Here is a 57278-nt window from a genome sequence, read left to right on the forward strand (position 1 = left end):
TCGACAACGCATACGGCGACAGAAACCTAATCTGCACATGCCCCCCAATGGACGCTTACGAAGAAGCCGCAGAGTAAGCGGGCTGAAACTCACGGCCGATCCCCGAAACTATGGGGGTCGGCCATAAGAAATGAGCGATGCCCCGAAGGGCAAAGCCGAAGACCATCAGGTGGAGGAACAATGAAACACTATGTCCTCAAAAATGCCCGTTCACGGCAAGCCTGCGTTACCAGGCAAACACCCAACAGAAATCATCACGTCGATGTTGTCCTCTCTGGCGAGGACACCGAAGCATCTGCACAGATCGTCCTGGATTTCTTTGATGCCTTGAACAGGCTGGTCGAACATCATTCTTACATCATCAACATTCGCAGGTTGGCTAAAGATCCGGTCGAAGGGCCACTGTACTGGTCTGGGCGAACGGCACTGTTTTGGGGGGATATCCACGAAAACTGGCGGTTGGATGACTCTGAGAAATCCTGGACCTCACAGGTTGTGAACCTGTCGTCGCGCACAATATTTGTCGGCAGCGCCATTTTGCTGCTTGCTCAGATCGGGCGGGCAGAAAAAACAGTCGCCGCGGTGCACCCCAACTTCACGGCCGCAGCGCAGGAAATCGGACTGATCGAAGATGGATCGGGTATCCACATGGCCAATGATAACCGTTTGCACAGCGCATCGACCCGGTTAAGCGCTTTACGGTTGTTGTCCAATTTCGTATCGATCGATCACGGAGAGCACCTCGCAGACACTCTGCGCGGATACATCGGACTGTCCGAGCCTAAAAGGACCGCCAAGAGCCATCTTGCAATCCGGCTTTTCCAACGGTCCGAGGCCGATCCACAAGTGCTACGAGCCATCGAAACGATGAGTGATAATCTTGAGGAGCCATTGCGGATCTCGGATCTGGCGCAAATGCTGGGTACGTCCACCCGGCAGTTGCAGCGTCGATTCCTAAACAGAACCGGGACAAAGCTTTTGACAACGTACAGAGAGTTGCGTCTGGAACGGGCTGACACGTTGCTTCGGACAACGGATTTGTCGCAGCGAGAGATTTCGGCAGCCACCGGGTTTTCTTCTGCCGTCGCTTTGGGGCGCGCCTTTCGCGCCCATTACAAGACATCCCCGGACGACATCCGAAATCAACGCTTTGCGGGACAGTTATCCGGCAGGTAGGACGAAAAGGACCGCGCCCCGGCAAACAGTCGGTTCGTCACCCTCACCTTAAGTCAAACAAACTCGCTGACCCACGCGTCGGGTGAGTTGCCGTTCCCATTGGGCCGTCTTCAGAGTGCGCACTGAAGCCGTTTTGGTTGGCTCAGTCTTGTAGGTTGTAGGCGCGCTCATCGCTGGCACATGACCGCCGGACCCCGCCTTTTGAAGTTACGACGGGCGCAACTCCCTGCAATTGTCAGGGATAGGGGGCACAAACGTGAGGCGCCGCCCGGCTTTCGACCAGACGCGCCAATTCAAAGGCCGAAACACGGGTTCCAATGCCTTTCAGATCGAACGGTCCCGCCGGGGTCATATCTATCCGGACCTGACGCGCAGTTGCATTTGAGACAAGCACCTGACCGTCCTTGGCGATTTCACACAGGCGTGCCGCCAGATTGGGCGCAGGCCCGATGGCCGAGTAATCCAGACGACCCTCAAAACCGATCCGACCCAAGGTTGCTGCGCCCGTTGCGATCCCAATGCCGAGGCCAAGACCATGCTGCGCTATACCCGCCCTGTATGGGACCATCGCCTTTCGAACATCCACTTGCATTTTCTGGGCCAGATCAACGGCTCTCTGCGCGGCATCATCCAGCGGCACCGGCGCGCCGAACAAAACCATCAAACCGTCGCCAAGAAACCGTTCCAATGTTCCCCCGCAGGCCTCAACAAGCGGCCCGCAAGTGCCGTGAAATGAGTTGAGCGCCGCGACAACCTGATCCGCATTGGCAACGGTGGCGAAGGCCGTGAACCCGCGCAGATCAGCAAAAAGAACCGTGATCTCGGCCTTACGGGTTCTCAAGACATCCGCCTCATCCGTCGCGCCGACAATCATCGCTGCCACCTGCGCCGGCAAGAAACGTTTCAGACGATTGGTGCGCTCGATCTCTTCTATCTGGTTGGCGACCCGAGTTTCCAGCGCTGCATTCAAATCGGCCAGTTGGGCTTTTTGCACTTCGACTTGCCCGTAAAGCGCACCCAGTTTTTCGCTGGTCTGGTTCACGTGGTTTGCCAGCTCGCCCAGTTCGTCCCGATTGGGAACCGTAATCCGGTTGTCGAACCCACCCCGGGACAGCTTGCTGAGCACCGCATGGATGCGTTCGATCGGCCACAACAGGGACGACGAAATCGAATACCCCAACAAAAGAGCAATCCCAATCGCCGCGATCGCCGCAGCCGTGATGCTTAGGCGTGAAGTCAAATATGCCTGTTCTGTAGTCCGCGCCAGTTCGCGCACTTCCTGTTCAACATCCTGCGCCACGGTATACGCCTCGCGTTGCATGGCTTGCAGCGGCTCGAACATGTGGTCGATACCGTGTTGCGCGGCAGCTAACAGATCACCTTCGCGGTTCAGACGGCGCAGTTCAGTGATTGCCGGTAAAATGTCCTGAAGGTCAGATCGAAGGTTCGCGATCGCCTGCGCATCCGGCATTCCCGGCTGTCCAAAACTGCGAAAACCAAGGGCAAGGTTACGCTCCAGCGCCGCCGAAACGTGAAGTATCGAACGCGTAGAAGCTCCCAGAAATCCGTTCTGACGAGGAAAGTCTTTCAGGTTCTGCGGAACGAACAAGGACAGTAGATGTGTGTTCAGGTTCGAGATCGTCGTGTGGGTGTCATTAAAAAACGCAATACGCTCCTGATCGCGCATCATCGTCTCGGACCGCAGATTGGCCTGATGCAAGGCATATAGACCAAACAACACCAAACAGACCAGCAGACCGGTTATCCCTAGAAAAGCCACCAGCAGCTTGGCCCGAACCGAAAGAGCGACCTTGGCGACGCTGAGCGCAACCAAGGGCGGCCTGTCAGGGCCACCGTTGCGGTCGTGTGTCATGCTGCACCCCCCGCCGAAATAAGCGGCAGAACTGGCAGCATTGTACACAAATATGCGAAAAAACGCTAGCAAATATGCCAAAATGTCTGCGCAAATAGCCCTACCGAAGCGGAATGTGCGCTACTTCTCGGACGAGTCGCTTTCGGCGTAGTCGCGCAGGCTTTGGATATCCGCGATTTCGGCGTGATTACGGTTGATTTTCACGCCCACCGGCTTGAGCCGCGAAAACGCCCTGCTCAAGCTTTCGGGTTTCATGCCCAAGCGCCCGGCAATCAGCATTTTATCATAAGGCAGCTCAACCTCGCAGCCGCCGGACACCTTGTCGGATAGGTTCAGCAAAAACTCGGCCACCCTTTGCGCCCCGGTCTGGGCCTTGAGTTGCTCCAGTTGCGCAACCAGTGAATGCAGATGAGTAAAGGTCGAAGCCGGGATCGACACGCCAATCTCAGGGTCTTCGCGCATAAGGGACAAAAGAACCGGGCCGGGAATGTGCATCACTTCGCAGACCAAAATAGCTTCGAACCCTGTTAGCGCCATGCTCATCGTCATGACTTTTCGCAACGCGATCACCGTTGCGCTAGTTAGCTAGTGAGATCCGTAGCCAGCGCGACCCACCGCACCGCCTTAACGAAAGTCCGCCCCATGGCAGGGTTGCGTTATGACAAAAAAAGCCAACCACCATTCATGAATTCAAAAAATTGCCGTGGTATTGCCTTGAAATAAGGGGATTGATTGGCGACTGTTGCTGAAAATGCCCCCTGAATGATGAAATACGTGCCAAAAGTTCTGGCTGAAATAAACGGCACGCACGAAAAAAGGTAGTGAGTTGTAGATGGCAAACTATTCCTACATTGGATATGATCCCGACGTCATTTCGGTAACCACGGCGGGACCAGACCAGGTCATTTTGGACACCGATTTTGACCCGGCCACCGACCGGCGCGTTTTCAACGTCGAGGATGCGGCAGGCGGAAACATTCTGTCGCGCCCCGGGAATCCAACTTTGCCTGATACCGGCACCGTCTTTAACGGCGACTTCAACAGCAATGAAAGCGGCGATGACTTAACACAGACCGGTACGGTCACCAATCTGGACGGGTCCACCACATTTCTGAGTGGTGATATTTACCTTGAGGAATCCTATGTTCTGACCGATCCGGACGGTGGCACCATCACCGTCTACCGGGTCGAGGTCGAAGGTGATCTGGCAGGCTATATCACGTCAGTGCCATTGGAACCTGGCACTGCCTATTCGATGACGATTGTCAACGTCACGCCAGGCAATGCGCCGGATACAACCGACGCCACATCCATCGTTGACGTGCCCTGCTTTACTGCTGGCACACTGATCCGGACGCCGGACGGAGATATCGCGATCGAACGTCTGAGTGCAGGTGATTTGGTTGAGACGATGGACCGGGGTCCGCAGCCCATTCGCTGGATCGGCGCGCGTACGCTGACCAGTCAAGAGCTGTCGGAAAAGCCCAAACTGCGCCCGATCCGCATCGCCGCCGGTGGATTGGGCAGCGGACTGCCACAGCGCGATCTACTTGTTTCCCCGCAACACCGGATGCTGGTGCGGTCCGCCATTGCAATCCGAATGTTCGACACCAGCGAAATCCTGGTGGCCGCGCACGCGTTGGTTGGAATTCCCGGTATCTCGGTAGAGGAAAACGCTCAAACCGTCGAATATTATCACATGCTGTTCGAACAGCATGAGGTCGTCTTTGCCGAAGGCGCCCCATCGGAAAGTCTGTTTGCCGGCGCAGAGGCCCTCAGGACTGTGCCAGCTGCGGCGCGGGCAGAAATGCTGGAACTGTTTCCCGCCTTGGCCACAGAGGATTTCGTACCGCCATCTGCGCGTCCGGTCCCGGCCAAAGGCAAGCAGGTTCGGCATATGGTGCAACGCCACATCAAGAACAACCGATCTTTGATCGAGTAATCGAATACAATTGAAGAGCAACAGCGAACTTAATTGTGTTAGGTAAAACAACCCCATAAGGGGTTGAAAAGCATCTTGTCCAATTGAACGAAAATGGTAGGTGGCGGAGACGAAGGGATTCGAACCCTCGAGACCCTTCCGGGCCTACTCCCTTAGCAGGGGAGCGCCTTCGACCACTCGGCCACGTCTCCGCTGGCCGGTATATCCTTGCATGTCGACTAGATACAAGACGATTTTGAACAAGCGCGATATTTTTCTGAAATCGATTGCGCTGATGCTGTTGGGATGCATTTGCGTGGCGAAAGTGCTGCCCCATCTGCTCCCTAGTGCGATTTGGAACTCTGAGGAGCGTCACCGCGACGTTAGCCCGGTTCGTCAGCTTCGATTGCCGCTCGCATGAGAAACAGCGTCGCCGGGTCCAGATCATTTTGGGCCATGATAGCCTCAAAGTTGGGGTTCAGTGCGTCGGTACCCCAAGGTCGTACAGCCAGAGCAATCCAGATCGCAACGGTGCTGTTTTTGTCCAACTGATGCCTAAACACGTCCAGGATCCAGGGTCGCAACTTGGGATAGGTCGTTCCGCCATCGGCCAGGCTGCGGATCAGGTTTCGCTTTTCGTCGGCGGAGCGTTCAGGCCGCTCCAGCGACTTTTCGATTTCAAGGATTGCCTGATCACCATCAACTGCGATACCCGCCAAACCCCAGTCGTACAGGTTGAGGCCTCCACTGCGAAGCGCGCTTTTATAGCCAAGCCTTACGCGTTCTTGGGCCTTTGGGTCCGACTGAAGACCCAACAATCGGATAAGTGCCGGTGCGTAGGCTAGACGATTGGGATTGCGGAGATCCCGCAGCAATTGTGCGGTTGGCACGGCATCAGTCAGTTGGGTCAAAAGCCAATAAGGCGCGCGGTGGATTTCGATCAACGCCGTGTTGCGCAACAGGCGATCTTCATGTGTGAGATAGGCACTGAAAAAGGCAACCTGCGCCGCGCGATCCGGCGCGCCACTGGCCCAGCCCTGCCCTTCGGCACGCAGTGTTTCAAGGAAGTGGGCCCGATCCGGAGTCATCAAGAACCCTTTGGTCCAACCGCTGGGCAGACTGCGACCGGCCTTGTCCTGATACCCCGTCCCGTAGACCATCAAAACCGTTCTATCCGGATTCGTACGAAAGGCGGATCGCAAGACGCTGTCGACCAGGAAAGGTATTTCGGGCAAAGCCTCAACCTGTTCCGGCGTGCCTTTCAAAACCGAAACGGGGGTGAACCTGAAAGGGTTGTCTGGTGATGGTGCCGCCAGCACGATCACACGAGCAGAAAGAATCCGGTCCACCAGAGAATATTCCGGAAGCTCAACGCAGACGCCGCAGGCTTGAGCCGGGCGGGACTGGAAGCCCACGCAAAGCGCGAGTACCGCAAGCATTTGCAAGACGCGCCACATGGATCACGCTCCGTCTAAAAGCACCCCAGCCTGAATGCGGGCTTTCGGGTTTCCTGATCATGTTATCCAAAAACCGGCTATTCGGCGAATGGTTTGCAATTTGCGGGCTGCACCGGTTGCACATAGCCGGAGCACTTACATCAGGTCGTTTTCCACATCCTCAGCCGAGATACCCAGTGCATCCAAGCCATTTTCAAGGTGATCCGACAAGTGCGGCGTACCAATCAGGTAGTCCGCGCAAGGGGTCGAAGCCTCGGACTTGGCTGTTGCGATGGCCTCAGGCAGATCTTCGGCGAAAAAGCTTTCGCGCCCGACCCACATGACAGCCACCAGTTCGGCCTGTTCGTCCTCGCTCATCCGGTCGATGAAGGCGCGCAATTCGCCCTCGGCGCGACCCAACTCGCGCCCCATCATCGCAACCTGAGCGATTTTCCTTGGCGAAATTTCCATCATGACCAAACTCCTCGTATTCGCGGTTTCAATAATACCACAACCATGAGGAGGGGGCTGAGTCTTTGATCTTAAGCAAAGACCCAGGGGCTAAGACTTGCGGCTGCGGGATATCGGCTGATCGGGCACAGGGGCGGTTCGGAATGGGACAAACCGGGCCTTTTTGATCTTAAGTTTGATCGCCTGCCACACGATCAGGAAAAACGCACGCCGCGCACCGAAGGGGCGCCGCAGCAACGACCACAGGATCGCCCGGTTGGTCAGCGGCGCGCGCGGCCCGGTCAGTGTGGCAATTAACCCACCCGCTTTTCGACCATAGTCAATCCAGACGCCGATACGCTCGGGGCGATGGTCGAACCGGAACTCATACGTCCCTTCGATCTTTTGAAACGGTGAGACATGCATTAGCTTGTCCGCAACGATGCGATCCGTCGGCTGGATCGGCGCAAACCCGGGATTGTTGCACAGATAGCTGTGGCGCGTGCCGTAAGTGTTCGTAACCTCTGCTACCACCGCATATAGCTGTTCACCGGCATCGAAGCAGAACCAGAAGCTGACCGGATTGAAGACATGCCCCAGCACCCGTGGCTGCGTCAGCAACTCAAGCCTTGCAGGTTGCGTCACACCCATTTCGTCGAATTTGGCTCGCAACCACGCCGCACCTTTCCCATTGCCGGGTTCACCGCCATGGTCACGATCTCGCCAATACATCGCATTTACACGGTTCATCGAAAACAAAAGCGGTGTGTCACGCCGGGCTTCGGGGTCCAACAGGATGTAATCTATGGAATAGCGAAATGCATTCTCGATCCCGCCTTTTCGACCGTGGTAAGTATGGCCTGAAATATGGTCGATCCTGTTCATTCTCGTCAGTGTTCCAATTCGCCTGCAAGCCGTTCAAACAGCGCTGTTTTCTTCGACATATAGATACTTATCATACGAAACATGGTCCGGTTCGGATTAAAATCGCATCACAATGTGATCCAGCTTGGGGCTTACCGCGTAATGTTGTTATGTTTACCGAGATCGATACCGCGACCTTGGATGAACCGGTGGCCAGCAGGCCTTCACAGAAACCGTGGCGCGCAAAGAAACGCATCAAGGGAAAACCGGTGAACCGAGCGCAAGACAATTGTGACAAACGAGCTGAGTGGGTGGACCACGTCAGACGTATAAGGGACGCGCAGGATCAGGCAGCGTTTGCTGAGTTGTTTCAGCACTTCGCGCCGCGGATCAAGGCGTTCCTGATCAAGTCGGGCTCAGATGCGGCCATGGCCGAAGAGTGCGCACAAGAGGTGATGGTCACGCTGTGGCACAAGTCACACTTGTTCGACCCTACGCGGGCAACCGTGGCCACATGGGTGTTCACGATCGCCCGGAACAAGCGCATCGACGTCCTGCGCAAACAACGCCGCCCCGAGCCCGAAGAGCTGGGATGGGGACCCGAGGCTGAACCGGAGCAGGACGACATACTCGTGCTGCAACAGGAAACCGCGCAGCTGCGCAACGCGATGACCGCGCTGCCAGAGGCGCAAAGACAACTGATCGAGAAAGCCTATTTTGGCGATCTGAGCCATCGAGAAATCGCTTCTCAGACTGGATTGCCACTGGGAACGATCAAATCACGGATACGGCTGGCGCTGGACCGCTTGCGCCATGCGATGAATTGAGATGACGGATATGAGCAACAAGATCAAACATCACCTGACAGACGACCTGCTGATGGCTTACGCCGCAGGCACTCTGCCCGAGGCTTTCGACCTGATGGTCGCGACACATCTGTCCCTGTGCAATCAATGTCGTGCGCAGGCGGAAAGTTTTGACGCCGTTGGCGGATATGTCCTGGAAGAACAGGACGAGACCGTTGCGATGAACGACAAGGCACTTGTGGAAACGATGGCTTTGATTGCAAACGGTGCGCCGATTGCCAAACCCAGGCGACCCGGCTGCTCGGTTTTGCCAACCCCGCTGCAGGATTATGTGGGCGGTGACGTGAATGACATCCGCTGGCGACCAATCGGCATGGGGGTCAAACAGGCGATCCTGCCGACGAGCGGCGAAGCAACAGCTCGGTTGCTGTTCATTCCGGCGGGCACCGCAGTTCCCGACCACAGCCACAACGGCGTGGAACTGACCATGGTTCTGCAGGGCGCGTTTTCGGACGAGGTCGACCGTTTTGCCCGTGGTGATGTGGAGATTGCAGATGAAGACCTGCACCACACGCCGACAGCCGACATTACCGAGGATTGCATTTGTCTGGCGGTCACTGACGCGCCGCTGAAATTCAGCAAGCTGATGCCGCGTCTGTTCCAATCGTTCCTGAAGATCTGACGCAATCAGCGCTCATGTGGTACGCTGCCCTGCAAGCTGATTGGTGGAGGCATTTGAAATGATCCGAACTATGTTCTGTATTTTTGCCCTTATGGGTTTTGCATCTGTCGCTTCTGCCCAGCTGGTCGCTGACGTGAAGTTCGAACCGGGCAATTTCGGAACGATGGTCAATGGGACCGTCACCGGGAATGAGTACTTCGACTACAAGCTGGGCGCAAAGGTCGGGCAAGAGATGTTTGCCGACCTCAAAGTCAGCGATACAAACGGCAATGGCGTGATCTACTTCAACATCCTGCCGCCCGGCAGTGATGGCGTTGCGATCTACAACGGCTCGATCGACGGGAATACCGCGCGCATCGACCTTCCAGAGGATGGAGATTACACGATTCGAGTCTACCTGATGGGTAATGACCGCGATACCGACAAGACGGTCGGTTATAACCTGGATCTTTCGATCCAGTAACGCTTAGCCCTCGGACTGCCCCAAAGGCACAACGTTGGTCTGATCATCCGGTGCCAACTCCTCGAAATCGAAGTTATCCAACCGCTGAGCCCGGCGACCAGCCTTTTCGGCGCTGATCTTGATTTCCGAGATATCCTTGGCCGCCTGCCCGAAATGGCGGTCCAGATTGCCGACCCGATCCCCCAAACGCTCAACATCCTTGTGCAGCAAACCCAGTTCTTTGCGGATCGCCCCAGCTTGTTCCCGCATCCGCGCGTCTTTGAGGATCGCACGCATCGTGTTCAGCGTCGCCATGCAGGTGGTGGGTGAGACGATCCACACGCGTTTGGTAAAACTCTCCTGCACCAGTTCCGGAAACTTGGAGTGCAGTTCGGCATAGACCGCCTCGGACGGCAGGAACATCAGTGCTCCATCAGCCGTTTCACCGTCCAGAATGTACTTCTCGGAAATATCAGTTATGTGCTTGCGCACCGTGCTGCGGAACATCTGAACCGCCGCCTTCAACTCCATGTCATTGGTCGAACCGATCAGGGCCTCATAGGCCTCCAACGGGAACTTGCTGTCGATGACAATCGGCCCTGGAGGGTTCGGGAGGTTGATCAGGCAATCTGCGCGCCGCCCATTCGACAGGGTTGCCTGCAGCTTGAAACTATCCGACGGCAGCGCCTTAGAGACGATATCATTCAGCTGAATCTCACCAAACGCACCACGCGTTTGCTTGTTCGACAGGATATCCTGCAAAGACAGCACGTCGCCCGACAGTTTTGTGATATTGTCCTGCGCCTTGTCGATGGCGGCCAAACGTTCCTGCAACTGCGTTAGCGATGTCGCGGTTTGTTTGGATGATCCATGCAGGGATTCCTTCATCCGCTCCTGCATCTCGGCCAAGGCACGTGCCGATTTCATCGCGTTATCTGCCAGTCGGTCATTCATCTGCTGCTGGACTGAGGACAGACGGGATTCAACTGTCTGGATGACTTGCACCTGTGCATTGGCCTGCGTGTCCGAGACATGTTGCAAGCCACCGCGCAATTGTTCTTGCCCTTGCCCCAACTGCTGCACATGCTGGCCAAGATGCGCCATCTGGCGGGACAGAGGTTCCGCCATCCGGGCCGACCGGTTGGCTGCGCGCAGCGACAAAAACAGCAACAACAGGATCAGCGTAACAACCCCGCCCACGGTCAGGATCACGGGGTCGTTCAGCGCATATTGGGTTCCTGCAATCTCGATCATGTCGCCTCGGATGTTCTTGTTTTATTCTCCATAGCCCAACCAAGCCAATGGATCAACTGCGGCCGAACAATCGTTCGATATCGCTCAGCTTCAATTCCACATAAGTCGGCCGCCCGTGGTTGCACTGACCGGAATGGGGCGTGGCCTCCATTTCCCGTAGAAGGGCGTTCATTTCTTCCGCCCGCATACGACGGCCCGACCGAACCGACCCATGACAGGCCACCCGGCTGAGGATCGCCTCAATCCGCGCGTGTACCATCTGGCTTTCGCCCTGATCGGCCAGTTCATCCAATATATCCAGGATCATCGCCCGCGCGTCCACCTCGCCCAGAATAGCCGGCGTTTCACGCACAGCGACCGCACCGCCGCCAAAGGGTTCAATCGTCAGTCCCAGCTTTGTCAGGTCGTCCGCAACCTGCATCAGGCGCGCGCAATCGCTGTCGGACAGTTCAACAATTTCCGGGATCAGAAGCGCCTGAGCCGCGACGCCATTCTCGGCCATCTGGTTTTTGAGCTTCTCATAAACCAGCCGCTCATGTGCCGCATGTTGATCGACGATCACCATGCCGTCTGCGGTTTGGGCGATGATGTAGTTCTCATGCACCTGCCCACGCGCCGCCCCCAAAGGCAGGTCTTCGACCGATGTTTCTGGGGCCGAAGCCGGTTCGACAATGCTGCCGCTGTAGTCCTGAGACAGTTCGGCAAATCCCGGTGCCTGTGCCTGATACGCCACTTTTCGAGCAGCTGGCGAGGGACGGTCCATCTGATAGACGCGTGCCGGCGCAGGTTGTGCCGGTTCCGGACGCATAGCGCCCAAAGTCGCATTCGCCACTGTGGAGGAGGCCCTGTGTCCGGCCTCGGCCAGCGCGTGCCTCAGGGCCGAGACGATCAACCCGCGCGCGACGCCCGGATCGCGGAACCGGACCTCGGACTTTGCCGGATGCACATTCACGTCGACCAACGTCGGATCGCAATCGATGAACAATGCTGCTGCCGGATGACGATCCCGGCTGAGGAAATCGGAATAGGCCCCCCGCAGCGCGCCCGTTAGCATCTTGTCGCGCACAGGACGACCATTGACGAACAGATACTGCGCCACCGCCGCGCCGCGCGAATAGGTCGGCAAGGCGGCGTAACCGTACAACCGGATCCCCTCGCGCGTGGCATCGATCTGCAGGGCATTTTCAGCAAACTCGCGCCCGATCACGCGGGCCAGCCGGGCGTGAAGCGCGTCGAACAGATCACCATTTTCGCGGTCAGCGCGGAAGGTCACGCGCCCTTCTCCACCGCCAGAGACGTCACGCAAAGTGAACGTCACCGCAGGTTCGGCCATGGCAAGACGTTTGACTGTGTCGGAAATCGCCTGCGCTTCAGCCCGGTCGGTGCGCATGAATTTCAACCGCGCAGGCGTTGCAAAGAACAGATCGCGCAGGTCCACCACTGTGCCAGCACGCAAGGCCGCAGGTTTCACCCCGTCCATCCGACCACCTGCCACGTGGATCGAGGCCGCCTCGCCCCCCGGCACCCGGCTTGTAATGGTCAGGCGGCCGACCGCGCCCAGCGATGGCAGGGCCTCACCCCGGAACCCGAAGGTGTGGATATTCAACAGATCGGACCCGTCGATTTTCGACGTCGCGTGGCGTGACAATGCCAATGGCAGATCTTCCGCAGAAATCCCGCAACCATCATCGGTGACGCGAATCAGCGTCTTCCCCCCATCGGCAATGTCGATCGCGACGCGGGTTGCGCCTGCGTCGATGGCATTTTCAACCAATTCCTTGACCGCGGAAGCCGGGCGTTCAACAACCTCGCCTGCCGCAATACGGTTGATTGCTGCGTCGTCAAGTTGCCGGATGACCGGTCGATTTTCGCTGATATTGGGGTGTGCCTGCGCCATACCACCAGACCTAGCACATTCGCGCACGATTCTGCCACCGCTTTGGCTTGTATTTAATGTGAGGAGGGGGCGTTCGAACAATCACACCGTGCCAGCCTAGACTTGCGGCCAGTCTGGGCGCGACTGCTCGAACGATCCGGAGTGAGTGGTGGTCATCCAATAATCAATGGACCAATTTATACCACGAATACGGTTTCACGACGTGAAGACTCTCCTCGCCCCAATTCAGGTGGCGAAGTTTGGCCGATACCACGCAGGACCCAGCGGCGGGAAAATGCCGGGTCACGCGGCTCCGGGTGCACCCGCCCGGGTCCGGCACGGCCCCCACAAAGCCGCAAACGCAAGGATCAGACCGGACATTGTTGCGATCATGCCCGCAGCACTGACCGCGTCCGCCGCCCCCAGCCAGAGCGGACCATATCCAGCCAGCACGTACCCGGAGACTGCCGACAGGATGGCAAAGACGATGCTCCACGCGATCTGGGTTTCCAGCCGGTTGGTCATCATGCGCGCCGCCGCCGGGGGGCAAATAAACATGGCAATCACAATGATCGAACCCACTGCGTCAAATGCCGCCACGGCGGCAATCGCTGCCGTGATCACAAGGGCCATGCCCAGAACTCCGGTCCGGACACCAATGGTGCGCGCGAACCCTTCGTCAAAGGTGGAAATCTTCAGCGGCCGCCAGAACAGCCATACAAAGACAGATACCCCCAGCAAAGTCAGCGCAATCCGAGGCAATTCCGGCGGCAACCCCGCCAGCGCCACGGGATCCAACACCGAAGACCAGCCCACAGCGTCCAACCAGATCAGGCTTTCCAGATTGCCATAAAGCGCATGTTCAACATCCAGGTGCACGGTCGAGGTATCGGTTTGTTCCAACAGCAGCACACCGGCTGCAAACATCGTGGTGAAGACCACCCCCATCGCGGCACCCGCCTCGATCTGCCCCAGCCGCCTGACGGCTTCGATCAGAACTACAGCCGCCACCGCGGCGCCCGCGGCGCCCAGCATCATTGGCCAGGTTGAAATCGTTCCGGTCAGCAGAAAGGCCACGACAATACCCGGCAGCACCACATGGCTGATCGCATCCCCGATCAGGGCCTGTTTGCGCAGGACCAGAAAGTTCCCGGGCAAAGCACAAGCGATGGCGGCAAACGTGCCGATCAGCAATGGAGTCAAAGACAGAGGTACGAATTCTTCACCGTTCATGCCGGAACCTCCTGCGGGCCGCCGATCTGGCGGTCGATCTCGGCGATCTGGTCTTGGGTCAGGACGGTTTCGATATCGCGCAACCCGTCGTACAACGCTGCCGTTGCCTCATGCATCTGATCAGCCCTGACGATTTCCCAGCGCTTTTCATCGCGCAGCGCCTTGGCAGCGCGAGCCTTGCCGGTTTCGGTGGCCACGCCATCTGCCCGCGCCAAACCGGCACGCCGCAAGAGACGCAAGGTCAGCGGCTCATAGATCTTTTGCCCTTGCGCCAATGCCAGGAGACCCTGCCGAATGTGAACCCGGCGCTGGAACCGCAGTTGCCGCAGAACCGCTGCCAGAACACCCCGAACAGGCGCAAGTAGCAGGGACAGTGCGAAAAAGCCAAAGCTGACCAGCACAATGATCGGGCCGGTCGGCAGATTGGGGGCCGAGGCCGACATCGCCGCACCCAGATACCCTGCCAGCCCTCCGGCCAGGCCAGCCAGTAGCACGACGCGGTCCGAGCGGTCCGTCCAGAACCGCGCCGTGACAGGTGGGATGATCAGTAGAGCCACGATCAGGATCAGCCCGACGATTTTCAGGCCCACCACAGTAACCGCCATGACCAGCCCCATCATCGCCAGATCAATCCGGTGCACCGGCAGGCCTCTGGCGGCAGCGTATTCCGGGTCGAAAGCCACCATGGTCATAGGTCGGCGGATGATCATGACCAGCAACAGCGTCGCTGCCCCGCCGATTGCGATGACCAGAGCATCGGCCCACAGCATCCCTGCGGTCGAGCCCAGCAAGAACCCTTCCAGCCCGGCCTGACGACCGACACCCATGGTCTGGATCACGGTCAACAGCACGATGCCAAGACCGAAGAACACCGACAGGATGGCACCAATGGCGGCATCCTCGGCCAGTCGTGTGCGGCGTGTCAGCCAATTCATGCAAAGCAATCCAACCCAGGCCGACACGGCCGATCCGGCCAGCAGACCGATCAGGTTGCGCCCATCGCCGCCAAGCGCGACCAAAACCATGAACCCAAGGCAAACGCCGGGCAGAGTCGCGTGGCTGATTGCGTCGCTGACCAGCGCGCGTTTGCGCAGGAACAGAAACGTGCCGGTCACACCAGCGGATATACCCAGCAAGGTCGCACCAATCGCGACCAGCGTGGCGTTATAGCCCAGCTGAAGGGTCAGAGCATCCCAAAGCATGATTTACCCCAATGCGCGCGAAATCTGGTCGATCTGGGCTGTGGCCAGACGGCCGCCATACGCCGATTGCAGGGTTTCGGCGGTAAAGGCCTCGGCCACAGTTCCCTCGGCCACTTTGCGGGTATTGATCAGAAATACATGGTCGAAATAATCGGTTACGGTGGCCAGATCGTGATGCACGACAACAACGGTCTTGCCCGCCTCTTTCAGCGACTTTAGCACTGCGATAATTGCTTTCTCCGTCGCGGCATCGACACCGGCAAAGGGTTCATCCAACAGATAAAGATCAGCATCCTGCGCCAGAGCACGGGCAAGAAAAACGCGCTGTTGCTGGCCGCCGGACAATTGACCAATCTGACGATCGGCAAAATCGCGCATCCCGACCCGGTTAAGGCAGTCCATGGCCCGGGACATATGCCGGGCACGGACACGACCCAGCAAGCCCAGCTCGCGGGACAGGCCCATCAATACAACATCAATCACGCGCGTCGGAAAATCCCAGTCGACGCTTGCGCGTTGCGGCACATAGGCAATTCGTGCACGCTGTTTCTCCAGCGGTTCACCAAATACGGACACCTGCCCGGACAGGGGCGAAACGATGCCCAGCGCCGCCTTCAGAAGCGTAGACTTCCCCGCCCCGTTCGGGCCGATGATCGCCGTCATCGCGCCGGGTTGCACGGTCATATCCACCGAAAACACGGCAGGTTTCTGACCGTATGAGACAGTCAGACCGCAAATGGCCAGCGGGCAGTCCTTTGTAATTTTTTCAGTAACCGAAGCACCCTGATGCGCAGCCAGCGACAGCATCGTTCAAGACCCCGCCGACAATTTGCCGTTCATGCCGCGTTCGGGCACGTCTGCGCCCAGCGCTCCGGCAATCACAGAGATGTTGTGATCCAGCATCCCGATATACGTGCCTTCATAGGTGCCCGGTTCACCCATTGCGTCGGAATACAGCTCTCCGCCGATGCCAACATCATGACCTTTGGCCGCAGCACCTTCGATCAGCGCGCGCATGGACCGATCAGAAACCGAGCTTTCCACGAAGACGGCCGTCAGCTGCTGATCTACCAAGGTATCGACCAGTTCGCCGATCCGGTTCAGACCAGCCTCAGACTGGGTCGAGATGCCCTGTATACCAAGCACCTCATAGCCGTATTCCTCACCGAAATAGCCAAAGGCGTCATGCGCCGTTACAAGCACACGGTTGTTTTCCGGTACGTCGGCCAGCACTAGTTTGCCGTAGGCTTCCAACTGATCAATCTCGGCCAGATGTGTCTGCGCGTTCGCGGCGAAAAAATCAGCAGCCTCAGGGCGGGCGTCTGTCAGGGCTTTTTGAACCTCGACCACCACATCGCGCCAGACGGCCGGGCTCATCCATACATGCGGGTCATACTTATCGGCATAGTCGTCATGCGCGCGCAGTTTGGACTTATCGACACCTTCGGCCACGGCCACGACCGGACGTTTACGTCCGAGATCATGGAAGAAGTCCTCCATCTGCGCTTCAAGATAAAGACCGTGCCACAGGATCAGATCCGCCCGGGTCATAGCAACGATGTCGCTGCGGGTTTGACGATAAGCGTGCGGGTCGACGCCCGGTCCCATCAAACCCTTGACCTCAACCTGATCACCACCGATCTGGCGCGCCGCATCAGCTATCATGCCCGTGGTGGCAACAACCTTTAGCGGCGCCTCGGCCCATACCGCGACCGGCAAAGCGGCGGCAAAAGCCAAAGCCGCAAGAAAACTACGACGAATCATTTCTGACCCCATTTAGGTATCCTCTTGAGAATGAATATGCGAACCATTCGCAACTAAGTCAACGCTATTGCGAATTATTCGCAAGAAGACCTCAAATTTGTCCATTTGGTCAAAAAAATTGCACACGGAAGGCCGCTATGCCTTCCAATTAGCGCCAAGCCGTGCGAATTTGGCGCAAACCTCCCAAAGGATGTGAAGATGGAAACGCAGAGCTCAGAAAGCCCCGTGCGCACCGCGCATCTGCCGCAAGTGACCGAGCCCAGAAACCCCGGTATGGATCTTGATCTGGACTGGGTACGCGCCGTGCAGGTCAATACTTCGGCCATTGAACGCCGCGCCGCGACCCTGCCCGGTCGTCGGTCCGTCAAGAAAGAGTATCAGGCCGCATGGCTGTTAAAGGCGGTCACGATGATCGACCTGACCACCCTGTCGGGTGACGACACGGTTGGTCGAGTCCGCCGTCTGTGTGCCAAGGCACGGCAACCCGTTGCGCCTACGGTTCTGAAGGCGCTGGATATGCCGCCTATCACAACCGGGGCCGTTTGCGTCTATCACGACATGATCGAAACCGCCGTGGACGCGCTGCATGGCACCGGCATACCTGTTGCCGCGGTTTCCACCGGCTTCCCGGCTGGTTTATCGCCATTCCATCTGCGCGTGGCCGAGATCGAAGAAAGCGTGAAAGCCGGCGCCGAAGAGATCGACATCGTGATCTCGCGCCGTCACGTGCTGTCTGGCAACTGGCAAGCCTTGTATGACGAGATGAAGGCGTTCCGCGTGGCCTGCGGTGATGCGCATGTCAAAGCCATCCTTGCCACCGGCGAACTGGGCAGCTTGCGCAATGTCGCGCGCGCCTCGCAAGTCTGCATGATGGCCGGGGCGGATTTCATCAAGACCTCGACCGGCAAAGAAAGCGTCAACGCCACCTTGCCTGTTTCGCTGGTCATGATCCGCGCGATCCGCGACTATTATGACCGCACCGGATACCGGGTCGGCTATAAACCGGCAGGCGGCATATCCAAGGCCAAGGACGCGCTGGTTTATTTGTCGCTGATCAAGGACGAACTGGGCGACCGCTGGCTGGAGCCGGACTTGTTCCGTTTTGGCGCGTCGTCCTTGTTGGGCGACATCGAGCGGCAGTTGGAACACTATGTAACTGGCGCATACTCCGCCGGTTACCGTCACTCCATGGGCTGAGGACAAAAACAATGACAGTCAAAGAGATATTCGAAACCATGGATTACGGCCCTGCCCCCGAAAGTGCCGCCGAGGCTCTGGCCTGGCTGGTCGATCAGGGCGACAAGTTCGGTCACTATATCGATGGTGCGTTCACCAAACCCGGCAAAGGGTTCGACAGCCGCAACCCGGCGACCGGAGAGGTTTTGGCCAAGCTGACGCAAGCCAAACAGGCCGATGTGGATGCTGCCGTTTCTGCCGCCCGAAAGGCGCAACCGAAATGGGAGAAGCTGGGCGGTGCAGCCCGTGCGCGGTACCTCTATGCCATCGCGCGCCTGTTGCAGAAGCATTCGCGCCTGTTTGCAGTGCTTGAGAGCCTCGACAACGGCAAGCCGATCCGTGAATCACGCGACATCGACATCCCGTTGGCGCAGCGACATTTCTACTACCACGCGGGCATGGCGCAGCTGATGGAAAGCGAACTGCCCGATGCTGAGGCGTTGGGCGTCTGCGGGCAGATCATCCCGTGGAACTTCCCGTTGCTGATGCTGGCGTGGAAGATTGCGCCGGCACTTGCGATGGGCAACACCGTGGTTCTGAAGCCAGCCGAGTACACTTCGCTGACCGCACTTTTGTTTGCTGACATTTGCACACAGGCCGGGCTGCCCAAAGGCGTAGTCAACATCGTCACTGGTGACGGCGCCGTGGGCGAGATGATCGTGAACGCGGACGTCGACAAGATCGCCTTTACCGGCTCGACAGTTGTGGGCCGCCGTATCCGTGAAGCGACTGCAGGGTCGGGCAAGGAACTGACATTGGAACTGGGCGGCAAGTCGGCCTACGTCGTCTTTGATGATGCCGATATCGACAGTGCCATCGAAGGTCTGGTCGACGCGATCTGGTTCAATCAAGGGCAGGTCTGCTGTGCCGGCTCGCGCCTGTTGGTGCAGGAAGGCATCGCTGAGCGCTTCCACGACAAGTTGCGTGCACGGATGGACAAGCTGCGCATCGGCGATCCGCTGGATAAATGCATTGATGTGGGCGCGGTTGTAGACCCGGTCCAACTGCAAACCATCAAAAGCATGGTCGAAAGCAACACCGCCGGTCACGTGCACCAAGCGGCATGCGATCTGCCGGCGAACGGGTGTTATTACCCGCCGACGCTGATCTCGGGCCTCGAAACCTCTGACCCGCTGATGCAGGAAGAAATCTTTGGCCCGGTTCTTGTGTCGTCAACCTTCCGCACGCCTGAAGAAGCGGTCGAACTGGCCAACAACACCCGTTACGGGCTGGCCGCGACCGTGTGGACCGAGAATGTGAACCTTGCACTGGATATCGCGCCCAAGCTGGTCGCGGGCGTGGTTTGGGTGAATGCCACCAACCTGTTCGACGCGGCAGCCGGATTCGGCGGCGTGCGCGAAAGCGGCTTTGGCCGTGAAGGCGGCTGGGAAGGCTTGACCGCGTACACCAAGCCCAAAGGCAAAGCTAAGCCGTTGGCGAAGGTCGAAGCAGGCACCGGTGATGGCGCTCCGGTCGATCCGATTGACCGTACCGCCAAGATGTATGTCGGAGGCAAACAGGCGCGGCCCGATAGCGGCTATTCGAAACCCGTTTGGGGCAAGTCCGGGCTGTTAGGCCACGTGGGCCTCGCCAATCGCAAGGACGTCCGCAATGCGGTTGAAGCTGCGGCAGGGGCCAATGGATGGTCCAAGACCACCGGCCATCTGCGGGCACAGATCCTGTATTACATCGGCGAAAACCTCTCGGCTCGCGCCGACGAGTTTGCCGCTCGCATCGATGCGATGACCGGCAAGAAAGACGGTGCGAAAGAGGTCCAAGCTTCAATCCAGCGCCTGTTCACCGCCGCCGCTTGGGCCGACAAATATGACGGTCAGGTGCACGGCGTTCCGATCCGTGGTGTGGCGATTGCCATGAAGGAATCCGTGGGTGTCATCGGCGCGCTTTGTGCGGATGAGGCGCCTTTGTTGGGTCTGGTCTCGGCCATGGCTCCGGCGATTGCGATGGGGAATCGGACAGTTCTGGTGGCTTCGGAGCCCTACCCGCTGGCGGCTACCGATTTCTACCAAATCCTCGAAACCTCGGACGTGCCCGCTGGCGTGGTCAACATCCTGACCGGCAGCCATGCGGAATTGGCGAAACCGCTGGCCTCGCACCTGAACGTCGATGCAGTCTGGTCCTTCTCGTCCACCGATCTTTCAAAAGAGATCGAGGTCGTCTCGGCCGGGAACCTGAAACGGACCTGGGTGAATAACGCGACGGCAATCGATTGGGGCGTGGACCATTCCCGCCGCTTCCTGCAGGCTGCGACCGAAGTCAAAAACATCTGGGTGCCCTACGGAGAGTAGGGCTCCCCGCCAAGGGAGGCCTACATGGACTTTTCAGGAAAAACCGTCGTCGTCATCGGCGGAACCAGCGGTATCAATCGCGGCATTGCCGAGGCCTTTGCGGCCTCGGGTGCCAAATTGGCGGTCGCCAGCCGGTCGCAGGAAAAGGTCGATGACACCGTTGCTGCGCTGAAAGCTGCGGGGGCCCAAGACGCCATCGGTGCGGCGTTCGATGTACGTGACCCGGAGGCCGTGGCAAACGGGCTGAAACAGTTCCACGACGCGTTCGGTGACTTCGACGTGCTGGTATCGGGCGCGGCGGGCAACTTCCCGGCATTGGCGGCAGAGATGTCGGTCAATGCGTTTAAGACCGTGATCGATATCGACCTGATGGGCACGATCCACGTGATGAAGGGGGCCTATCCTTTCCTCAAGCGTCCGGGTGCCAGCATCATCAACATCTCGGCCCCGCAATCCTACCTGCCTTACGAAGGCCAAGCCCATGTCTGTGCCGCCAAGGCAGGCGTGGATCAGATCACCCGCACCCTGTCGATGGAATGGGGTGTCGAGGGTATCCGTGTGAACTCGGTCGTGCCGGGCTTTATCGAGGGTACCGAAGGGGCCAAGCGTTTGGCCCCTACGCCAGATGCCGGAGAAGCGCTGCGTAAGGACGTCCCCCTGGGCCGTTGGGGTCAACCGCAGGACGTGGCAAACGCCTGTATGTTCCTAAGCTCCGATCTGGCCAGCTATATCAGCGGCACGGTTCTGGCCGTCGATGGCGCGTTGTACCAGCGTGGTTCGGGCAAGTTCGGCCAGATGATGGGGCAAATGTTGCGCGCGCAGGCGAAAGCACGCTCATAAAACCCATTAACCTGTGAGGTTGTTCATTTACGGCTTCACGTAATTGGCACAGCGTAAGACCCATTCATTGCTAGGGTGGGTCCTTACATGCTGAATAGTCCATTTGAGTTCACCGAGTTTGTCGAACTGGCCACGATGGTCGGCGTCGCCGGGGCTGGCCTTTACATTTTGAACTACTTTTTACTGCAAATCGGCATAGTCCGCGGCAATGGCGTGCTCTACCCTGTTCTGGTTATCGTTGCCGCAAGCTGCGTTCTGATCAGCATGGTAGAAGAATTCAATCTGGCCGGTTCGATCATACAGATGGCCTATATCGCAATCTCGGTCATCGGATTGCTGCGTGGATACCTGTCGCGGCATCTGATCCGCTTTTCCGCAGCCGAGCGCCAGTTCATCTCGCATCATCTTGGGTCACTGAAACCGCATCACGCCCGAAAACTATTGAACACTGCGTCGGTTCAGGAGTTCGCCAAGGGCGACATTCTGATCGAAGAAGCCAGAACAACAGATTTCCTTGGCTATGTCCTGAGCGGGCGAACAACCATCCTGCAAAATGGTCAGGTCATCAATATTTGCGGCTCGAACGAGACACTGGGAGAGCTGACATTCGGCCTTGGCCTGCCCGCAACGGCCACCGTCATCGCCTCAGAGCCGACAACCTGCCTGGTGTTCGACAATTACCGTCTGTCGCGCCTGCTGCGCCGGAACCGGCTCATCGACGACGCGCTGAAAGCCGCGCATTTCAGGCATGCGCGGCAAAAGCTTCTGAGCAGCAACAAGCATACGCTGCGAGCACAGAAACAACCCGTCGCGGCCTGAACGGGTTTAGCCGTCCAGACCCTCGGGCTTGCCGACAATGGTGAAATGAAGCCCGTCAGGGTCCAGCAATTCGCTGGCGACCCGGTTGATCTCTTCTAGCGTGATCGCATTCACCTTGTCGTTGCGGGTGGCGATATAGTCGATGGGCAGGTCTTCCATCTGCATCCCGACCATGATCCCCGCGATTTGGCCATTGCCGTCGAACCTTAGCGGGTACGCGCCCGTCAGGTAGGTTTTGGCATCGTCCAGTTCTTTCTGGGATACACCTTCGGACGCGGCACGGGCCCACTCGTTACGGATCACCTCGACCGCTTCAGCAATGCGATCATTGCTTGACGACACGGACCCCAGATAGACCGAGGCCAGGTCCTTGGGCACCAGATAAGTGCCGATACCATACGTCAGACCACGCTTTTCTCTCACTTCCTGCATCAGGCGGCTTTCAAACCCGCCCCCGCCAAGGATGTGATTCAGGATAAACGCGGCAAAGAAATCGGGATCATCGCGGTCAATGCCTGCATGTCCAAACAGGGCCACAGATTGCGGCGTGTCGAACTCGACTACGCTAACACCACCGGGGATGGACACATCGGCACGTTCGGGGATCGGCTTGCCTGTTTCTGGCAGGTCGGCCAGCAGTTTATCCAGCAACGCGCCCAGCTCTTCGGGAGTGATGTCACCCACCGCGCCGACATACATCCGGTCTTGGACAAAGACATCCTGATAGGCGGTGACCACGTCATCGCGCGTCAGGGCTGTCACGCTTTCGATCGTGCCTTTGCCTTCTGTGCCATAGGGGTGATCGCCATAGGCCATGCGCGCAAAGTTACGACCCGCAATGTCATTTGGGTCGGTTTGATCGGATTTAAGGCCGGACAGTACCTGCGCCTTTACCCGGTCCACTGCATCCTGATCAAAGCGTGGCTCGTGAATGGTGGTGCGAAGCAGGTCGATCACATCGTCCCGGTTTTCAGTCAGGAACTGCGCGGTGATCGACACTGTGTCATCGGTTGCACTGTACCGGAACGAGGCCGCCAGCGATTCCAGCTCACGCGCATAGGTGCGGGCATCCATGTCGCCTGCGCCTTCCTCAATCAGGCCGCTCATCAGGTAGACCGCACCGCGTTTGTCCGCGTCATCCAGCGATGTGCCGCCGCGAAAACGCAGCTCCAGCGCGGTGAAGGGGATCGAGTGATCCTCGACCAGCCATGCGGTGATCCCACCAGGAGAGGTGACCTCTTTGATTTCGATATCAGCCCAGGCAGCGGGCAGAGCGACAACGAATGCGATCAGGGTTGCGAATATCCGTTTCATTGCGTCACCTCATCATCGCGCATCAGCCAGCCGGTGACCGATGTTTCCGGTTGTATCACTTCGCGCGCGGCGGCGATGATCTCATCCCCAGTGACAGCTTGCAGAATATCGGGCCAAGCCTGCACATCCTCGATTGTCAGGCCGCTGGTCAGCGCGCGGCCATAGCGGTTGCCAATCCCATCCACATTGTCGCGCGCATAGGTCTGCGAGGCCCGCAGCTGCATCTTGATCCGGTCAAGGTCCTCTTCGTTCACACCCTCAGCGATGAAGTCGGCAACCGCCTGATCCATTGCATCTTCGGCCTCTTGCAGGGAAACGCCTGCAGCCGGGACGACGATTAGATCAAAGGTCGTATCATCCAGCGAGACACCCCGAAAGAACGCGCCGGTGTAGACAACCTTTTGCTGCTCGAACTGCAGCTTTTCGTTCAGGTAGGATGTCGTGCTTCCGCCCAACAGTTCTGCCAACAGAAACAGGGCAGCCGCTTTTTCCTGTTCGCCCGGATCACGTTCGGGGGCCAGATAGCTGCGCTGCACATAGGGCTGCGACACGCGCGCATCTTTGTACGTCAGACGCCGCTCTGCCGTTTGCGGCGGTTCCTGCGACCGGACTCGTTCAGGCAGGTCAGAGTTGGCGGGGATCACGCCGTAATACTGCTCGGCCAGCGATTTGACCTCGTCCGGTTCGACATCACCGGTGACGACCAGAATGGCGTTATTGGGCGCGTAGTGGGTCTGGTAGAAGGACAGCGCGTCCTCCATGTCCAGCGTTTCCATCTCGTGCCGCCAGCCGATGATTGGCACGCCGTAGCGATGGTTGAGGTATTGCGACGCGCTCATCTGTTCACCGAACAGGGCGCGCGGGCTGTTGTCGGTGCGCTGATTACGCTCTTCTAGGATCACGTCACGCTCGGTGGCGATATCCTCGTCGTTCAGGCGGATATTGCGCATCCGGTCCGCTTCCATCCGCATCATCAGTTCCAGCCGGTCGGCGGCAACGCGTTGGAAATACGCGGTGTAATCATACGACGTGAACGCATTGTCGGTGCCGCCATTGGCCGCAACAGTGGCGGAAAACTCGCCCGGGGCCAGAGTGTCCGTGCCTTTGAACAGCAGGTGTTCCAGGAAATGCGCCACGCCCGACGATCCCACGGGCTCATCTGCTGACCCTGCGCGATACCAGACCATATGCTGCACAACTGGTGCGCGGTGATCTTCGATCACGACGACATCCATGCCGTTGTCCAGCGTAAAGGTAGTGACCGCTTCGTGCCCCTCGCTTGCAGCAAGAGGGGTTGCGGCCATCAGGGCTGCCGACAATGCCAGGGCCCGAACCATAGGGCGTCCTCCGTTTGATTTATGCTGTTCAAACTACGGTGGCACCACGCGGGTTCAAGGCCAATGACGAAAAGTTAAAGATTATTCATCTACCGGTGGCGCCGATGGTGTTTCTATCCCGGCCTGGCGTGCCGCTTCATTCTGACGGTCGGGGTTCAGCGTTTCGCGGCGGTAAATCTGCGAATAACGATCCACTTTGAACAAACGCAAGCGCGTCAGGCGGCCTTGCTTTCTGCGGAACTCGGCATCCTCGGCATCAACCACCTGCCGTGTATTTTCCGCAACCCCATACCGGCTGGAGGCCGTCACAAGCGCGGCGTCCGTGGACGGAATGGCCGTATTTGCGTTCAACGAAGATTCGTTCCCGCCAAGGGCAACGACAGCTTCGGCCTTAGGGTTCGGATCGGTCAGGTTTTCACCACCCAACGTGGGCGCAGGCAGGAACTTGTAATCCTTGGGCTCGGTCAGCGGTTTGACAGGCAGGACCGAGAATTCATCCGGCCCTTGCCCGGGCGCTTCGAGATGGCGCAGTCCAATATCGGAACAACCCGCAGCCGCAAAAGCCAATGTCAAAGCAAATATGGAACGCGGCAGCCGCATCAGAGTCTCCAGCCTGTTTCAGGCGCTTTTATCGCATTTCAAATGGCGCGTCACGAGGCCTTTTTGCCTTCGAACAACACCAGACCAATCGCTCCCGCAAAAATGAACACATCAGCAAGGTTGAACACGAATGGGTTGTTGATGCCGCAGCAGGACATGTTCAGGAAATCCAATACATAGCCATAAAGCAGGCGATCCACGACATTGCCCAGCGCGCCGCCGATTAGCAACCCGCCGCAAACCAGCATCAGTTTCGACGGGGCTGTGTGCATCAGCCAGATCAGCACACCGATTGCGATGACCATGGAAACACCGATCAACGCCCATCGGGCGGCATCGGTATTGCCTTGAAACAGGCCGAAATTGATGCCCCGATTCTCACCGTATTTGAACACTAGCAGCGGCGGCAGGACATCAATGTTCCCTTCGGCTACGCGCATCACGTGAACGACCAGATACTTGCTAATCTGGTCGATCAGTAACGCGGCCAAAACGGCCCAGAGAAGCAGACGAAAGCGCATCAGTGGCGGAAGTGGCGCATGCCGGTAAAGACCATGGCCAGACCGGCCTCATCCGCGGCTGCGATCACATCGTCATCGCGCATCGAGCCACCCGGCTGGATAACACAGGTCGCGCCGGCCTCGGCCGCTTCCATCAGACCGTCCGGGAACGGGAAAAACGCATCCGACGCCACGGCGGAACCAATGGTCAGTGGTTGGGCCAAGCCCAGAGCATCAGCCATGCGCCCGGCTTTCTTGGCTGCAATCATCGCCGAGTCCAGGCGGCTCATCTGTCCGGCACCAACACCCACGGTTGCTCCGTCTTTGACATAGACAATGGCATTGGATTTGACATGTTTGGCGACTTTCCACGCAAACAGAAGATCGCGCATCTGTTCCTCGGTCGGGGCTTTCTTGGTGACGACCTTCAGGTCATCCAGGCCGACAAACCCGTTGTCCTTGTCCTGCACCAGCAGGCCACCGGCTACTTGGCGCACAGTCTTTCCACCTGCGGTCACATCCGGCAGGCCATCGGTTGTCAACAGACGCAGGTTCTTTTTGGCTGCAAAGATTGCCTTAGCCTCATCCGACGCACCCGGAGCGATCACAACTTCGGTGAAAATCCCGGTGATTTCCTGCGCGGTTTCGGCATCCAGCGGTTGGTTCAGCGCAATGATCCCGCCAAAGGCCGAGGTCCGGTCACAATCGAACGCGGCCTTATAGGCCTCGATCAGTGTCTCGCCCTTGGCAACACCGCAGGGGTTGGCATGTTTGATGATCGCGCAGGCTGATCCTTGCGCCGGATCGAACTCGGCCACCAGTTCAAATGCCGCGTCCGTGTCGTTGATGTTGTTGTAGCTCAGTTCCTTACCCTGATGCTGCACCGCGGTCGCGACACCGGGGCGGTTGGTGCCATCGGTGTAGAAGACCGCCTGTTGGTGGCTGTTTTCGCCATAACGCAAGGTCTGCTTCAATTCTCCGGCAAAGGCGCGACGGCGCGGGGCCTGCGCGGCCAGCGCATCAGCCATCCAGTTCGACACAGCCGTGTCATAGGCAGCAGTACGGGCATAGGCTGTCTGCGCCAGGTTCTGACGGAACGCATAGGATGTCTGCCCATCATTGGCCGCCAGCTCAGCCAGCAGCGCGTCGTAATCCTGAACATCCACAACCACATTCACAAAAGCGTGGTTCTTCGACGCCGCGCGGATCATAGCCGGGCCACCAATATCGATGTTTTCGATGCATTCGTCGTAACCCGCACCTTTGGCCACAGTGGCCTCAAACGGATAAAGGTTCACCACCAGCAGGTCGATCGCGCCGATACTATGTTCGTCCATCGCCGCCACGTGGCTGTCATTGTCGCGCAGGGCCAGCAGCCCGCCATGCACCATCGGATGCAGCGTTTTCACACGACCATCCATCATCTCAGGGAAGCCGGTAATCTCGCTGACGTCCTTCACCGCAAGCCCTGCATCGCGCAGCGCCTTGGCGGTACCGCCGGTCGACAGCAGTTCCACCCCACGCTCGGCCAGTGCCTTTCCCAGCTCGATCAGCCCGGTCTTGTCGGAAACGGAAAGCAACGCGCGGCGCACGGGGTGAAGATCGGTCATGGGGTCAAAGGTCCTTTTGGCGTCAATCAAACTCGGGCTCGTCCCGGTGTATATCCCGCACGGCATAGGCTGTGTCCTGGGCCTTGCTCAGCGTCCACCGGATGCGCGTCGCATACTCCATTGCGCGGCCAGATAGAACGATCTGTTTTGTCGCGCGTGGTTTTAAACGCCCGTTTTCCAAATAAACGCTTGGTTCTACGGATAATTTTCCGACGCCGTCATGGCGGAAAACCCAGATCTCACCACTTTTCAGCGCCATCGACACCGCAGCGCCCCCCAGATCCAGTGCCGCATCCACGTCCGGATGCAGGTGAAATCGGATGTCAAAGGCGATACCCTTCAGACCCGAGGCGTCCATCGCCTTGTCAAATTGGCGCTTCGCCTTATCGGTGGCCGTCAGCAGAATATCCTCGCAGGCCAACTCACGCCCATCAAAGCGCAGCTCAAAGGTACGCGCATGTGTCAATCCGAAGACCTTGGTATACCCGTCATGCCCGGCCATGAATCGCGTGCCTTCAAAGGCATCCTCGAAATCAATGGGAACCTCATGCGGCGCATCCACCAGTGCCTCGCGTTCGGCGCCCTGCGTCGGCGGCGCCAGCCGAGCGCTTGAATACCCATCAAGGCACAGTGTCGAATGCGACGGTGTCGCCCGACCCGCACGCCGCCATTCCGTCCCAAAGCTTTCGCCCGATCCGCAATTGACCACCAGTGGTCTGCGGCCCGACGTCAGTTCGAAAGCCAGGGTCGAAGCATGGGCGTTGTATGACGCCGCCCCCTTGGGCGGAGTGGCGGCATCCACAATCACGCTGGTTCTGGCCGCATAAAGTCGGGCAAATCCCATGGACAGCCCCGTGGCGTGATGTGGCCTGACACCGCTTTGCGCCAGTGCCTGATCCAGACGCCCTTCGACACCGCGCCCACCGCCGTGAAACCGAGCCAAAGCCCCGTCCGCATGGCGCAGGCTGCGCAAGGTGGGGGCCATGCGTTTAATGGCACTTGCCTGCGCCCCGGGCGTGCCCCGGCCCAATGCGCTGAGCGCGGCCGAGGTCCATGAAAGCAGCATAAAAACCTCAAGCAGCTCTTCGGGGTTGCGGGTTAAGATTCCGCCCTGTTCATCAATCTGGCTGTCGCATTCGCGCGCCAACGCACGAAGGGCGGGATCAGCCATTTGCTCCAACCCCTCCAGCGCCAATCCGGCCTGCACCAGCCCGGCAAGCGCCTCAAACCGGGGAAGACCGGGAGTCGCTGCCTTCCAGCGCTTGGACAAAAACCATGTCTGTTGGGCCAACGAACGAAAAAACATCCTGCTTTGGTGTTCATCTGCGCCACGCAACAGGAAAATCGCATGATTGATCCAGCGTATAACGCGCCGACCGGTCAGATCAGGTGCCCAGCCAGGCCCCTGACCGCGGCCATGCGCGTTGATCCAGCCCCAGACCCACCGCTGGGCCTTTTCACGCGCGCGCATATCGCCAACAGCCGCCAGATCGTCGAGCCAGGCAAAGCCGTGGCGTTCATTGTCGAACCCGGTGCTGGGCGCGGCCACATCCCACAGCTCGGTATCCTGAGCTTCGACCAGAAAGCCCGCAAATAGCAGATTTCCGGCGACCAACTGACGTCCGCGCGCAAATGAGCCGACCGTGCGTGGTTCCGGCTCGCCAACAAACCCCGAGACCGCTTTTTGCCGCTGGCTGAGCCGTGCATAGAGACGGTTCTGAAACCGTGTCAACCGATTGGTCATGGTATCTGTCTTCGACATGACGCTCGTTACTCTGCCCCTTGCGCTCTGCTGGCGCCTGAGACCCAACGATAGACCGGGGCGATCGTCAAGTCATCGAAAAGCATGCCACTACGCCGATTTGTTCAGGCGCGCGATATAGAACCCGTCCATTCCACCAAGATCAGCCCAGTAATCGGGCCGCAGGCGCAGGCCGCCTTCCTCGGTGATCCATTCGGACTCGATTCCGCCAATATTCAAGGCCGCCCGATCCACCGACATGTCCGGGTGTTGGTCCAGCGCTTCTTCGACCTGCACCTCGCCCTCATCCGGCAGGAGAGAACAAGTGCAATAGACCAGCCGCCCGCCGGGTTTCAACAAGCTCCAGGCGTGGGCCAGCATCCGGGCCTGCAGCTCGATCAGCGCACCGAATTCCGATCCGTCTTTTGCAAAAGGCAGGTCCGGGTGTCTGCGGATCGTTCCCGTGGCCGAACACGGCGCATCCAAAAGGATGGCGTCATACTGGCCTTGATGTTCAAGCGCGTCGCCTGCGACGACAGTGGCGGTCAGCCCGGTGCGTTTGAGATTCTCATGCACCCGCGCCAATCGCGATTCCGAGATGTCGAGCGCCGTAACATCGGTCCCAGCCGCCGCCAGTTGCAGTGTTTTTCCACCCGGAGCGGCGCAAAGGTCGAGGATCTTTTCGCCCGATTTCGGGGCAAGTATGCGCACTGGAATAGCGGCCGCCGCGTCCTGCACCCACCAATCACCTTTGCCATAGCCCGGAAGGGCCGTGACCTGACCGGCATCGTGCAGCCGCGTCGAACCGGTCGGCAGGGCCTCACCCGGTCCGCTGACGCCCGGCTTCACAGTCAGGTCAAGCGGTGCGCCAGAAAATTGCGCCTTTTCCATTCCCGCGATTGCATCCTCACCCCATGCCATGATCAGCGGACCACGCAGCCATTCGGGCAAACGCGGCACGCGCATTTTGGGCCATGCTTCGGGCCCTTCGGCGGCCACTTTGCGCAACACGGCATTCACCAGGCCTTTCAGCCGTCCGTGCTTGCGTGAACGCCCTACAATGTCGACCATTGAATTCACTACACCATGTGCCGCTTCACCGTGGCACAGCTCGACCGCGCCAAGGCGCAGGGCGTTATGCACAGTCAAAGCGGGGGTACGGTTCAGGTGGTTTTCAAGCAGACGATCCGCACGCTCCAACCCGCGCAAGGTTTCCAGCGTCAGGCGTTGCGCCCGCGCGCGATCTTCAGGGGCCAACCTGTCCAGCGCGCCGGCGGCCAGACATTCGGACAGCAGGCGTCCTTCACCCAGAATCTGATCCAGCAGATAGATCGCGCTGCGTCGCGCCGCTGTTGCGTTGTCTGACATGGAATCGCCTTTGAATAAATCCTCGCCCGCATTGCCAATAGCGGACGCGGGCGTATATCAAGCCCATGCACGGAAAGGAACCCGATGTCATGAGTGACGACCGCAAAGACCTGCCGCCTGCCGCCCAGCGCGCCCTTGCCGAAGCTGAAGAGCGGCGCCGCAAGGCCGAGGCCAAAGCGAAAGAGATGCCAAAGGAACTGGGCGGTCGCGACGGTCCTGACCCGGCCCGCTATGGCGATTGGGAGAAGAAGGGCATCGCGATCGATTTCTGATCGCCTATCCCCGCAGAACTTCCAGAAAATCCGCTATCAGAGCGCGCTGCTTCTTTGATTTCGCCCGTTCTTCCGGCCATGTCAGCCAATACCCATCCTTCGTTTTCAGCTCGGGCAGGTGCAACCGGCGCAACCGTCCGTCCTGTAGATCCGCCTTGGCCAGTGGCATCGACCCCAACGCTACGCCCATGCCCTGACGTGCCGCGGACAACGCGTGTTCCATTGAATCGAAGCTGATGTTCGACGTAGTCACATCGCCCTGATCTGCCTTTCGCGCCCAATCTCGCCACCCCGGCCGTTCTCCGCGCAGATCAATCAAAGGCGCGCCCCATTCAACACCCGGAGCCGCCATCGGCACCAACACTTCAGCTGCGATCAATTCGGAATCCCGCCCGGGCCAGGCACCGCGACCGTAGCGGATTTGCAGCCATGTCCGCTCTTCATCCAGCGACGACCGTCGTGCCACGGAATCGGTGAGGACACGCACCTTCGGCTGCATCTCCTGAAATCGCGCAAGGCTGGGAACCACAAGCGCGTGGATGTGCGATGACAAACCGGCCACCCGCAATTCGCGCGGGGATTTGCCAAACAGATCCTCGGTATTGCGTTCAAGCGCCTGCAAACTGTCTTGCACCAGCGGCAGGTAGCTTTCGCCTTCGACGGTCAATGACACGCCACGTGCCTCACGCACAAACAACGTGCGCCCAAGCCAGGCCTCAAGGTTACCGATCCGCTGGCTTACCGCCGCTTGTGTCAGACCAAATTCCCTCGCCGCTGCCGAAAACCCGCCCAGACGCCCCGCCGCCTCAAAAACGCGCAGCCAGTCCAAGGGCGGCAACCCGATTTTTTTCTTAGCCATAAGTTTTTCCAAGCCTCAGCAGAAAGAAGGATTAATTGTCGTAATGCCACAAGAGGCGTATCTCCTCAACCAAAGCCCGCGCTGAACAGGAGACCCCCCATGCTGCGCTCTGCCACCCATGACACCTTGGTCGTGACCGTTGAGTTCGACACCGGCACCAAAGCTCGCTTTCACGCCATCTGGCTACGCGACAACGCGCTGGACCCCGAAACGCGCGCGCCCGGCAATGGCCAACGTCTGATCACCATCGGTGATATCCCCTCAGACATTTCGGTCAGCGCCGCCGAAATCAGCAATGGTGATCTGACAGTCACCTTTCAGCCCGAAGGCAAGACCGTCACCTTCCCCGCCGACTGGCTGGCCGCGCACAGCTATGACCGCGATCACAGCCTTCCTACCGGTCGGACAGCCCCCGGCATCACCACCTGGGAACGCGGCATCGACGCGCCCAGCGCTGATTGGGATGAGGTCCACGCCAATCCCAGCGCCAAACGCGGATGGCTTGGTGCGGTGGCCGAATACGGCTTTGCCAAGCTGACCGGCGGCCCGACTGAACCGGAATCCCTGCTGAAAGTCGCTGATCTGTTCGGCTATGTGCGCGAAACCAACTACGGCCCCTATTTTGAGGTCCGGACCGAGGTGAACCCGACCAACCTCGCCTATACCGGCCTTGGTCTGCAGGCGCATACCGACAACCCCTATCGTGATCCGGTTCCGACGCTGCAAATCCTCTATTGTCTGGAAAACAGCGCAGAGGGCGGTGATTCCATCGTGGTTGACGGCTTCCGCGCCGCTAAAAAACTGCGCGAACAGAACCCGGAAGGCTTTGCCTTGCTTGCAGGCTATCCCGCCCGGTTCGAATACAAGGGCTCGGACGGTATCTGCCTACGGTCACGCCGCCCGATGATTGAACTCTCACCGGATGGTGAATTGGTCGGTATCCGGTTCAACAACCGCTCATCCGCGCCGTTCGTCGACGTGCCGTTCGACCAGATGAAGGCCTATTACGCCGCCTATCGCCAATTGGGCGAGATCATCGACGACCCCGCCATGGGCGTGTCGTTCAAACTGGAACCAGGCGAGAGTTTCATCGTCGACAACACCCGCGTGCTGCACGCGCGTCTGGGCTATTCCGGTGCGGGCTCACGCTGGTTGCAGGGCTGTTACGCCGACAAGGACGGGTTGCTGTCCACATTGGCCGCGATGGAAATGAGCCAACCGGAGGCCGCAGAATGAAGCCCGATTTCTCGACCCTGAGCCAGGACAATATCGTGGCTTTCATCGGCGATATCTTCGACCGCCGCGGCGGTGAGGAATATCTGGGTGAGCCCGTCACCATGGCCGAACACATGCTTCAAGGTGCAACGATCGCTGAGCAGAACGGCCAGCCCGAGGAAATCATCGTCGGCGCATTGCTGCACGATATCGGTCATTTCACCTCCGAGTTCGGCACCTATCACCCGGATGACACCGAGGATCGCCACCACGAGGATGCAGGCGCTGAGGTGCTGGAACAGTTCTTCCCCTCGGTCATCACCGATTGCTGCCGCTATCACGTGGCAGCCAAGCGGTATCTCTGCGCCACCAAGCCTGAATATTTCAACCGCCTGTCCACCGCTTCGGTCCATACGCTGGAATTGCAGGGCGGGCCGATGAGCGCTGAGGAGATCGCAGAGTTCGAGAGTAATCCGAACCTGAAAGAAATCATTCAGGTGCGCTATCTGGACGAGGCAGGCAAGCGGGCTGACATGGAAACGCCGGATTTCACCCATTTCGCACCGATGGTACAGCGCATGGTCGACAGGCATCTGGGCACATCATGAGCGCGCCGGAATATATCTTCGAGGCCAGTTCAAAACCGTCCCTTCCCTGGCACGAGGTTCCGCTGATCCGGGCCACGGACACGTCGGTCAAAGGCTATGGCTGTCTGGTTGATGACCCCGATACCTTCGAGATTGAAATCGCTCGCTGGCCCCAGCAGGGCTGGCGCCAGATTGACGAAGGCACCGGCGACGAGGGCGGCTGGGTCGAAGGCACGTTCAAATGCGATTGGCAGGGTGACGTGCTTTATGGTGAGAACGAGGCCGTCAAAGGCCACTATGTTCTGGGTTGGTCCGCTGATCCACAACAGGCGCAGACCGACCTGCAGACGGCACCGCGCGATCAGGTTCTACTGTGGCACATGAACTACCACCCCGATGGCGGGCAGATGTTCTGGCCGCTGGACAACAAGCCCTTCATCGTGCCTGTCGCCCTGCCCGGCGACAACCTGACGCCAGAAAAAGTGGTCGCATTCTGGTGTGACGGCACGCGTGGCCTCTATATTCATCCCGGCATCTGGCACGAAGGGATATTCCCCGTCGAAGACAACCAGCGCTTCCTTGATCGACAGGGCCGCGTGCACGCCCGGGTCAGCGCCGATATCGGCAAAGAGTTCGGCGTTTACCTTGCCTGCCCCTTGCGCGCGGACAAGATACGCGATCTGTAGCCAAACCTGTCGCTTCCGGGCGGCGCTTTTCAGATTCCTTTAACCCTTGCCGCAAACTTCTGCGATACTCTCCCTGTGTGTGCATAAGGGAGGCGCAGATGGGATTGAACCGTCGGAAATTGGTACAACTAGGCACCGCAGCCACCGCGAGTGCGGCGCTGCCGCGATTTGCTGTCGGCGCAACTGGCCAGAATGAGGCGTTCGAGGCAAAGTTCGCCGGAACACTGGCTGGTCTCAAAGCCGCGTTCGCCAAGCTCGGGTTTTCCGAGTCACAGCCTTTTTCGATTGTCACCGGTAACGTCGACTATAATGGCGGGCTGCGGCACGATTTCGAGCAAAAGAAATTGCAACCAAACGCTTTCGTCATACAACCGCTGGCTCGCGTCGCAGATGTGGAAGAAAAAAACCGCCCCGATGTCCTGCCCCTGTTTCACGAGGTTGGCTGCCATCCAGCAGGCGCGGTCAGCGGGCGTGACACCACGGAACTTATGGTGCGTCTTCTGACTGAAGAGTTCAGCCTTGACCCATCCCGCATTGCTTTTGTCAGCGTGCCTCAGGCCGATGACGTGCGCCCGGTTCTGGATGGGATGAACTTGCCGTTTTCGCAAAAGGTCCTGCTGCGCGATGAGGCCGAGGCATTGGCCGCCCGCGACGCCTCAGGTTATTTCTTTCCAGATCCGTTTGGCGAGGATTATTTGGTCACGATGGGCGTTTATTACCGCGTCGGCAATCAAACTGAACCCGCACCCGAGTCTTATCCACCATCTGCCAACTGGACCGAAATCGGAGAGATCATAATCGGCGGCGAGGCCGCACCGTTAGGCATATCAATCGGAGCAGAGCGTCTGACCTATGCGTTGACAGGTCAGTTCCCGACATGGGACCAGCGTTTGGATGCTCTGTTCGCGCATATCGACTTGGGGCATGCAGAACCGCCGGGAATCGCCGCGTTCAGGTAGGATCCCTTACAGCCCCAATACATCCACCATGTCATACTGACCGGGCGCTTTGCCCTGTCCCCATAGGGCCGCCTTCAAAGCGCCGCGGGCAAAGATGGCGCGGTCGGTGGCCAGATGGCGCAGGACGATGCGTTCTCCGGGGGCTGCGAACAGCACGTCGTGTTCGCCCACGATGTCACCACCGCGAATGGCATGGAACCCGATATCGCCCCGCTTGCGCGCGCCGGTGATTCCGTCGCGGCCCCGATCGGACGCATCGGCCAGATCAACCCTGCGCCCTTCGGCGGCGGCCTCGCCCAGCATCAGTGCAGTACCCGAGGGCGCGTCGACTTTGTGGTGATGGTGCCCTTCGATGATCTCGATGTCGAAATCTTCATCCAGCGCTGCGGCGACCTTTTTGGTCAGTTGCACCAGCAGGTTGACGCCAAGGCTCATATTCCCTGCCCGCACGATGACCGCATGGCGAGAGGCCGGTTCCAGCGCTGCGATCTGCTCATCCGACATGCCGGTGGTACCAATCACGTGGACGCACCGTGCCTGCGCGGCCAGTGCCGCAAACTCCAGCGTCGCCTCGGGCGCAGTAAAGTCAATCACCGCCTGCGCCTGCGAAAACGCCTCTAGCGGGTCGTCTGTGACGGCGACGCCCAGCGCCTGACCGCCCATCGCCTCGCCCACATCCTGACCGATCCAGTCATGGCCCGTCCGCTCAACAACACCAACCAAACGCGCCTGATCGCTGTCGGTGACGGTCTTGATCAGCATCTGCCCCATACGGCCCGAAGCCCCTGTGATGACGATCCCCGGAATATGGGTCATTGCGCTGGTCCTTTTGTTGAATTCGGCTCAAAGCCTCCTACCCCGTTCGCGCCCGCTTGGCAAAGCCCTGCTTTGGGCTTAGATCGGGGATATGGCAAAGAACAAATTCCACAATGGCCCCGGCCCGTCCCAACGACAGCTTCGTGTCGGCGAACTGATCCGCCGCACCCTGTCCGAGGTTCTGGCGCGCGGAGATGTCCACGACCCCGACCTGAACCGCATGTCAATCACCGTGGGTGAGGTGCGCACCTCGCCCGATCTGAAGATCGCCACCGCCTATGTGTTGCCCTTGGGCGGCAAGGGGCAGGAGGATGTGATCGCGCTGCTGGCCCGCAACAAGGGTGAATTGCGGCGGGCGGTCGGCAAGAAGGTCGGTCTGAAATTCTCACCCGATCTGCGGTTTCGGCTGGATGACACCTTTGACCGAATGGATGACACGCGCCGCATGTTCGATCAGGACGCGGTGCGCCGCGATCTGGACGAGTGATCCGCGCAATTGTCATTTTGGGCGCGGTCTTCTGGGCCGCGCAGGCCTCAGCGGTCACATGCGAGAAGGTGACCCATGAGGACAAGCGGTACACCGTCTGCGAGGTGGATGCCGCCAGCGAAGAGTTGCGCCTCTTCCTCAATGATGAAGACGGTAGGGTGCTGGGCCATTTCTCATCAGTGAACGAGACCCTGGCCCCACAGGGAAAGCGTCTGGCATTTGCCATGAACGCGGGCATGTATCATGACGACCGCTCGCCCGTCGGGCATTATGTCGAAGGCGGCCAGGAACAGATGCGGGTGATCCCCAATGCCGGGCCGGGCAATTTCGGCTTGCTGCCGAACGGAGTGTTTTGCATCCGCGAAGGCCGCGCCGACGTGTTTGAGACATTGGATTACGTGGATCAGGCCCCGCAGTGCCGTTTCGCCACGCAATCCGGCCCGATGCTGGTCATAGACGGTGAACTGCACCCGCGCTTCCTGCCCGATTCGACCTCGCGCTATGTGCGCAACGGCGTTGGTACCAGCGCGGATGGGACACGGGCGGTATTCGCGATCTCTGATGACTATGTCACCTTCCACGAATTCGGCAGCCTGTTCCGCGATGTCCTTGAAACGCCGAATGCCCTGTTCTTCGACGGCAATATCTCTCGGATGTATGAACGCGCGGGCAATCGGTCGGATGTCGGGTTTTCGCTTGGCCCTATTGTAGGTGTGGTCGAAGATACGCCCTGAAATTGACAGTGGCAGAACGATCCGTTAGGTCGCGCGCCTCGGTAAGATTCAAGGTGTAGAATGGGACGCAAACGCAAGGGTCGCGACATTTCCGGTTGGCTGGTGGTGGACAAGCCCGCGGGCATGACCTCGACCGCTGTGGTCAACAAGGTTAGGTGGGCGATGGATGCCAAGAAAGCAGGCCATGCGGGCACGCTGGACCCCGAAGCAACCGGCGTTCTGGCCGTGGCGCTGGGTGAGGCGACCAAGACCGTTCCTTATATCACTGACGCGCTGAAGGCCTATACCTTCACCGTGCGCTTGGGTCAGGCAACCAACACCGACGATGCCGAGGGCGAAGTGATCGCACAAAGCGATGCGCGCCCTTCGGATGACGACATCAAACAGGCGTTGACCCCGTTTCTGGGCGATATCATGCAGGTCCCGCCCAAATTCTCGGCCGTGAAGATTGACGGGCAACGGGCCTATAAATTGGCCCGCGATGGCGAAGAAGTAGAGCTATCCGCCCGCCCGCTTTGGGTCGAAGAGTTGATTCTGGTCGACCGCCCCGACGAAGACCACGTTGTGCTAGAGATGACTTGCGGCAAGGGTGGCTATGTCCGCTCGATTGCCCGCGATCTGGGCGCGGCGCTGGGATGCCACGGCCATGTCAAAGTTCTTCGCCGCGTCTGGTCCGGCCCATTCGAGGTTGAAGACGGGTTGAGCATCGAACAGATCGAAGAAATGGCCAAGACCACGGCGCTGGACGACTACCTGCACCCGCTGGAAACCGGCCTCGCCGATCTGCCTGAATTGAAATGCACACCCGAAGGTGCCACCCGCCTGCGCAACGGCAATCCGGGCATGGTTCTGGCCTCGGACGTCGAATACGGCGATGAGGCATGGGCTTCGCTGGACGGCAAAGCGGTGGCGGTGGGCATCTACAAATCCGGCGAATTGCACCCCAGCCGGGTGTTCGTACAAGTGGTCTGATAGGTTGATAAGGAACTTCTTCAAACAAATCGGACTTTGTACGACAGCGTTTGCAATCCAAGTTGCATCGGATGAAATTGGACTAAATGCCCTAAGTTTGATATGATCAGCATCATCGCTTGAACTTTTCGGAGTGTGGTTATGTTGCGTTTCTCAAGTGACAAATTGTTTAGAGCTATTGCCGTTTCATTTACTGCGGCTTTTTTTGCCGTTTCGACAGCACACGCGATAACGGTTCAGTTCGAAATTGAAATCGACGGTGCGATCGGCGCGTTTGAGGCCCCCGACACCGGCGGGCTTTTATCGAGTTTTGAGATTACCATTGATGGCGTTACCTTTGATACCCTTGGCGTCGGCAACGCCGCACCAGTCTACGACGCGGTAGCCAATGACATTCGCGGCAATCCCGGTACGGAAGGGTTCATCTCGAATTCCATGGCAGGTGGAGGTTGTCTCGCAATGGAATGCATCCTGTCGTTGGAGGATTCTGGCAATCCGGGAATTGAACCGCCTCTTTTTGCAATCTTCCCGCTCGTTGACGGATTTCCAGATACTGTCACTAATTCTGGCGAGTACTCAATATCGCAGGCGCCGCCAGTGAGTCCCGTTCCACTGCCCGCACCGTTCGCAATGTTGGTTGCAGCGCTCATGCTTTTCTTTGCTCTTGGCAGGAAGGGCCGAAACACTCAGCCATGTCATTAAGCTGCTCCGATCAATGTGACAGACAAATAACGCGAAATTGGCAAATTGAATTGCTCAACCTATAGCCGTTGGCCCTGCTTGTTTTTGCGTGATAGGCCAGCGGAATGATTACCCGTTCCCACACCAAGGGCGACGCGCCCTCGACCGCCATCTATTCCGACTGCGAGAAATATCGCTATAGCCTGACCCGTATCTGGGATCCTGCAGGGCGCAAAGCGCTGTTCGTGATGCTGAACCCGTCAACCGCGACCGAGGTTCAGAACGACCCGACGGTGGAACGTTGCGAACGACGCGCTCGGGCGCTGGGGTTCGGAGCGTTTCAGGTGACCAACATCTTCGCATGGCGCGACACCGACCCGCGCAAGATGCGCGCTGCTGCCGACCCGGTAGGACCCGAGAACGACGCGGCCATTCTGGACGGCGTGCAATGGGCCGATCAGGTCATCGCCGCATGGGGCACCCATGGTGCGCATCTGGACCGCGGCCCGGCAGTTGAATCCCTTCTGCGCGACACCAGGCAGCCGCTGTTTCATCTGGGGCTGACCAAGGGCGGGCATCCCAAACACCCGCTTTACATCGCCTATACCCAAAAACCCGAACCTTGGTGACCAACGGTTAACCACAAGTTTAGCTTGGCTTTGACCAACTAACTGATCACATGGGATATTTCATCCTCGGAGCAGTGCGTTCTCGGAGGGTTGCCATGTTTCTGTTCGGATTGCTGAGCCTGGCCGCAATGGGCGGAGCAGCCTATGCGATGGGCGGTATTATCGAGGCTGACGACGACACCGAAGACGACGAGATCATCGAAGATGAACCGCAAGAGGTCTCTGATGGCAGTTATCTTGAGATTGGTGAAAACATCGACGAAGTCGAAGAGCCCTCGACCGGGACCATAGTCTCAGAATTCGAAGGCGATTTGGTTGTGGCCGGGGACGACGACACAAACATTCTGACCGGGCAGGATGGCGACGACCAGATCAACGGGTACGGTGGCGACGACACTGTGCTGGGGGGCATGGGCGATGACACCCTGCATGGCGGCGATGGCGTTGATACAATCCAGGGTGGCGAAGGCGATGATGTTTTGCATGGCGAAGGTAACGATGACGTCCTGTCCGGTGATGATGGCGACGACAAGCTTTTTGGTCATTTCGGCGACGACAGGCTGGACGGTGGCGATGGGGATGACGACCTGTACGGCGGTCAGGACAACGACACGCTGACCGGAGGCGCGGGCGCCGATGCGCTGCATGGGGGCTATGGCGACGATGAGCTTGCTGGTGGCGCAGGTGAAGACGTCTTGTTTGGCGGCGACGGTGACGACGTGCTGACCGGTGAGGATGGCGAAAACGAAGACTCCGTGGATTTTCTGAATGGCGGTGCTGGCGACGACACTATTGTTGCCCATAGCGGTGATATCGTGACCGGAGGCGAAGGTGCTGACAGCATCCACCTGAACCCCGAGGATGATGACGATGCCGTCAAGGTCATGGATTTTGAACCCGGGCAGGACAAGCTGTTGATCTCGTGGGAAGGCGAGGAAGATCCGGAGATCCACATTGAAACAGACGCTGAAAACGAAAACCTGACCCGTATCATGGTCGACGGACAAGACGTCGCGCAACTGCTTGGTGCCAAAGGGTTGACCCTGGACGATATCCAATTGATCAACGGTCAAGAACTGTCGCAGCTCAATGCGCTGAGTTGAAGCAATAGAATCCCTTTGCCATTTGCCTGAAATCCGCTTATACGCGCCCATCCGCATCGGAATCGGTGCGGTTTTCTCCATGGGCCTGTGCTGGACGACATCCCGGCCTGCGCCATCAACTCTAACCTTTTAAAGGAGACCCCGATGTCGATTACTGCCGCTGAAAAAGCACGCGTCATGAAAGAATTCGGCACCAAGGACGGCGACACCGGTTCGCCAGAAGTCCAGGTTGCCATCCTGACCTCGCGCATCACCACCCTGACCGAGCACTTCAAGACCCACAAAAAAGACAACCACGGTCGTCGCGGTCTGCTGAAGATGGTCGCCCAGCGCCGTAAGCTGCTGGACTACCTGAAGGGCAAAGAAGAAGCGCGCTATCAGGACCTGATCAAAAAGCTGGGCATCCGCCGCTAATACCGGTTTCTGCCGCTTTTGGATTTTAGACGCCCGCCCTAATTGGCGGGCGTTTTTTTGTTGGATCTGGGAACGCGCGCTCGGAATAGCGGTATGGTGGAACTCAATCCGGCTTGCAGTTCACAAACTCTGTCGGCACTATCCCGGGACCTGATCAACCGCTGCTCAATACCTCAGTCCCCCAAGCACACATCCAGTGTGTGACGACAAGCAAAATGGAACCAAATGAAGCTGGAATTTCATCATATTAACCTGGTCGCAGACGACGTTGACCGCCTACACGACTTTTATACAAACGTCTTGGGTTTGGGTGATATTCCGCAACAGAATTTCCCGCGCTCTGAAGCAACCGAAGACTCGGGCTATGACGGCCAGATCCGCTTTGCAACGGACGGCAGCATGCAGATGCATCTGGCGGAACGGGACTTTGACGTCGCTTTTAAAAATGATCAGGTCATCAATCCGGTGAGCCGCGGACACATTGCGTTCCGAACGGATGATCTTGCCGCTGTCCTGAGGATACTTGATGAAAACGCGGTTCCTTATTCGGACTATGGCACAGCCTTTTCGAAAGAGTGGCATCAAGTTTTCTTTCGCGACCCCGAAGGCAATGTCGTCGAAGTTCACCAACAGGTAGCGACTTTGGGCTAAAACTTAGCCCGAAGTTCCCCGCACTGTTCAGCTTGTGACGGCGCGCTAAACCATATCGTACTCTACGCTTTTGGCTCCGATGTCGCCCATGTGGCCGGTGATGCGCTGCACCAATTTCTGCCTGGACATGTCTGCAAGCGCCTCCGGAAAACTCTGAAGCTCTTCCTTTCTGGCGACAACTGTCAAAGTGCGTGAAAGGCCCGAGACCGGAAGATCTTTCAACTGCAGACGCATATTCTCGACCAAACCATCAATCAGCAATGTCGGCGTCAAAAGGCTGAACCCCTGGCCTGCGGAAACACAGGACGTAACCATGCTGGACCGGTCCGCCTGGATGACCTTGTCGGGTTCGAACCGCAGTCGGCGCAGATGCTGCGCAATCTGGCGGCCCGCGTTGGTTGTATCTCCGAACCGCACCAGAGGAAGCCGCGTTTGGATCGCCTCCAGGCTGTCCGTCGGGCCGTCATATGTTTCTGGCAGGACCAGAAGGTATCGTTCGGTCAGAACGTGATGACGCTCCAGACCATCCATATCCAGAAACGGGTTAGATGTGATCGCGAGGTCCGCTTGTTTCGTCCGCAACAGGTGTTCATGGTTACCGCTTTGACCGGCGTGCAAGGTGATATCTTCGACGTTGAACTCGCGCTGCGCAAAATCGACCAAGGAGGGCGTCAGCGTTGTGGCGATTGAGGCCTGAATGCCGACTCGCAGCAGCGTCAGCGATTTCTGGCCAACGTGGCGCAGTTCCGTTTCCATGTCGGAAAGTGCATCCAGAATTTTCTGCGCTTTTCCATGTAAACGCGCACCCGCATAGGTCAGCCGTGCTGGTCGCGTACTGCGATCCAAAAGCAAAGTACCAAAAGCCTTTTCCAACGCAGTGACGTGCTGGGAAGCCGCCGGCTGCGACAGATTCAGAAGTCTTGCGCCCGCCCGCATCTGACCCGTTTCCGCAACGGCGACGAAAACCTCAAGTGAACGCATCAGACTTGGTGAGAGTTTACGACGATCCAGCATTGCTCATCCTTAGTATAAGTATCAATTATACTGTTGGAATTTTCTTGGTTTACGTCAAGCACTCGGTCAACGCTTTGGCCATGACACGTTCGCGCTCATCTCGACGCCGCAGGGCCGCTGGACCTCGCACCCTTCCCGAGGCGCGCGCGCCGTTTATTCTGCGCAAGCTTTCGACCTTCAATGTCCTCAGCGAGGCAGGGTTGGAACAGATCGAGGCCAATGCGGATACCATCCTTGCCGAAACCGGGATGGAGTTTCAGGACGACCCAGAGATTCTAGGCATTTTTGCCGATGCAGGCTGTGACGTAGATGGCTCGCGTGTGCGGTTCACGCCGGGGTTCTGCCGCAAAACGATCATGGCAACAGCGCCGGCTCAGTTCCTTCAACATGCCCGAAACCCGGCCAACAACGTTCAGCTGGGCGGCGATGCCAGCGTGCTATGTCCGGCTTGGGGTCCGCCCTTTGTGCACGATCTGGACCGCGGGCGGCGCTATGCCTCGCATCAGGATTTCGTTGATCTGGTCAAGCTGCATCACAGCCTGCCCTGGTTGCATCATTCGGGCGGCGTGGTTTGCGAGCCGGTGGATTTACCGGCCAACAAACGCCACCTCGACATGCTTTATGGTCATATTCGCCATTCTGATCGGGCCTTCATGGGGGCCTTTATCGGGGCCGAACGCGCGGGTCACGCGATAGACATGGCACGGATTGTGTTCGGCGAAGACTTCGTGGCGGAAAACGCCGTCCTGTATTGTGTCTCGAATACAAACGCGCCATTGGTGATGGACAGTCACATGTCGGGCGCGTTGAAAACCTATGCCCGCGCCGGGCAACCTGTCGCTTGCACCCCCTGGGTTCTGACCGGGGCTATGTCGCCGTCCACCGTTGCCGGGACGCTGGCTCAGGTGCTGGCTGAAACCATGGCGGCGATGACGCTGACCCAACTGATAAACCCCGGGGCACCCTGCATGATGGGCAGTTTTGCCTCGACCATGTCGATGAAGTCCGGCGCACCCACCTTTGGCACACCCGAAGCCGGGTTGATGGTTTTGGCGGCCGGTCAGCTTGCCCGCAGGCTGGGGGTGCCGCTGCACACAGTTGGCACGCTCAGCGCCTCAAAAGTTCCGGACGCCCAGAGCCAGCAAGAGGCCACATGGGGCCTGATGATGTCGATGTTCGCGGGCGCCAATCTGATCAACCACGCCACGGGATGGCTCGAAGGTGGGTTGGTGACCTCGTTCGAAAAAACGATCTTGGATCATGATCTGTGTGGCAAAGTCGGACGGTTCTTCGATGGCATCGACATGAGCGAGAACGCTCAGGCGATGGAGGCAATTGCCGCGACCGGCCCGGGGCGGCACTTTCTGGGCTCTGAGCATACGCAGGCCAATTTCATGTCCGCATTGTTCCGGCCCTGGACCCCGGATGACAATTCATTCGAACAATGGCACGCGGCCGGAGAGTTGGATGCCGCAGCCCGCTCCAATGCAATCTGGAAAGAGCAGCTTGACGCATATCAAGACCCCGGTCTCGACCCCGACATCGACGCCGCGCTGCAGGATTACATCGAGCAGCGCAAGGCCGAGAAACCTGATCAGGATTACTTCTGATGAGCCGCATCTTGATCATCGGAGGTGGCGCTATTGGCCTCAGCCTGGCCTACCATCTGGCCAAACGCGGTTCGAATGACGTCACTGTTCTGGAGCGTAACCAGCTGACCTCGGGCACGTCTTGGCATGCGGCGGGGATTGTCGGTCCGCTGCGCGCAACGCCAAACATGACCCGATTGGCAATGACCGCACTTGAGGTTTTTCCTACCCTTGAGGCCGAGACTGGCATGTCCACTGGATATCGCCAAACCTCTGGCTATTGGCTGGCACGCGACCCCGCCCGCCTGGACGAGCTGCGCCGGATTGCAGATCTGGGCCAGGTGCTGGGACTGACCCCGCGCATGATCGAGGCCTCGGACGTGCCCCTGTCGCACCTTGATCTGAGCAACCATGTCGGTGCGCTGCATGTGCCGGAAGACGCCAATGTGAATCCGGTCGATTTGTGCATGGCATACGCCAAAGGTGCACGGGATCGTGGCGTTTCAATCCGCGAATATACCGAGGTTCAGTCCCTGCGGAAAAAGGGTCAGCGGATCACGGGTGTAACCCTGACCGATGGGACGGAACTGGACGCCGATCAGGTTGTCATTGCCACCGGCGCTTGGTCACGCGAGCTGGCCGCCAGTGTTGGCGTGGCGCTGCCCTTGCAGTCGGTAGAGCACATGTATGTCGTCACCGAACCCATGCCTGACCTGCCCAACCCGTTTCCGGTGATCCGCGATCTGGACCGGGGCATCTATATCAAGGGCGACGCGGGCAAGCTTGTGATCGGCGGCTTTGAACCCAACGCCAAATGCTGGGACGCATACGGCCCCGAAGGCGACCGACCCTTTCTTGAACTGGCCGAGGATTGGGATCAATTTGCCCCTTTCATGGAGGCCGCATTAGAGCTGTGCCCCAGCCTTGAAACCGTCGGCATTCAACATTTCATGAATGGCCCGGAAAGCTTTACCGCGGACACAAGGCCGCTTGTTGGTGAAACCTCGGTCGATGGATTGTTTGTGGCTGCGGGTATGAACTCGGTCGGGGTCATGTCTTCGGCGGGGATTGGGCGGGCGCTGGCGGATTGGATGGTCGACGGCCACCCCACGATGGACATGTGGGAGGTCGATGTCGCCCGGGTCGATCCGAACACAGCCAGCACCGAACATATGACCGACCGAATGGAAGAGGCCGTCGCCGATCTCTTTGCCCTTCATTGGCCATATAAACAGCCCAACGCCGGCCGAGGTCTGCGCACCACAGCACTGCACGATTTCTGGGCTGAGGCTGGGGCGAATTTTGGCCTGACGGCCGGTTGGGAACGCGGGCTGTATTACGGACCGGCACAGCCCTATTCAACAACAGATCAGGGGTGGTGGCCGCTGGTTGAGGCCGAAGCGGCGGTCTTGGCTCAGGGCACTGCGCTGATTGACCTAAGCCCGTTTACCAAATTGGAAATCACCGGGCCGGACGCTCTGAAGGCATTGAACCACCTGACGACCGCGCAGATGGACGTGCCCATTGGTCGGGCTGTCTATACGCAGATACTTAACGCGCGCGGTGGGATCGAAATGGATGTGACCATCACGCGGTTGGGTAGGGATGCGTTTCATCTGACCTCGGGCGCCGCCACGCGGATGCGCGATCGGATGTTCCTGCGCAGGCATTTGAAGGGCGATGTGTCTGTCGAGGATTTGACCGAAGCATTCTGCACAATCGGTGTAATGGGAGGTGGCAGCCGGGCGCTGCTACAGAATCTTTGCAGCCTTCCAGAAATGGCATTTGGCTATGCCGCCACTGCCGAAATGGCAGGCATTACTTGCCGCGCCACGCGCGTTAGTTTCGTCGGAGAATTGGGCTGGGAATTGACCGTGCCCAACGCTCAGGCCCCTCAGCTGTTCGCTGCACTGCACGGGGCAGGCGCGCGCCCGCTGGGGCACTATGCGGTGGATGCCTGCCGGTTGGAGAAGGGCTTCAAACACTGGGGGCATGAACTTGGCCCCGAGATCACTCCGCTGGAAGCCGGTCTGGGGTTCACCATCGACTGGTCCAAGGAGTTTCAGGGCAAAGCGGCGCTGGAACAGCAAAAGTCCAACGGCTTGCAACAGCGCCTGATCCTTCTGCAGGTTCACGGCAATGCCCTGATGTTGCATGACGAACCGGTGTTCGAGGACGGCATCCATGTCGGGCTGACAACCTCGGGCGGGCGCGGGCCGCGTACGGGGCTGAACATGTGTTTCGCCATGGTCGCGGTCCAACCGGGCGAGACGTTGACCCAGACATGCGATCGAAAATTCACGGTTCGGGTTGCTGGGCAGGACTATCTGGCGCAGCCATTGCGCCGACCGCCCTTTGATCCCTCTGGCGAAAGGATGCGCGCATGATCAAGGCGCAAGTTGTCATCATCGGTGGTGGCGCAATGGGCGTGTCGCTGATGTATCATCTGATCAAGTCGGGCTGGTCCGAAGTTCTGCTGGTCGAGAAAAACGACCTGACCCATGGGTCGACCTGGCATGCGGCAGGGCTGTGCACCCATTTCGCGCATAATCCCACCATTCAGGAATTGCGTGCCACATCTGTCCGACTCTATCGCGATATCTTGCCTCAGGAAACTGGACGCGATTGCGGCTTTCACCGCTCGGGGGCGATGCGGATCACACGCAACCCCGACCGGATGGACGAGTTTCGCCATGTGGCCGGTCTGTCTGAATTCACCGGCTACCCGCTGGAGGTGCTAACGCCCGACCGGATCGCCGAGCTTTTCCCTCTGGCCAAACTGGATGGGCTGATCGGTGGGATCTATGAACCCGATGACGGTCACGTAGACCCGACGCTGGCAACCCACGCGATGGCCGAAGTTGCCCGGCGCGGCGGGGCGCGGATCATGCGAAACTGCCCGGTCACCGCGATTGAGCGTCAGCGAGATCATTGGCGGATTGAGACCGGGAATGAGACAATCGAATCCACCCACGTGGTCAACGCCGCAGGCACTTGGGGGTGGGAGATCGGACATATGATGGGGCTCAACATCCCGTCGGTTCCGGTGCTGCACCAGTATCTGGTGACAGACACGGTTGAGGCCGTATCGTCCCGGATCAAAGACGGCTTGCCCGAGCTGCCAATCATCCGAGACCCTGAAGAAAGCTGGTATGTGCGACAAGAGCGCGATGGGCTGATCCTTGGGCCCTATGAAAAGGACGCCAAGGTCTGGTCCGTTGATGGTGTGCCACCCGAGTTTGGCGCGGACCTGATGCCGCCGGATCTCGATAGTGTGGAACACATCATACTGGCCGCAATGGAGCGCATACCCGCGCTGGAGACCGGCGGCGTCAAGTCGGTGATCAACGGGCCGATTACCTTCACCCCGGATGCAAATCCATTGATCGGACCAGCACACGGGCTGGAAAACGCGTGGCTTTTGACTGGCTCGTCCATGGGGGTGATGGAAGGTGGTGGCGCAGGTTGGTTCCTGGCCCACTGGATGACCCACGGCGCGCCACCTATTGATGCGCTGGCCGTGGACTCGCGCCGCTTTGGGTCCTGGGCTGATCGTGATTATCGCGTGACCAAGGCCGTCGAGTGTTTCGGCCTGCAATTTGGAGTGCACTATCCGCATGAGGAACGACCCGCAGGGCGCGGCCTGCGGCTGTCTCCGCTGCACGACCTGATGGTTGAACGTGGCGCGGTGATGGGCGCGGCTTATGGGTGGGAGCGTCCAAACTGGTTCTCAAACACGCCCGGAGCAGTCGCCGACGAAACCTTCCGCCGCGCCAATTGGTTCGAACTCGTGGCGCAAGAGGTCGAGGCCGCGCACAACCGCGTCGCCATGGCGGACCTGTCGGTGTTTTCAAAATTCGACGTCACCGGTCCCGATGTTGCGGCCTTCCTGCAAGCATTGGGCGCGAACCGCGCGATCCAGCCGGGCCGGATCGGCCTGACCCATGCACTGACACCCACAGGCGGCGTATTGTCGGAATTCACCGTCACACGCTTGGCCGAGGGTCACGCCTATCTGACCAGCGCTGCCGCGGCCGAGCAGATCGACCATGATCTTCTGACGCAGGTTGCCAAAGGCTTTGACGTCACCATCCGAAACGTCTCTGAGGATCTGGCAGTTATCGGCGTCATGGGGCCCAAATCCACCGATGTGTTGCCCGAGTTGAACCATATGCCATGGCTCACCGCGCAAGAGATCCATGTAGCGGGGTTTCCCCTGCGGGCCTTGCGAGTGTCCTATCTGGGCGAATGCGGTTGGGAACTGCACGTGTTCGCAGAACATGCCGCGCAGCTATTCCTGAAGCTTGAAGAGATCGCCAAACCTCATGGCCTTGGGTTCTATGGGGCCTATGCTGCAAACTCCATGCGCCTTGAAAAAGGCTATCGCGGTTGGGGCAGTGACCTGACGACCGAACGCAGCCCACTTGAGGCCGGTCTGACCCCGTTTGTCCGCAAAGACCTGCGCGACGGCCTGGCCCGGGACAACGAATGGGACATGGTGCTGCTTGAGGTCGAGGCCGGTGAGATAGATCCGTTCTACGCACACACGGTCTGGAAAGACGGTCTGCCGGTAGGGATCGCCACCTCGGGTGCTTATGGCCATCGGACCGGCAAGGTTTTGGCCTTGGCCTACCTGCGCGACCCGACCGCGCGCGAGGGGCTGACCATCTCAATCCTGGGCCAGCATCGTGCGGCAACGATCCGGCCTGAGGCCCCCTTTGACCCCGAAAACTCACGCCTGAAAACCGGAGGTTCCAAATGACCGACCACGCCCTTCACACCGACTGGGACTTCTCGAACACAGCCGCGCGACGGGACCAGTACTATGCCGCCTCACTAACGCGGTTCACACCGTTTCGCGAACCTATCGTTTTCAAGAAAGGTCAAGGCCAATACCTTTGGGATACGGAGGGGCGGAAATACACTGACCTGCTGGGCATGAATGTCTGTATCTCGGTCGGACATTCGCACCCGCGCGTGGTGGCGGCGGCAACTGCACAGGCGCAAGAGCTGACCCATTGCACGACAATGTTCTATCACCCGACACCTGCGCATCTGGCCGAAGAATTGGCCGCGACGATGCCCAAAGGACATGACTGGGTCGTGCACCTGACAAACTCTGGGTCAGAGGCGGTTGATCTGGCGATGACCATGGCGCGCACTTACACAGGCAATCTGGATTTGCTGGCGCTGCGTACCGCCTATCACGGGCCAACGGCTGCGGCTCAGTCGATCACCGGTATCGCGGGCTGGCGCCACCCGGGCATGCCCGGCAATGTGGCGTTTGTGCCTGAACCCAACCAATACCGCGGCATCTTTGGGCCGGGCACGCAGCCCTATCTGGATGAGATCGTTCGCACAATCGCCACAGCCACATCCGGCAATGTGGCGGGCATCTTTGTCGAAAGCGTGCAGGGCTATGGCGGCATCATCGAAATGCCGCCCGGTTATATGTCCGGCGCAGCCGAACGCGTGCGCGCGGCAGGAGGTCTTTATATCGCGGATGAGGTGCAATCGGGCTTTGGCCGCACTGGCGAAAATTTCTGGGGGTTCGAGGCGGACGGCGTCATTCCCGACATTGTGGTCATGGCAAAGGGTCTGGGGAATGGCTTTCCGATCGGGGCTGTTGTGGCCAAGAAGCACATCGCCGAGCCCATGGCAGAAAGGTTCATGTTCCACACCTATGGCGCCAATCCGACATCGGCTGCCGCGGCCCGAGCCGTTCTTGCCGTCATGCGGGACGAGGGATTGCAGGAGAACGCCCGTACCGTCGGCGCAGCGCTTCTGGAAAGGCTGCATGGTCTAAAGAACAAGTATCACGTCATCGGCGATGTTCGCGGGAAGGGCCTGATGCTTGCGCTGGAGTTCGTGAAAGACTGGGACAGCAAGACGCCTGACAAGGACATGACGACAGAGGTTTTCGAAGCCTGCCGCGCACAAGGGATTATCTTGTCGAAATCCGGTCCGTTTCAACAATGCCTGCGGATGGTGCCACCGCTTTGTTTGTCACTGGACGATGTAGATCAAGTGGCGAACAGTCTTGATCAGGCGCTCGAAACTGCCGTGAATGTCGCCAAAGCATAAGCGACAGGGCCACAGATCCGTGCCATTTGGCCTCGAAGTTTCCGGGCTTTTAAAGTTGTCCAGTGACAAAAAAGCGCCCGCCAAAAGGCGGACGCTTAAAGGTTCCTAGATCAAGAACTTACATCTTGGCCCGTTCTGATTTCAGTGCCAGCCACAAGCAGTAGCACATGACTAGAACGACCAGCGTGAACGGGATACCGGTCGAGACCGCAGCGCCTTGCAGGGCGGAAAGACCGCCGCCAAGCAACAGTGCAATCGCGACCAGACCCTCAAGCGTGCACCAGAACACCCGCTGCACAACCGGGGCGTCCATCTTGCCACCCGCGGTAATCGTGTCGATCACCAGTGAACCGGAATCCGACGAGGTGACGAAGAAGATCACGATCAGGACCAGTGCGATTGGCGCTACAATGCCATAAAGAGGCAGCTCCTTGAGAAAGCCAAACAATGCGCCCTCAGGGGCGTAGCTGTCGATCACCGTTGCACGCACACCTTCAGCACCGCCTGCGTTCAGCATGTCGATGGCAGCACCACCGAATGTCGACATCCACAGGGCACAGACTGCCGTCGGTGCCAGAAGGGCGCAGAGAATGAACTCGCGCACTGTGCGACCCTTCGAGATGCGAGCGATGAACATGCCCACAAATGGTGACCATGCGATCCACCAAGCCCAGTAGAAGGTTGTCCAGCCGTGGAAATAGCTGGTGTCTTCACGTCCGAATGGGTTGGACAATGCCGGCAGGTGCCACACGTAGTCCTTCATTACGTTGAAATACCGTGCGAAAGCAGTGCCGACGCCGGTAACAACGATCACGAAGACAAACAGACCCACGGCCATGATCATGTTGATTTCACTCAACCGTTTGACGCCAGCATCCATTCCCATCAGGACCGAGCCCAGCGCAATCAGCGTGATGCCGATGATAAGCAAAACTGTGACCGTTGGGCTGGGTTCGATGCCGAACACCTCATTCAACCCCGCCGCAACTTGCTGCGCCCCAAGCCCAAGCGAAGTGGTCAGTCCGAAGAGCGTCGCAAACACCGCCAGCGTATCGATGATATGGCCCCACCAACCCCAGACACGCTCTCCGAGGATCGGGTAGAAGGCTGAACGCAAGGTCAGGGGCAGATCAAGGTTATAGGCAAATATGGCCAGGCTTAGACCAACAGCGGCATAGACCGCCCACCCTTCCAGCCCCCAGTGATGGATTGTACCGACAACTCCAGCATATTCATTGCCCGGAACAGCGATGTCGATGCCCAGTGGCACCGCGTTGCCGTCTTCGGCAAAATTGTAATAGACGGGCTCCATCACTCCAAAGAACAACAGCCCAATGCCGATACCAGCCGCGAACATCATCGCAATCCATCCGGCATAGGAATAGTCGGGCTTTGCGTCCTTGCCACCGATCCGCACCTTGCCAACCGGCAAAACGATCAGAACAAGACAGAACAGCGTGATTGCATCGACCGACAGGACCAGGAACCAGTCAAACGTGCTGGTGAGCCATGGCCGTAGCCAGCCAAAAAGTGCCGCAGCACCCTCTTGATTGGCTAACGCGATCAGAACAAACGCGAAGATCAGGATGCTCGAGATCAAAAAGACCGGGTTATGGATGTCCAAACCGAATGGCCGGACGTTGTCTTGCCCAAGCTCGTATTCGGTCTCGAAGTCGTAAATCCGGGGGTCCGGATCCAGCATTTTCTTGGTTTGTGCCATTCGTCTGCCCTTCTGTTCGCTAAGTGCAAACGCCAAGGTATTCGACCAGCGGACGGAAACGAGATTTTGTCCCTTGGCGCTTCTCCGTCAATTCGACCGCGGGCTTCGTGATAACAGCTTACACTGACGACATAATTTCACCAAACGCATTCCCGTTAGTGAATTTATCTGACTTGATAAACGACTTTGAACGGCATCGGGATCATTGGTCCCAACTTCTGGCCAAGGGGCTTTACCCGTGTTATTCACCCAAATGGTTGACTGAAGCAAAAGAAGGATGTAATTCATCCACATGGTTGAACGAGAGAGTCGCTCTGATCTGAGCGCGATATTGAAGGCCGCGTCCGACCCGACCCGCCGTGCGATCCTGACGATGCTTGCGCAGCAGGGACCCTTGCGAGTGACGGACATCGCGCGGCAATTCGATATGAGCCTCAATTCGGTATCCAAGCACATCAAGGTGCTGGAAAACGCCGAACTGGTGCGGCGCCGGACGGAATGGCGTGAGCATTTGATCGAGGTTCAAATGGATCCCTTGTCAGCCGTGGATGAATGGTTTGCCGGTTTGCGTTCGATCTGGACGCTTCGGCTGGACGCTTTGGAAACTGCTTTGGAGGACCCAGAAGATGACGGATCTGTCACTTGAAATCACACGCGCAATCCCGCACCCGCCTGAAAAGGTGTTCGACGCCTGGCTGAACCCGGATATGCTGGCCAAATTCATGCTGCCGGGGCCGGGTATGACGGTGCCCGAGGCGCATTCCGATGCAAAGGTCGGCGGACGGTTCAAGATCATCATGCGTGCACCCGAAGCGGGTGACCTGCCGCACGAGGGCGAATACAAGGTCATCGACCGCCCGAACCGGCTGCAATTTACGTGGAATTCTCCGTACAGTCAGGATGATTCCACCGTGACGCTGGATTTCACGCCAACCGATGCAGGGACCGAACTGCGCCTGCATCACGTCCGATTCCCATCGCAGGAAAGCCGCGACAATCACGAGGGTGGTTGGGCTGCGATCCTTGCAGCGCTGGAGACAGCGCTATGATCAACTGGCTGGCCCTTGCAGCGGGGGTGATCGCGGCCTTTCTGCTGGGTTGGCTGGTCTATGGACCGGTCGGATTCCAGAAGCGCTGGGCCGAAGGGACGCGGATTGATCCGACACCGCCGGAATCGCCGCCATTGCCTCAGATGGCCGCGCAGATCGTGTTCCTGATCTTGCTGGCCACTGTGATCGCGCTCACCGAAACCACCAACAGTCTGGGCGTCGCCCTTCTGGCCATCCTTGCGGTGGCGGCACAGGCGGCCTCGGTCGGGGCCTGGGCGCAAAAAAGCGTGTTCGCGATCATGGTCGACACTGGCTATGCTCTGGGATGCGGTGTGGTGATGATCCTCGCGCACGCAATCTTTTGAACGCCTCTGGCCCGGTCCAAAATGGATCGGGCGTAGGCTGTGCAGTCCTCCACCGGCCTTGTGCGGTTCCCCTTTCCTTCTACACCAATCTCATGTATGCGCGCGGTATCTGAGACGTTGTGCCCTGATCCCGGCACTCAGACGAAAGCTAAAATGGGATCGGCGGCAATGGGGCCGCCATGCAAACGGGAGACCCGCAGGGGCGGGAGTGCTCCCATCTAGGATACGCATATGTTTGATGTAACGAAAAAATCTATGCAGTGGGGCGAAGAGACGCTCACACTGGAAACCGGCAAGGTTGCCCGTCAGGCCGACGGCAGCGTGATCGCGACACTGGGCGAAACCAGCGTCATGGCGAACGTGACCTTTGCGCGGCAGCAAAAACCGGGTCAGGACTTTTTCCCTCTGACCGTCCACTATCAGGAAAAATACTATGCCGCCGGTAAAGTTCCGGGTGGCTTCTTCAAGCGCGAGGCGCGCCCGACCGAAAAAGAGACACTGACCGCGCGTCTGATCGACCGTCCGATCCGCCCGCTGTTCGTTGACGGCTTCAAAAACGAAGTTCTGGTGATGTGCACCGTGCTGTCCCACGATCTGGTCAACGACCCCGACATGGTCGCGATGATCGCCGCCTCGGCCGCACTGACCATTTCCGGCGCACCGTTCATGGGTCCGATCGCCGGTGCCCGCGTTGGTTTTGAGGACGGTGAATACGTTCTGAACCCGACCGTTGACGACATGCAGGACCTGCGCCTGAACCCTGAACAGCGCCTGGATCTGGTTGTTGCCGGTACCAAAGACGCCGTGATGATGGTTGAGTCGGAAGCCTACGAGCTGTCCGAGGCCGAAATGCTGGGTGCGGTCAAATTCGCACATGAGCAGATTCAGCCGGTCATCGACCTGATCATCGCGCTGGCCGAAGACGCCGCGAAGGAGCCGTTCGACTTCCAGGCACCGGATTATTCCGAGCTGTCCGCCGCTGTCAAAGCTGCCGGTGAAGAGCAGATGCGCGCCGCTTTCGCGATCACCGACAAGCAAGAGCGCACCGCCGCTGTTGCCGCTGCGCGTGAAGCAATCAAAGCAGCGCTAACCGAAGAGCAGCTGGAAGATGGCAACCTCGGTTCGGCTATGAAAAAGCTGGAAGCTGGCATTCTGCGCGGCGACGTCGTCAAAGGCGGCAAGCGGATCGACGGTCGTTCGACCACCGATATCCGTGGAATCGTTGCAGAAACCTCGATGCTGCCCCGTACTCACGGTTCTGCCCTGTTCACCCGTGGTGAAACGCAGGCGCTTGCTGTGACCACGCTGGGCACCGGTGACGATGAACAGTTCATCGACGCGCTGCATGGCAACTTCAAATCGAACTTCCTGCTGCACTACAACTTCCCTCCCTACTCGGTTGGTGAAGTTGGCCGCGTGGGTGGCCCGGGCCGTCGTGAGATCGGCCACGGCAAGCTGGCATGGCGCGCCCTGCAGGCGGTTCTGCCTGCGGCGACCGACTTCCCCTACACGATCCGTATCGTGTCGGAGATCACTGAATCCAACGGCTCCAGCTCGATGGCGTCGGTCTGCGGCGGTTCGCTGTCGATGATGGATGCGGGTGTTCCGCTGAAAGCACCGGTTGCCGGTGTGGCCATGGGCCTAATCCTGGAAGATGACGGCGACTATGCCATCCTGTCCGACATTCTGGGTGACGAAGACCACCTGGGCGACATGGACTTCAAAGTGGCAGGTACCGAAAACGGCATCACCTCGCTGCAAATGGACATCAAGGTCGCAGGCATCACGCCCGAGATCATGGAGAAAGCCCTGGCGCAAGCCAAAGACGGCCGGATGCATATCCTGAGCGAGATGGGCAAAGCCCTGTCCGAGACCAACGATTTCTCGGTCCACGCCCCGCGCATCGAGACCATGAACATCCCGACCGACAAGATCCGTGAAGTGATCGGTTCGGGCGGTAAGGTCATCCGCGAAATCGTCGAAGTGTCGGGCGCCAAGGTCGACATCAACGACGACGGCGTAATCAAGATCGCCTCGCCTGATGGTGAATCGATCAAAAAGGCGTATGAGATGATCCACTCGATCGTCGCTGAGCCGGAAGAAGGTCAGGTTTACACCGGTAAGGTCGTGAAGATCGTCGACTTCGGAGCCTTCGTGAACTTCTTTGGCAAGCGCGACGGTCTGGTCCACGTTTCCCAGATCGAAAACCGCCGCCTGAACCATCCGTCGGATGTTCTGAAAGAAGGTCAGGAAGTGAAAGTTAAGCTGCTGGGCTTTGACGATCGCGGCAAGGTTCGTCTGTCGATGAAAGTGGTCGATCAGGAAACCGGCGAAGAGATCGTTCCCGAGAAGAAAGAAAAGAAAGAGGAAAGCGCAGAGTAATCTGCCCCTCTTCGAATGCAGAAAGGCCCCGGCGATTGACCGGGGCCTTTTTTTGTCTTTGCGCCATTTGGTTAGGTCTGACGCTCAGAACTTACTTAACCCGTCTCTCTCTGCCATTGGTGCCGTAGGTCCCGAAACAAGTAATCAGCACCTTATATAAAACACGCATTGCATGTATTCTGGTGGGTACGAAGATGAGTGTTTCAATTTCAGGGGCATTGTTAATCGATGAATTTTTTTACGCTATATCAAATAAGCGCCGATCCGCTTTTTAATCCGAATGTCACAATCACGAACGCCTTTCAGGTGGCAATTACGGACAATGACAACCAACTTGAAAACCCGGACGCTGATGGCAGCCAGCAATTTGATGTGAGCGGCATCGCTGGGTTGAATACTTCCGAAGGTTTCCAGGTTTTTGAGAATTACACCGCCAATGTCGGCGGATCGCCAGTTACTTTTACTTTGCTGCAATGGCAAGGAACTCAGTACATCGTCGTCACATCCGGTCAGGTTGCGGTCAACGATGTACTGTCAGGCAACACACTGACGCAAAACCCTGCGTCGCCTTCGGTCTACGATACACTTCCAACTTTCGTTTGCTTTACTTCCGGGTCCCTGATCCTTACGCCGTCAGGTCAACGCCTAATTGAAACACTGGAACCCGGAGACGAAGTGATCACGGCAGATGGCAGTGCGCGGCCAGTGCGCTGGATTGGCCGGCGCCAGCTATCTGCGCAAGAGTTGAAACGTGATCCGCACCTTTGCCCGGTTCGTATCCGCGCCGGCCGCTTTACCGAAGGTTGTCCCAGTCGGGATCTTCTGGTCTCTCCCCAGCATCGGATTGCTGTAACCTCTGCTGTTATGGAGCTGTACTACTTTGATTCTGTAATGCTGGCCCCAGCCAAAGGCATGGTCGACGGTCAGGGAATCGAACAACTCCCTCCGGAACAAGGGGTCGAATACATCCATATAATGTTCGACAAACATGAGTTGGTGAATGTCGAAGGCGTCTGGTCCGAGTCCTTTTTTCCCGGCGACACCACAATGAGCGCAATGGCCCCGGCCACCAAACGCGAGCTGTTTGAACTGTTCCCCGAACTTATGTGCAGCAAGACGGGTTATGGCGAGACCGCTCTGCCAGTCCTCAAACCCTACGAAGTCCGCCTTCTTCGGTCAGACCTGTCGGTCCCAATGATTAATCCAAAAAAGGTGACACCATCTATGCAGCGGGACACTCTGCCTGAGTCCACTTTCGGGTTCACCATGAGCCTATAAGTTCGGGTTTGTTTTAGTCATGCCGGTGAGTCGCATCTGTCAGTGTGAAACGCCGCTTGGGCCGTGTTTCATGACATGCCAT

The 57278-nt window shown here is 58.5% G+C and carries 54 protein-coding genes and 1 tRNA gene (1 of these 55 running past the window's edge); 31 read left to right on the top strand and 24 right to left on the bottom strand.

Translation table 11 applies throughout. The annotated features are described in order from the left end of the window. The first annotated feature begins 180 nt into the window (after window positions 1–180). Entirely contained in the window at window positions 181–1176 is a 996-nt protein-coding gene (locus AC2FLA_RS05070) for a helix-turn-helix domain-containing protein (protein ID WP_496720982.1), read from the top strand. A gap of 235 nt (window positions 1177–1411) precedes the next feature. Here the strand turns inward: AC2FLA_RS05070 and AC2FLA_RS05075 are convergent, their stop codons facing one another. Continuing rightward, a complete protein-coding gene (locus AC2FLA_RS05075) occupies window positions 1412–3049 on the bottom strand; it encodes an adenylate/guanylate cyclase domain-containing protein (protein ID WP_496720984.1) in 1638 nt (545 codons plus the stop codon). A gap of 120 nt (window positions 3050–3169) precedes the next feature. After that, window positions 3170–3592: a helix-turn-helix domain-containing protein gene (locus AC2FLA_RS05080; RefSeq protein WP_496720986.1), complete on the bottom strand. Its 423-nt coding sequence runs from the start codon at window positions 3590–3592 to the stop codon at window positions 3170–3172. 289 nt (window positions 3593–3881) lie between these two features. On the opposite strand from AC2FLA_RS05080, the gene AC2FLA_RS05085 reads away from it, so the two are divergent. Continuing rightward, window positions 3882–4991 (top strand): Hint domain-containing protein, encoded by a 1110-nt coding sequence (locus tag AC2FLA_RS05085; protein WP_496720988.1) that lies wholly within the window; start codon window positions 3882–3884, stop codon window positions 4989–4991. Between the two features lie 101 nt (window positions 4992–5092). On the opposite strand, the gene AC2FLA_RS05090 is transcribed toward AC2FLA_RS05085, so the two are convergent. From AC2FLA_RS05090 to AC2FLA_RS05105, 4 genes are all read right to left on the bottom strand, one after another. Then, window positions 5093–5182: transfer RNA gene (locus AC2FLA_RS05090), tRNA-Ser, on the bottom strand. 171 nt (window positions 5183–5353) lie between these two features. Further along, on the bottom strand, window positions 5354–6319 hold the full coding sequence (locus tag AC2FLA_RS05095; RefSeq protein WP_496720990.1) for a hypothetical protein: 966 nt from the start codon (window positions 6317–6319) through the stop codon (window positions 5354–5356). A 243-nt stretch (window positions 6320–6562) separates the two neighbouring features. Continuing rightward, window positions 6563–6880, bottom strand: a complete 318-nt coding sequence (locus AC2FLA_RS05100; RefSeq protein WP_058275224.1) for a DUF3775 domain-containing protein — start codon at window positions 6878–6880, stop codon at window positions 6563–6565. A gap of 87 nt (window positions 6881–6967) precedes the next feature. Beyond that, window positions 6968–7741: a DUF1365 domain-containing protein gene (locus AC2FLA_RS05105; RefSeq protein ID WP_496720992.1), complete on the bottom strand. Its 774-nt coding sequence runs from the start codon at window positions 7739–7741 to the stop codon at window positions 6968–6970. Between the two features lie 149 nt (window positions 7742–7890). On the opposite strand from AC2FLA_RS05105, the gene AC2FLA_RS05110 reads away from it, so the two are divergent. Genes AC2FLA_RS05110 through AC2FLA_RS05120 form a run of 3 tightly spaced genes read left to right on the top strand, consistent with a single transcriptional unit; the run spans window position 7891 to window position 9671 of the window. Further along, complete coding sequence (locus AC2FLA_RS05110; RefSeq protein WP_282152347.1) at window positions 7891–8547, top strand: sigma-70 family RNA polymerase sigma factor; 657 nt, start codon at window positions 7891–7893, stop codon at window positions 8545–8547. A 10-nt stretch (window positions 8548–8557) separates the two neighbouring features. Further along, window positions 8558–9208, top strand: a complete 651-nt coding sequence (locus tag AC2FLA_RS05115; protein ID WP_496720994.1) for a ChrR family anti-sigma-E factor — start codon at window positions 8558–8560, stop codon at window positions 9206–9208. Window positions 9209–9266: 58 nt separating this feature from the next. Further along, window positions 9267–9671, top strand: coding sequence for a hypothetical protein (locus AC2FLA_RS05120; protein ID WP_496720996.1), 405 nt, complete (start codon window positions 9267–9269; stop codon window positions 9669–9671). 3 nt (window positions 9672–9674) lie between these two features. Here the strand turns inward: AC2FLA_RS05120 and AC2FLA_RS05125 are convergent, their stop codons facing one another. The 6 genes from AC2FLA_RS05125 to AC2FLA_RS05150 form a co-directional block, all read right to left on the bottom strand. Next, on the bottom strand, window positions 9675–10904 hold the full coding sequence (locus AC2FLA_RS05125) for a DNA recombination protein RmuC (RefSeq protein WP_496720998.1): 1230 nt from the start codon (window positions 10902–10904) through the stop codon (window positions 9675–9677). Between the two features lie 52 nt (window positions 10905–10956). Next, window positions 10957–12801: a DNA mismatch repair endonuclease MutL gene (mutL, locus tag AC2FLA_RS05130; protein WP_496721000.1), complete on the bottom strand. Its 1845-nt coding sequence runs from the start codon at window positions 12799–12801 to the stop codon at window positions 10957–10959. A 282-nt stretch (window positions 12802–13083) separates the two neighbouring features. After that, entirely contained in the window at window positions 13084–14013 is a 930-nt protein-coding gene (locus AC2FLA_RS05135; RefSeq protein ID WP_496721002.1) for a metal ABC transporter permease, read from the bottom strand. Next, window positions 14010–15215 carry a metal ABC transporter permease gene (locus AC2FLA_RS05140; RefSeq protein ID WP_496721003.1) on the bottom strand — a complete coding sequence of 402 codons (1206 nt, stop codon included), beginning with the start codon at window positions 15213–15215 and terminating at the stop codon, window positions 14010–14012. The genes AC2FLA_RS05135 and AC2FLA_RS05140 overlap by 4 nt, the downstream gene beginning before the upstream one ends. A gap of 3 nt (window positions 15216–15218) precedes the next feature. Continuing rightward, window positions 15219–16022, bottom strand: a complete 804-nt coding sequence (locus AC2FLA_RS05145) for a metal ABC transporter ATP-binding protein (protein WP_496721005.1) — start codon at window positions 16020–16022, stop codon at window positions 15219–15221. 3 nt (window positions 16023–16025) lie between these two features. Beyond that, on the bottom strand, window positions 16026–16979 hold the full coding sequence (locus AC2FLA_RS05150) for a metal ABC transporter solute-binding protein, Zn/Mn family (protein WP_496721381.1): 954 nt from the start codon (window positions 16977–16979) through the stop codon (window positions 16026–16028). Window positions 16980–17177: 198 nt separating this feature from the next. Between AC2FLA_RS05150 and deoC the strand changes: the two genes are divergently transcribed. From deoC to AC2FLA_RS05170, 4 genes are all read left to right on the top strand, one after another. Then, window positions 17178–18176, top strand: coding sequence for a deoxyribose-phosphate aldolase (gene deoC / locus AC2FLA_RS05155; RefSeq protein ID WP_496721007.1), 999 nt, complete (start codon window positions 17178–17180; stop codon window positions 18174–18176). An 11-nt stretch (window positions 18177–18187) separates the two neighbouring features. Then, complete coding sequence (locus AC2FLA_RS05160) at window positions 18188–20521, top strand: aldehyde dehydrogenase family protein (protein WP_496721009.1); 2334 nt, start codon at window positions 18188–18190, stop codon at window positions 20519–20521. Between the two features lie 24 nt (window positions 20522–20545). Then, window positions 20546–21361, top strand: a complete 816-nt coding sequence (locus AC2FLA_RS05165) for an SDR family oxidoreductase (protein ID WP_496721011.1) — start codon at window positions 20546–20548, stop codon at window positions 21359–21361. A gap of 87 nt (window positions 21362–21448) precedes the next feature. After that, the gene (locus AC2FLA_RS05170) at window positions 21449–22180 is read left to right on the top strand and encodes a cyclic nucleotide-binding domain-containing protein (RefSeq protein WP_496721013.1); all 732 of its coding nucleotides are present in this window, start codon (window positions 21449–21451) and stop codon (window positions 22178–22180) included. A 6-nt stretch (window positions 22181–22186) separates the two neighbouring features. On the opposite strand, the gene AC2FLA_RS05175 is transcribed toward AC2FLA_RS05170, so the two are convergent. The 7 genes from AC2FLA_RS05175 to AC2FLA_RS05205 all read right to left on the bottom strand — a co-directional run bounded on the left by AC2FLA_RS05175 (window position 22187) and on the right by AC2FLA_RS05205 (window position 30650). Then, window positions 22187–23494, bottom strand: a complete 1308-nt coding sequence (locus AC2FLA_RS05175) for a M16 family metallopeptidase (RefSeq protein ID WP_496721015.1) — start codon at window positions 23492–23494, stop codon at window positions 22187–22189. Continuing rightward, window positions 23491–24831 (bottom strand): M16 family metallopeptidase, encoded by a 1341-nt coding sequence (locus AC2FLA_RS05180; RefSeq protein WP_496721017.1) that lies wholly within the window; start codon window positions 24829–24831, stop codon window positions 23491–23493. The genes AC2FLA_RS05175 and AC2FLA_RS05180 overlap by 4 nt, the downstream gene beginning before the upstream one ends. Before the next feature lie 81 nt (window positions 24832–24912). Then, the gene (locus AC2FLA_RS05185) at window positions 24913–25431 is read right to left on the bottom strand and encodes a DUF3035 domain-containing protein (protein ID WP_496721019.1); all 519 of its coding nucleotides are present in this window, start codon (window positions 25429–25431) and stop codon (window positions 24913–24915) included. 50 nt (window positions 25432–25481) lie between these two features. Continuing rightward, a complete protein-coding gene (gene lspA / locus AC2FLA_RS05190) occupies window positions 25482–25952 on the bottom strand; it encodes a signal peptidase II (protein ID WP_496721020.1) in 471 nt (156 codons plus the stop codon). Continuing rightward, entirely contained in the window at window positions 25952–27541 is a 1590-nt protein-coding gene (gene purH / locus AC2FLA_RS05195; protein ID WP_496721022.1) for a bifunctional phosphoribosylaminoimidazolecarboxamide formyltransferase/IMP cyclohydrolase, read from the bottom strand. Before purH ends, lspA begins: the two co-directional genes overlap by 1 nt. Before the next feature lie 22 nt (window positions 27542–27563). Beyond that, a complete protein-coding gene (locus AC2FLA_RS05200) occupies window positions 27564–29303 on the bottom strand; it encodes a heparinase II/III family protein (protein WP_496721024.1) in 1740 nt (579 codons plus the stop codon). Between the two features lie 90 nt (window positions 29304–29393). After that, window positions 29394–30650, bottom strand: coding sequence for an RsmB/NOP family class I SAM-dependent RNA methyltransferase (locus AC2FLA_RS05205; RefSeq protein WP_496721026.1), 1257 nt, complete (start codon window positions 30648–30650; stop codon window positions 29394–29396). Window positions 30651–30739: 89 nt separating this feature from the next. On the opposite strand from AC2FLA_RS05205, the gene AC2FLA_RS05210 reads away from it, so the two are divergent. Next, the gene (locus tag AC2FLA_RS05210; protein WP_170550772.1) at window positions 30740–30922 is read left to right on the top strand and encodes a DUF1674 domain-containing protein; all 183 of its coding nucleotides are present in this window, start codon (window positions 30740–30742) and stop codon (window positions 30920–30922) included. A 4-nt stretch (window positions 30923–30926) separates the two neighbouring features. Here the strand turns inward: AC2FLA_RS05210 and AC2FLA_RS05215 are convergent, their stop codons facing one another. After that, window positions 30927–31781 (bottom strand): LysR family transcriptional regulator, encoded by an 855-nt coding sequence (locus AC2FLA_RS05215; protein ID WP_496721028.1) that lies wholly within the window; start codon window positions 31779–31781, stop codon window positions 30927–30929. Between the two features lie 99 nt (window positions 31782–31880). On the opposite strand from AC2FLA_RS05215, the gene tmpA reads away from it, so the two are divergent. The 4 genes from tmpA (at window position 31881) to AC2FLA_RS05235 (ending at window position 35228) form a co-directional block, all read left to right on the top strand. Continuing rightward, window positions 31881–33017 carry a 2-trimethylaminoethylphosphonate dioxygenase gene (gene tmpA / locus AC2FLA_RS05220; RefSeq protein WP_496721030.1) on the top strand — a complete coding sequence of 379 codons (1137 nt, stop codon included), beginning with the start codon at window positions 31881–31883 and terminating at the stop codon, window positions 33015–33017. Continuing rightward, a complete protein-coding gene (gene tmpB / locus AC2FLA_RS05225; RefSeq protein ID WP_496721031.1) occupies window positions 33014–33604 on the top strand; it encodes a (R)-1-hydroxy-2-trimethylaminoethylphosphonate oxygenase in 591 nt (196 codons plus the stop codon). The genes tmpA and tmpB overlap by 4 nt, the downstream gene beginning before the upstream one ends. Continuing rightward, complete coding sequence (locus AC2FLA_RS05230; protein WP_109313582.1) at window positions 33601–34269, top strand: ureidoglycolate lyase; 669 nt, start codon at window positions 33601–33603, stop codon at window positions 34267–34269. Before tmpB ends, AC2FLA_RS05230 begins: the two co-directional genes overlap by 4 nt. Before the next feature lie 98 nt (window positions 34270–34367). Then, the gene (locus AC2FLA_RS05235; protein WP_496721033.1) at window positions 34368–35228 is read left to right on the top strand and encodes a hypothetical protein; all 861 of its coding nucleotides are present in this window, start codon (window positions 34368–34370) and stop codon (window positions 35226–35228) included. Window positions 35229–35234: 6 nt separating this feature from the next. On the opposite strand, the gene dapB is transcribed toward AC2FLA_RS05235, so the two are convergent. Beyond that, complete coding sequence (gene dapB, locus AC2FLA_RS05240) at window positions 35235–36044, bottom strand: 4-hydroxy-tetrahydrodipicolinate reductase (protein WP_496721035.1); 810 nt, start codon at window positions 36042–36044, stop codon at window positions 35235–35237. 91 nt (window positions 36045–36135) lie between these two features. Here dapB and rbfA point away from each other — a divergent pair, with 91 nt between their 5' ends. The 8 genes from rbfA to AC2FLA_RS05280 all read left to right on the top strand — a co-directional run bounded on the left by rbfA (window position 36136) and on the right by AC2FLA_RS05280 (window position 41715). Next, complete coding sequence (gene rbfA / locus AC2FLA_RS05245; RefSeq protein ID WP_496721037.1) at window positions 36136–36531, top strand: 30S ribosome-binding factor RbfA; 396 nt, start codon at window positions 36136–36138, stop codon at window positions 36529–36531. Further along, window positions 36528–37265 carry a phosphodiester glycosidase family protein gene (locus AC2FLA_RS05250; protein ID WP_496721039.1) on the top strand — a complete coding sequence of 246 codons (738 nt, stop codon included), beginning with the start codon at window positions 36528–36530 and terminating at the stop codon, window positions 37263–37265. The genes rbfA and AC2FLA_RS05250 overlap by 4 nt, the downstream gene beginning before the upstream one ends. Before the next feature lie 60 nt (window positions 37266–37325). Continuing rightward, window positions 37326–38237, top strand: a complete 912-nt coding sequence (truB, locus tag AC2FLA_RS05255; protein ID WP_496721041.1) for a tRNA pseudouridine(55) synthase TruB — start codon at window positions 37326–37328, stop codon at window positions 38235–38237. A 141-nt stretch (window positions 38238–38378) separates the two neighbouring features. Beyond that, complete coding sequence (locus AC2FLA_RS05260; RefSeq protein ID WP_496721043.1) at window positions 38379–38939, top strand: hypothetical protein; 561 nt, start codon at window positions 38379–38381, stop codon at window positions 38937–38939. 104 nt (window positions 38940–39043) lie between these two features. Then, window positions 39044–39547, top strand: coding sequence for a DUF1643 domain-containing protein (locus AC2FLA_RS05265; RefSeq protein ID WP_496721045.1), 504 nt, complete (start codon window positions 39044–39046; stop codon window positions 39545–39547). 95 nt (window positions 39548–39642) lie between these two features. Then, the gene (locus tag AC2FLA_RS05270) at window positions 39643–40650 is read left to right on the top strand and encodes a calcium-binding protein (RefSeq protein ID WP_496721046.1); all 1008 of its coding nucleotides are present in this window, start codon (window positions 39643–39645) and stop codon (window positions 40648–40650) included. 144 nt (window positions 40651–40794) lie between these two features. Continuing rightward, window positions 40795–41064, top strand: a complete 270-nt coding sequence (gene rpsO, locus AC2FLA_RS05275; protein ID WP_039543122.1) for a 30S ribosomal protein S15 — start codon at window positions 40795–40797, stop codon at window positions 41062–41064. 225 nt (window positions 41065–41289) lie between these two features. Further along, the gene (locus tag AC2FLA_RS05280) at window positions 41290–41715 is read left to right on the top strand and encodes a VOC family protein (protein WP_496721048.1); all 426 of its coding nucleotides are present in this window, start codon (window positions 41290–41292) and stop codon (window positions 41713–41715) included. A gap of 45 nt (window positions 41716–41760) precedes the next feature. Here AC2FLA_RS05280 and AC2FLA_RS05285 read toward each other — a convergent pair whose 3' ends face one another. Then, window positions 41761–42729 carry a LysR family transcriptional regulator gene (locus AC2FLA_RS05285; protein ID WP_496721050.1) on the bottom strand — a complete coding sequence of 323 codons (969 nt, stop codon included), beginning with the start codon at window positions 42727–42729 and terminating at the stop codon, window positions 41761–41763. An 80-nt stretch (window positions 42730–42809) separates the two neighbouring features. On the opposite strand from AC2FLA_RS05285, the gene AC2FLA_RS05290 reads away from it, so the two are divergent. From AC2FLA_RS05290 to AC2FLA_RS05305, 4 genes are read left to right on the top strand one after another with little or no spacing between them, the layout of a single operon-like run. Continuing rightward, window positions 42810–44339, top strand: coding sequence for a trimethylamine methyltransferase family protein (locus tag AC2FLA_RS05290; RefSeq protein ID WP_496721052.1), 1530 nt, complete (start codon window positions 42810–42812; stop codon window positions 44337–44339). After that, window positions 44339–46705, top strand: a complete 2367-nt coding sequence (locus AC2FLA_RS05295) for a GcvT family protein (RefSeq protein ID WP_496721054.1) — start codon at window positions 44339–44341, stop codon at window positions 46703–46705. The genes AC2FLA_RS05290 and AC2FLA_RS05295 overlap by 1 nt, the downstream gene beginning before the upstream one ends. Further along, window positions 46702–49080, top strand: a complete 2379-nt coding sequence (locus tag AC2FLA_RS05300; RefSeq protein WP_496721056.1) for a GcvT family protein — start codon at window positions 46702–46704, stop codon at window positions 49078–49080. The genes AC2FLA_RS05295 and AC2FLA_RS05300 overlap by 4 nt, the downstream gene beginning before the upstream one ends. After that, complete coding sequence (locus AC2FLA_RS05305) at window positions 49077–50402, top strand: aspartate aminotransferase family protein (RefSeq protein ID WP_496721058.1); 1326 nt, start codon at window positions 49077–49079, stop codon at window positions 50400–50402. Before AC2FLA_RS05300 ends, AC2FLA_RS05305 begins: the two co-directional genes overlap by 4 nt. Before the next feature lie 118 nt (window positions 50403–50520). On the opposite strand, the gene AC2FLA_RS05310 is transcribed toward AC2FLA_RS05305, so the two are convergent. Further along, complete coding sequence (locus AC2FLA_RS05310; RefSeq protein WP_496721059.1) at window positions 50521–52122, bottom strand: BCCT family transporter; 1602 nt, start codon at window positions 52120–52122, stop codon at window positions 50521–50523. A gap of 292 nt (window positions 52123–52414) precedes the next feature. Here AC2FLA_RS05310 and AC2FLA_RS05315 point away from each other — a divergent pair, with 292 nt between their 5' ends. The 5 genes from AC2FLA_RS05315 (at window position 52415) to AC2FLA_RS05335 (ending at window position 57196) form a co-directional block, all read left to right on the top strand. After that, entirely contained in the window at window positions 52415–52768 is a 354-nt protein-coding gene (locus AC2FLA_RS05315) for an ArsR/SmtB family transcription factor (RefSeq protein WP_058274972.1), read from the top strand. After that, on the top strand, window positions 52749–53171 hold the full coding sequence (locus AC2FLA_RS05320) for an SRPBCC family protein (protein ID WP_113790912.1): 423 nt from the start codon (window positions 52749–52751) through the stop codon (window positions 53169–53171). Before AC2FLA_RS05315 ends, AC2FLA_RS05320 begins: the two co-directional genes overlap by 20 nt. After that, window positions 53168–53536 carry a DUF1761 family protein gene (locus AC2FLA_RS05325; RefSeq protein WP_496721061.1) on the top strand — a complete coding sequence of 123 codons (369 nt, stop codon included), beginning with the start codon at window positions 53168–53170 and terminating at the stop codon, window positions 53534–53536. Before AC2FLA_RS05320 ends, AC2FLA_RS05325 begins: the two co-directional genes overlap by 4 nt. Before the next feature lie 231 nt (window positions 53537–53767). Continuing rightward, window positions 53768–55918, top strand: coding sequence for a polyribonucleotide nucleotidyltransferase (gene pnp, locus AC2FLA_RS05330; RefSeq protein ID WP_496705614.1), 2151 nt, complete (start codon window positions 53768–53770; stop codon window positions 55916–55918). Window positions 55919–56224: 306 nt separating this feature from the next. After that, window positions 56225–57196: a Hint domain-containing protein gene (locus AC2FLA_RS05335; protein WP_496721062.1), complete on the top strand. Its 972-nt coding sequence runs from the start codon at window positions 56225–56227 to the stop codon at window positions 57194–57196. Window positions 57197–57235: 39 nt separating this feature from the next. Here AC2FLA_RS05335 and AC2FLA_RS05340 read toward each other — a convergent pair whose 3' ends face one another. Next, window positions 57236–57278, bottom strand: partial view of a DUF1326 domain-containing protein gene (locus AC2FLA_RS05340; RefSeq protein WP_496721064.1) — the 3' portion only. It continues 593 nt past the right edge of the window; only the last 43 of its 636 coding nucleotides appear in the window; its start codon lies beyond the right edge, outside the window — the gene reads right to left on this strand; its stop codon occupies window positions 57236–57238.

The organism is Ruegeria sp. CDSA033, from assembly GCF_059612305.1.

Coding starts and splice junctions, on each gene's coding strand:
- AC2FLA_RS05265 (WP_496721045.1), top strand. CDS start 39,044: ATGATTACCCGTTCCCACACCAAGGGCGACGCGCCCTCGACCGCCATC.
- AC2FLA_RS05140 (WP_496721003.1), bottom strand. CDS start 15,215: ATGCTTTGGGATGCTCTGACCCTTCAGCTGGGCTATAACGCCACGCTG.
- AC2FLA_RS05085 (WP_496720988.1), top strand. CDS start 3,882: ATGGCAAACTATTCCTACATTGGATATGATCCCGACGTCATTTCGGTA.
- tmpB (WP_496721031.1), top strand. CDS start 33,014: ATGAAGCCCGATTTCTCGACCCTGAGCCAGGACAATATCGTGGCTTTC.
- AC2FLA_RS05070 (WP_496720982.1), top strand. CDS start 181: ATGAAACACTATGTCCTCAAAAATGCCCGTTCACGGCAAGCCTGCGTT.
- rpsO (WP_039543122.1), top strand. CDS start 40,795: ATGTCGATTACTGCCGCTGAAAAAGCACGCGTCATGAAAGAATTCGGC.
- AC2FLA_RS05210 (WP_170550772.1), top strand. CDS start 30,740: ATGAGTGACGACCGCAAAGACCTGCCGCCTGCCGCCCAGCGCGCCCTT.
- lspA (WP_496721020.1), bottom strand. CDS start 25,952: ATGCGCTTTCGTCTGCTTCTCTGGGCCGTTTTGGCCGCGTTACTGATC.
- AC2FLA_RS05320 (WP_113790912.1), top strand. CDS start 52,749: ATGACGGATCTGTCACTTGAAATCACACGCGCAATCCCGCACCCGCCT.
- AC2FLA_RS05305 (WP_496721058.1), top strand. CDS start 49,077: ATGACCGACCACGCCCTTCACACCGACTGGGACTTCTCGAACACAGCC.
- AC2FLA_RS05285 (WP_496721050.1), bottom strand. CDS start 42,729: ATGCTGGATCGTCGTAAACTCTCACCAAGTCTGATGCGTTCACTTGAG.
- purH (WP_496721022.1), bottom strand. CDS start 27,541: ATGACCGATCTTCACCCCGTGCGCCGCGCGTTGCTTTCCGTTTCCGAC.
- AC2FLA_RS05205 (WP_496721026.1), bottom strand. CDS start 30,650: ATGTCAGACAACGCAACAGCGGCGCGACGCAGCGCGATCTATCTGCTG.
- AC2FLA_RS05165 (WP_496721011.1), top strand. CDS start 20,546: ATGGACTTTTCAGGAAAAACCGTCGTCGTCATCGGCGGAACCAGCGGT.
- AC2FLA_RS05160 (WP_496721009.1), top strand. CDS start 18,188: ATGACAGTCAAAGAGATATTCGAAACCATGGATTACGGCCCTGCCCCC.
- AC2FLA_RS05300 (WP_496721056.1), top strand. CDS start 46,702: ATGATCAAGGCGCAAGTTGTCATCATCGGTGGTGGCGCAATGGGCGTG.
- deoC (WP_496721007.1), top strand. CDS start 17,178: ATGGAAACGCAGAGCTCAGAAAGCCCCGTGCGCACCGCGCATCTGCCG.
- AC2FLA_RS05100 (WP_058275224.1), bottom strand. CDS start 6,880: ATGATGGAAATTTCGCCAAGGAAAATCGCTCAGGTTGCGATGATGGGG.
- AC2FLA_RS05315 (WP_058274972.1), top strand. CDS start 52,415: ATGGTTGAACGAGAGAGTCGCTCTGATCTGAGCGCGATATTGAAGGCC.
- AC2FLA_RS05200 (WP_496721024.1), bottom strand. CDS start 29,303: ATGTCGAAGACAGATACCATGACCAATCGGTTGACACGGTTTCAGAAC.
- AC2FLA_RS05310 (WP_496721059.1), bottom strand. CDS start 52,122: ATGGCACAAACCAAGAAAATGCTGGATCCGGACCCCCGGATTTACGAC.
- AC2FLA_RS05215 (WP_496721028.1), bottom strand. CDS start 31,781: ATGGCTAAGAAAAAAATCGGGTTGCCGCCCTTGGACTGGCTGCGCGTT.
- pnp (WP_496705614.1), top strand. CDS start 53,768: ATGTTTGATGTAACGAAAAAATCTATGCAGTGGGGCGAAGAGACGCTC.
- rbfA (WP_496721037.1), top strand. CDS start 36,136: ATGGCAAAGAACAAATTCCACAATGGCCCCGGCCCGTCCCAACGACAG.
- AC2FLA_RS05180 (WP_496721017.1), bottom strand. CDS start 24,831: ATGGTTCGGGCCCTGGCATTGTCGGCAGCCCTGATGGCCGCAACCCCT.
- mutL (WP_496721000.1), bottom strand. CDS start 12,801: ATGGCGCAGGCACACCCCAATATCAGCGAAAATCGACCGGTCATCCGG.
- truB (WP_496721041.1), top strand. CDS start 37,326: ATGGGACGCAAACGCAAGGGTCGCGACATTTCCGGTTGGCTGGTGGTG.
- AC2FLA_RS05270 (WP_496721046.1), top strand. CDS start 39,643: ATGTTTCTGTTCGGATTGCTGAGCCTGGCCGCAATGGGCGGAGCAGCC.
- AC2FLA_RS05175 (WP_496721015.1), bottom strand. CDS start 23,494: ATGAAACGGATATTCGCAACCCTGATCGCATTCGTTGTCGCTCTGCCC.
- AC2FLA_RS05230 (WP_109313582.1), top strand. CDS start 33,601: ATGAGCGCGCCGGAATATATCTTCGAGGCCAGTTCAAAACCGTCCCTT.
- AC2FLA_RS05080 (WP_496720986.1), bottom strand. CDS start 3,592: ATGAGCATGGCGCTAACAGGGTTCGAAGCTATTTTGGTCTGCGAAGTG.
- AC2FLA_RS05235 (WP_496721033.1), top strand. CDS start 34,368: ATGGGATTGAACCGTCGGAAATTGGTACAACTAGGCACCGCAGCCACC.
- AC2FLA_RS05110 (WP_282152347.1), top strand. CDS start 7,891: ATGTTTACCGAGATCGATACCGCGACCTTGGATGAACCGGTGGCCAGC.
- AC2FLA_RS05105 (WP_496720992.1), bottom strand. CDS start 7,741: ATGAACAGGATCGACCATATTTCAGGCCATACTTACCACGGTCGAAAA.
- dapB (WP_496721035.1), bottom strand. CDS start 36,044: ATGACCCATATTCCGGGGATCGTCATCACAGGGGCTTCGGGCCGTATG.
- AC2FLA_RS05120 (WP_496720996.1), top strand. CDS start 9,267: ATGATCCGAACTATGTTCTGTATTTTTGCCCTTATGGGTTTTGCATCT.
- AC2FLA_RS05145 (WP_496721005.1), bottom strand. CDS start 16,022: ATGCTGTCGCTGGCTGCGCATCAGGGTGCTTCGGTTACTGAAAAAATT.
- AC2FLA_RS05150 (WP_496721381.1), bottom strand. CDS start 16,979: ATGATTCGTCGTAGTTTTCTTGCGGCTTTGGCTTTTGCCGCCGCTTTG.
- AC2FLA_RS05135 (WP_496721002.1), bottom strand. CDS start 14,013: ATGAACGGTGAAGAATTCGTACCTCTGTCTTTGACTCCATTGCTGATC.
- AC2FLA_RS05290 (WP_496721052.1), top strand. CDS start 42,810: ATGACACGTTCGCGCTCATCTCGACGCCGCAGGGCCGCTGGACCTCGC.
- AC2FLA_RS05125 (WP_496720998.1), bottom strand. CDS start 10,904: ATGATCGAGATTGCAGGAACCCAATATGCGCTGAACGACCCCGTGATC.
- AC2FLA_RS05170 (WP_496721013.1), top strand. CDS start 21,449: ATGCTGAATAGTCCATTTGAGTTCACCGAGTTTGTCGAACTGGCCACG.
- AC2FLA_RS05280 (WP_496721048.1), top strand. CDS start 41,290: ATGAAGCTGGAATTTCATCATATTAACCTGGTCGCAGACGACGTTGAC.
- AC2FLA_RS05185 (WP_496721019.1), bottom strand. CDS start 25,431: ATGCGGCTGCCGCGTTCCATATTTGCTTTGACATTGGCTTTTGCGGCT.
- AC2FLA_RS05260 (WP_496721043.1), top strand. CDS start 38,379: ATGTTGCGTTTCTCAAGTGACAAATTGTTTAGAGCTATTGCCGTTTCA.
- tmpA (WP_496721030.1), top strand. CDS start 31,881: ATGCTGCGCTCTGCCACCCATGACACCTTGGTCGTGACCGTTGAGTTC.
- AC2FLA_RS05115 (WP_496720994.1), top strand. CDS start 8,558: ATGAGCAACAAGATCAAACATCACCTGACAGACGACCTGCTGATGGCT.
- AC2FLA_RS05075 (WP_496720984.1), bottom strand. CDS start 3,049: ATGACACACGACCGCAACGGTGGCCCTGACAGGCCGCCCTTGGTTGCG.
- AC2FLA_RS05325 (WP_496721061.1), top strand. CDS start 53,168: ATGATCAACTGGCTGGCCCTTGCAGCGGGGGTGATCGCGGCCTTTCTG.
- AC2FLA_RS05295 (WP_496721054.1), top strand. CDS start 44,339: ATGAGCCGCATCTTGATCATCGGAGGTGGCGCTATTGGCCTCAGCCTG.